At 35.0% G+C, this 57,671-nt stretch carries 54 protein-coding genes and 3 tRNA genes (2 of these 57 running past the window's edge); 36 read left to right on the plus strand and 21 right to left on the minus strand.

Annotated elements, in window-relative coordinates:
* From CEY12_RS19985 to CEY12_RS20005, 5 genes are all read left to right on the plus strand, one after another.
* A protein-coding gene (locus CEY12_RS19985; RefSeq protein ID WP_089029336.1) for a cysteine desulfurase family protein crosses the window boundary here: on the plus strand, positions 1 to 1,129 show its 3' portion. The gene continues 47 nt to the left of window position 1, outside the view; only the last 1,129 of its 1,176 coding nucleotides appear in the window; the start codon falls outside the window, past its left edge; it ends in the stop codon at positions 1,127 to 1,129.
* Positions 1,130 to 1,214: 85 nt separating this feature from the next.
* Positions 1,215 to 1,532 (plus strand): thioredoxin, encoded by a 318-nt coding sequence (gene trxA, locus CEY12_RS19990; protein WP_034682284.1) that lies wholly within the window; start codon positions 1,215 to 1,217, stop codon positions 1,530 to 1,532.
* Positions 1,533 to 1,664: 132 nt separating this feature from the next.
* Positions 1,665 to 1,738: transfer RNA gene (locus tag CEY12_RS19995), tRNA-Asp, on the plus strand.
* Positions 1,739 to 1,770: 32 nt separating this feature from the next.
* Positions 1,771 to 1,844: transfer RNA gene (locus tag CEY12_RS20000), tRNA-Asp, on the plus strand.
* Between the two features lie 34 nt (positions 1,845 to 1,878).
* Positions 1,879 to 1,952: transfer RNA gene (locus CEY12_RS20005), tRNA-Asp, on the plus strand.
* A 69-nt stretch (positions 1,953 to 2,021) separates the two neighbouring features.
* Here CEY12_RS20005 and CEY12_RS20010 read toward each other — a convergent pair.
* From CEY12_RS20010 to CEY12_RS20020, 3 genes are all read right to left on the minus strand, one after another.
* Positions 2,022 to 2,603, minus strand: coding sequence for a DUF1989 domain-containing protein (locus CEY12_RS20010; protein WP_089029337.1), 582 nt, complete (start codon positions 2,601 to 2,603; stop codon positions 2,022 to 2,024).
* Between the two features lie 25 nt (positions 2,604 to 2,628).
* Positions 2,629 to 3,381, minus strand: a complete 753-nt coding sequence (locus CEY12_RS20015) for a M12 family metallo-peptidase (RefSeq protein WP_089029338.1) — start codon at positions 3,379 to 3,381, stop codon at positions 2,629 to 2,631.
* Between the two features lie 94 nt (positions 3,382 to 3,475).
* A complete protein-coding gene (locus tag CEY12_RS20020) occupies positions 3,476 to 4,594 on the minus strand; it encodes a LytR/AlgR family response regulator transcription factor (protein WP_089029339.1) in 1,119 nt (372 codons plus the stop codon).
* Positions 4,595 to 4,769: 175 nt separating this feature from the next.
* On the opposite strand from CEY12_RS20020, the gene CEY12_RS20025 reads away from it, so the two are divergent.
* The 3 genes from CEY12_RS20025 to CEY12_RS20035 all read left to right on the plus strand — a co-directional run bounded on the left by CEY12_RS20025 (position 4,770) and on the right by CEY12_RS20035 (position 7,365).
* Positions 4,770 to 5,732 carry a heme-binding domain-containing protein gene (locus CEY12_RS20025; RefSeq protein ID WP_089029340.1) on the plus strand — a complete coding sequence of 321 codons (963 nt, stop codon included), beginning with the start codon at positions 4,770 to 4,772 and terminating at the stop codon, positions 5,730 to 5,732.
* Between the two features lie 2 nt (positions 5,733 to 5,734).
* A complete protein-coding gene (locus tag CEY12_RS20030) occupies positions 5,735 to 6,208 on the plus strand; it encodes a cytochrome P460 family protein (RefSeq protein WP_089029341.1) in 474 nt (157 codons plus the stop codon).
* A 122-nt stretch (positions 6,209 to 6,330) separates the two neighbouring features.
* Entirely contained in the window at positions 6,331 to 7,365 is a 1,035-nt protein-coding gene (locus tag CEY12_RS20035; protein ID WP_089029342.1) for a L,D-transpeptidase, read from the plus strand.
* Here the strand turns inward: CEY12_RS20035 and CEY12_RS20040 are convergent.
* From CEY12_RS20040 to CEY12_RS20050, 3 genes are all read right to left on the minus strand, one after another.
* Positions 7,362 to 7,886 carry a hypothetical protein gene (locus CEY12_RS20040; RefSeq protein ID WP_089029343.1) on the minus strand — a complete coding sequence of 175 codons (525 nt, stop codon included), beginning with the start codon at positions 7,884 to 7,886 and terminating at the stop codon, positions 7,362 to 7,364. The genes CEY12_RS20035 and CEY12_RS20040 overlap by 4 nt on opposite strands.
* Before the next feature lies 1 nt (position 7,887).
* Positions 7,888 to 9,210 (minus strand): PDZ domain-containing protein, encoded by a 1,323-nt coding sequence (locus CEY12_RS20045; RefSeq protein ID WP_089029344.1) that lies wholly within the window; start codon positions 9,208 to 9,210, stop codon positions 7,888 to 7,890.
* A 110-nt stretch (positions 9,211 to 9,320) separates the two neighbouring features.
* Positions 9,321 to 9,959, minus strand: a complete 639-nt coding sequence (locus tag CEY12_RS20050) for an alpha/beta hydrolase (RefSeq protein WP_089029345.1) — start codon at positions 9,957 to 9,959, stop codon at positions 9,321 to 9,323.
* Positions 9,960 to 10,183: 224 nt separating this feature from the next.
* Between CEY12_RS20050 and CEY12_RS20055 the strand changes: the two genes are divergently transcribed.
* Complete coding sequence (locus tag CEY12_RS20055; protein ID WP_089029948.1) at positions 10,184 to 10,618, plus strand: hypothetical protein; 435 nt, start codon at positions 10,184 to 10,186, stop codon at positions 10,616 to 10,618.
* Between the two features lie 57 nt (positions 10,619 to 10,675).
* On the opposite strand, the gene CEY12_RS20060 is transcribed toward CEY12_RS20055, so the two are convergent.
* Both CEY12_RS20060 and CEY12_RS20065 read right to left on the minus strand, forming a co-directional pair.
* A complete protein-coding gene (locus CEY12_RS20060; protein WP_089029346.1) occupies positions 10,676 to 11,308 on the minus strand; it encodes a response regulator in 633 nt (210 codons plus the stop codon).
* Complete coding sequence (locus tag CEY12_RS20065; RefSeq protein WP_157676863.1) at positions 11,298 to 13,289, minus strand: ATP-binding protein; 1,992 nt, start codon at positions 13,287 to 13,289, stop codon at positions 11,298 to 11,300. The genes CEY12_RS20060 and CEY12_RS20065 overlap by 11 nt, the downstream gene beginning before the upstream one ends.
* Before the next feature lie 208 nt (positions 13,290 to 13,497).
* Here CEY12_RS20065 and CEY12_RS20070 point away from each other — a divergent pair, with 208 nt between their 5' ends.
* Positions 13,498 to 13,920 carry a hypothetical protein gene (locus CEY12_RS20070; RefSeq protein WP_089029348.1) on the plus strand — a complete coding sequence of 141 codons (423 nt, stop codon included), beginning with the start codon at positions 13,498 to 13,500 and terminating at the stop codon, positions 13,918 to 13,920.
* A 177-nt stretch (positions 13,921 to 14,097) separates the two neighbouring features.
* Positions 14,098 to 15,780, plus strand: a complete 1,683-nt coding sequence (locus CEY12_RS20075) for an AraC family transcriptional regulator (RefSeq protein WP_089029349.1) — start codon at positions 14,098 to 14,100, stop codon at positions 15,778 to 15,780.
* A 41-nt stretch (positions 15,781 to 15,821) separates the two neighbouring features.
* On the opposite strand, the gene CEY12_RS20080 is transcribed toward CEY12_RS20075, so the two are convergent.
* Positions 15,822 to 16,037 carry a hypothetical protein gene (locus CEY12_RS20080; RefSeq protein WP_089029350.1) on the minus strand — a complete coding sequence of 72 codons (216 nt, stop codon included), beginning with the start codon at positions 16,035 to 16,037 and terminating at the stop codon, positions 15,822 to 15,824.
* 85 nt (positions 16,038 to 16,122) lie between these two features.
* The gene (locus tag CEY12_RS20085; RefSeq protein WP_089029351.1) at positions 16,123 to 16,311 is read right to left on the minus strand and encodes a hypothetical protein; all 189 of its coding nucleotides are present in this window, start codon (positions 16,309 to 16,311) and stop codon (positions 16,123 to 16,125) included.
* A 298-nt stretch (positions 16,312 to 16,609) separates the two neighbouring features.
* Here CEY12_RS20085 and CEY12_RS20090 point away from each other — a divergent pair, with 298 nt between their 5' ends.
* Positions 16,610 to 17,074, plus strand: a complete 465-nt coding sequence (locus CEY12_RS20090; RefSeq protein ID WP_089029352.1) for a hypothetical protein — start codon at positions 16,610 to 16,612, stop codon at positions 17,072 to 17,074.
* A 27-nt stretch (positions 17,075 to 17,101) separates the two neighbouring features.
* Positions 17,102 to 18,100 carry a T9SS type A sorting domain-containing protein gene (locus CEY12_RS20095; protein ID WP_089029353.1) on the plus strand — a complete coding sequence of 333 codons (999 nt, stop codon included), beginning with the start codon at positions 17,102 to 17,104 and terminating at the stop codon, positions 18,098 to 18,100.
* 66 nt (positions 18,101 to 18,166) lie between these two features.
* On the opposite strand, the gene tyrS is transcribed toward CEY12_RS20095, so the two are convergent.
* Positions 18,167 to 19,462, minus strand: coding sequence for a tyrosine--tRNA ligase (gene tyrS / locus CEY12_RS20100; protein ID WP_089029354.1), 1,296 nt, complete (start codon positions 19,460 to 19,462; stop codon positions 18,167 to 18,169).
* 360 nt (positions 19,463 to 19,822) lie between these two features.
* On the opposite strand from tyrS, the gene CEY12_RS20105 reads away from it, so the two are divergent.
* Positions 19,823 to 20,383 (plus strand): RNA polymerase sigma factor, encoded by a 561-nt coding sequence (locus CEY12_RS20105; protein ID WP_089029949.1) that lies wholly within the window; start codon positions 19,823 to 19,825, stop codon positions 20,381 to 20,383.
* On the opposite strand, the gene CEY12_RS20110 is transcribed toward CEY12_RS20105, so the two are convergent.
* Positions 20,384 to 21,019 (minus strand): hypothetical protein, encoded by a 636-nt coding sequence (locus tag CEY12_RS20110; RefSeq protein WP_089029355.1) that lies wholly within the window; start codon positions 21,017 to 21,019, stop codon positions 20,384 to 20,386. It lies immediately after the preceding gene.
* A gap of 115 nt (positions 21,020 to 21,134) precedes the next feature.
* On the opposite strand from CEY12_RS20110, the gene lipA reads away from it, so the two are divergent.
* Positions 21,135 to 22,001: a lipoyl synthase gene (gene lipA / locus CEY12_RS20115; protein ID WP_089029356.1), complete on the plus strand. Its 867-nt coding sequence runs from the start codon at positions 21,135 to 21,137 to the stop codon at positions 21,999 to 22,001.
* A gap of 358 nt (positions 22,002 to 22,359) precedes the next feature.
* On the opposite strand, the gene CEY12_RS20120 is transcribed toward lipA, so the two are convergent.
* Positions 22,360 to 23,214 (minus strand): AraC family transcriptional regulator, encoded by an 855-nt coding sequence (locus CEY12_RS20120; RefSeq protein WP_089029357.1) that lies wholly within the window; start codon positions 23,212 to 23,214, stop codon positions 22,360 to 22,362.
* 183 nt (positions 23,215 to 23,397) lie between these two features.
* Here CEY12_RS20120 and CEY12_RS20125 point away from each other — a divergent pair, with 183 nt between their 5' ends.
* The gene (locus tag CEY12_RS20125; protein WP_172821076.1) at positions 23,398 to 24,600 is read left to right on the plus strand and encodes an MFS transporter; all 1,203 of its coding nucleotides are present in this window, start codon (positions 23,398 to 23,400) and stop codon (positions 24,598 to 24,600) included.
* 178 nt (positions 24,601 to 24,778) lie between these two features.
* Here CEY12_RS20125 and CEY12_RS20130 read toward each other — a convergent pair whose 3' ends face one another.
* Positions 24,779 to 25,159, minus strand: coding sequence for an STAS/SEC14 domain-containing protein (locus CEY12_RS20130; protein WP_089029358.1), 381 nt, complete (start codon positions 25,157 to 25,159; stop codon positions 24,779 to 24,781).
* 113 nt (positions 25,160 to 25,272) lie between these two features.
* Between CEY12_RS20130 and CEY12_RS20135 the strand changes: the two genes are divergently transcribed.
* Positions 25,273 to 26,478 carry an NAD(P)/FAD-dependent oxidoreductase gene (locus CEY12_RS20135; RefSeq protein WP_089029359.1) on the plus strand — a complete coding sequence of 402 codons (1,206 nt, stop codon included), beginning with the start codon at positions 25,273 to 25,275 and terminating at the stop codon, positions 26,476 to 26,478.
* A gap of 143 nt (positions 26,479 to 26,621) precedes the next feature.
* On the opposite strand, the gene CEY12_RS20140 is transcribed toward CEY12_RS20135, so the two are convergent.
* The 4 genes from CEY12_RS20140 to CEY12_RS20155 form a co-directional block, all read right to left on the minus strand.
* Positions 26,622 to 27,824 carry a VWA domain-containing protein gene (locus tag CEY12_RS20140; RefSeq protein WP_089029360.1) on the minus strand — a complete coding sequence of 401 codons (1,203 nt, stop codon included), beginning with the start codon at positions 27,822 to 27,824 and terminating at the stop codon, positions 26,622 to 26,624.
* Positions 27,825 to 27,844: 20 nt separating this feature from the next.
* Positions 27,845 to 29,443 (minus strand): DUF4139 domain-containing protein, encoded by a 1,599-nt coding sequence (locus CEY12_RS20145; protein ID WP_089029361.1) that lies wholly within the window; start codon positions 29,441 to 29,443, stop codon positions 27,845 to 27,847.
* Positions 29,444 to 29,583: 140 nt separating this feature from the next.
* On the minus strand, positions 29,584 to 30,258 hold the full coding sequence (locus CEY12_RS20150) for an SIMPL domain-containing protein (RefSeq protein ID WP_089029362.1): 675 nt from the start codon (positions 30,256 to 30,258) through the stop codon (positions 29,584 to 29,586).
* A 245-nt stretch (positions 30,259 to 30,503) separates the two neighbouring features.
* Entirely contained in the window at positions 30,504 to 32,258 is a 1,755-nt protein-coding gene (locus CEY12_RS20155) for an amidohydrolase family protein (protein ID WP_089029363.1), read from the minus strand.
* Between the two features lie 168 nt (positions 32,259 to 32,426).
* Between CEY12_RS20155 and CEY12_RS20160 the strand changes: the two genes are divergently transcribed.
* The 18 genes from CEY12_RS20160 to CEY12_RS20245 all read left to right on the plus strand — a co-directional run bounded on the left by CEY12_RS20160 (position 32,427) and on the right by CEY12_RS20245 (position 55,078).
* Positions 32,427 to 34,196, plus strand: a complete 1,770-nt coding sequence (locus CEY12_RS20160) for a histidine kinase (protein ID WP_228409738.1) — start codon at positions 32,427 to 32,429, stop codon at positions 34,194 to 34,196.
* 97 nt (positions 34,197 to 34,293) lie between these two features.
* On the plus strand, positions 34,294 to 34,722 hold the full coding sequence (locus tag CEY12_RS20165) for a DUF6326 family protein (RefSeq protein WP_089029364.1): 429 nt from the start codon (positions 34,294 to 34,296) through the stop codon (positions 34,720 to 34,722).
* Between the two features lie 65 nt (positions 34,723 to 34,787).
* Positions 34,788 to 35,522 carry a LytR/AlgR family response regulator transcription factor gene (locus tag CEY12_RS20170; RefSeq protein WP_089029365.1) on the plus strand — a complete coding sequence of 245 codons (735 nt, stop codon included), beginning with the start codon at positions 34,788 to 34,790 and terminating at the stop codon, positions 35,520 to 35,522.
* Positions 35,523 to 35,594: 72 nt separating this feature from the next.
* Positions 35,595 to 36,134 (plus strand): lipocalin family protein, encoded by a 540-nt coding sequence (locus tag CEY12_RS20175; protein ID WP_089029366.1) that lies wholly within the window; start codon positions 35,595 to 35,597, stop codon positions 36,132 to 36,134.
* A gap of 461 nt (positions 36,135 to 36,595) precedes the next feature.
* Positions 36,596 to 37,846 (plus strand): CinA family nicotinamide mononucleotide deamidase-related protein, encoded by a 1,251-nt coding sequence (locus CEY12_RS20180; protein WP_089029367.1) that lies wholly within the window; start codon positions 36,596 to 36,598, stop codon positions 37,844 to 37,846.
* Positions 37,847 to 37,934: 88 nt separating this feature from the next.
* On the plus strand, positions 37,935 to 41,333 hold the full coding sequence (locus CEY12_RS20185) for a polysaccharide deacetylase family protein (protein WP_089029368.1): 3,399 nt from the start codon (positions 37,935 to 37,937) through the stop codon (positions 41,331 to 41,333).
* A 75-nt stretch (positions 41,334 to 41,408) separates the two neighbouring features.
* A complete protein-coding gene (locus tag CEY12_RS20190) occupies positions 41,409 to 43,466 on the plus strand; it encodes a M13 family metallopeptidase (RefSeq protein ID WP_089029369.1) in 2,058 nt (685 codons plus the stop codon).
* Positions 43,467 to 43,728: 262 nt separating this feature from the next.
* Complete coding sequence (locus CEY12_RS20195; protein WP_089029370.1) at positions 43,729 to 45,825, plus strand: M13 family metallopeptidase; 2,097 nt, start codon at positions 43,729 to 43,731, stop codon at positions 45,823 to 45,825.
* 152 nt (positions 45,826 to 45,977) lie between these two features.
* Positions 45,978 to 46,529: a type VI secretion system contractile sheath small subunit gene (locus CEY12_RS20200; RefSeq protein WP_089029371.1), complete on the plus strand. Its 552-nt coding sequence runs from the start codon at positions 45,978 to 45,980 to the stop codon at positions 46,527 to 46,529.
* A gap of 22 nt (positions 46,530 to 46,551) precedes the next feature.
* Positions 46,552 to 47,913: a DUF5458 family protein gene (locus CEY12_RS20205; protein WP_089029372.1), complete on the plus strand. Its 1,362-nt coding sequence runs from the start codon at positions 46,552 to 46,554 to the stop codon at positions 47,911 to 47,913.
* A gap of 68 nt (positions 47,914 to 47,981) precedes the next feature.
* Positions 47,982 to 48,455, plus strand: a complete 474-nt coding sequence (locus CEY12_RS20210) for a hypothetical protein (RefSeq protein ID WP_228409739.1) — start codon at positions 47,982 to 47,984, stop codon at positions 48,453 to 48,455.
* Between the two features lie 96 nt (positions 48,456 to 48,551).
* On the plus strand, positions 48,552 to 49,586 hold the full coding sequence (gene mutY, locus CEY12_RS20215) for an A/G-specific adenine glycosylase (RefSeq protein WP_089029952.1): 1,035 nt from the start codon (positions 48,552 to 48,554) through the stop codon (positions 49,584 to 49,586).
* Between the two features lie 44 nt (positions 49,587 to 49,630).
* Entirely contained in the window at positions 49,631 to 50,188 is a 558-nt protein-coding gene (gldD, locus tag CEY12_RS20220; protein WP_089029374.1) for a gliding motility lipoprotein GldD, read from the plus strand.
* Between the two features lie 27 nt (positions 50,189 to 50,215).
* Entirely contained in the window at positions 50,216 to 51,139 is a 924-nt protein-coding gene (locus tag CEY12_RS20225; protein WP_089029375.1) for a PfkB family carbohydrate kinase, read from the plus strand.
* Between the two features lie 87 nt (positions 51,140 to 51,226).
* On the plus strand, positions 51,227 to 52,594 hold the full coding sequence (locus CEY12_RS20230) for a peptidylprolyl isomerase (protein ID WP_089029376.1): 1,368 nt from the start codon (positions 51,227 to 51,229) through the stop codon (positions 52,592 to 52,594).
* A 146-nt stretch (positions 52,595 to 52,740) separates the two neighbouring features.
* Positions 52,741 to 53,238, plus strand: coding sequence for a hypothetical protein (locus CEY12_RS20235; protein ID WP_089029377.1), 498 nt, complete (start codon positions 52,741 to 52,743; stop codon positions 53,236 to 53,238).
* 112 nt (positions 53,239 to 53,350) lie between these two features.
* Positions 53,351 to 54,295, plus strand: coding sequence for an NAD(P)H-dependent flavin oxidoreductase (locus CEY12_RS20240; RefSeq protein ID WP_089029953.1), 945 nt, complete (start codon positions 53,351 to 53,353; stop codon positions 54,293 to 54,295).
* A 15-nt stretch (positions 54,296 to 54,310) separates the two neighbouring features.
* Entirely contained in the window at positions 54,311 to 55,078 is a 768-nt protein-coding gene (locus tag CEY12_RS20245; protein ID WP_089029378.1) for an alpha/beta fold hydrolase, read from the plus strand.
* Between the two features lie 79 nt (positions 55,079 to 55,157).
* Here the strand turns inward: CEY12_RS20245 and CEY12_RS20250 are convergent, their stop codons facing one another.
* The 3 genes from CEY12_RS20250 to CEY12_RS20260 all read right to left on the minus strand — a co-directional run bounded on the left by CEY12_RS20250 (position 55,158) and on the right by CEY12_RS20260 (position 57,396).
* Positions 55,158 to 55,775 carry a hypothetical protein gene (locus CEY12_RS20250; protein ID WP_089029379.1) on the minus strand — a complete coding sequence of 206 codons (618 nt, stop codon included), beginning with the start codon at positions 55,773 to 55,775 and terminating at the stop codon, positions 55,158 to 55,160.
* A gap of 27 nt (positions 55,776 to 55,802) precedes the next feature.
* Positions 55,803 to 56,102, minus strand: coding sequence for a rhodanese-like domain-containing protein (locus CEY12_RS20255; RefSeq protein ID WP_089029954.1), 300 nt, complete (start codon positions 56,100 to 56,102; stop codon positions 55,803 to 55,805).
* Between the two features lie 82 nt (positions 56,103 to 56,184).
* Positions 56,185 to 57,396, minus strand: coding sequence for a PorT family protein (locus tag CEY12_RS20260; RefSeq protein ID WP_089029380.1), 1,212 nt, complete (start codon positions 57,394 to 57,396; stop codon positions 56,185 to 56,187).
* A 97-nt stretch (positions 57,397 to 57,493) separates the two neighbouring features.
* On the opposite strand from CEY12_RS20260, the gene queG reads away from it, so the two are divergent.
* A protein-coding gene (queG, locus tag CEY12_RS20265; RefSeq protein ID WP_089029381.1) for a tRNA epoxyqueuosine(34) reductase QueG crosses the window boundary here: on the plus strand, positions 57,494 to 57,671 show its 5' portion. The gene runs 758 nt beyond the window's last position; the window shows 178 of its 936 coding nt (coding positions 1–178); the start codon lies at positions 57,494 to 57,496; the stop codon falls past the right edge of the window.

Here is a 57,671-nt window from a genome sequence, read left to right on the forward strand (position 1 = left end):
AGAAGTTATTGATGCAATGGTAAGCACCATGAAGATGAATTTTGGGAATCCTTCTTCTACACACAGTTTTGGACAGGATGCTAAGATCCTTATCGAAAATGTAAGAAGACAGGTGGCTGATTATCTTCATGTTACTCCCGCTGAGATTATTTTCACATCTTGTGGGACAGAGTCCAATAATATGATCATTAAATCCAGTGTAGAAAACCTTGGGGTAGAAAGAATCATTAGCTCTCCACTTGAGCATAAGTGTGTTTCTGAGAGTATCATGGATATGAAGAACAGAAAGGGAGCAGAGGTTGTTTATATCCGCCCGAATGAAAAAGGAGATATCGATCTTAATAAATTAGAAGAACTTTTAAAATCTTCCGATAAAAAGACATTAGTAAGCTTAATGCATGCTAATAATGAAATCGGAAATATTGTTGATATTAAGAAAATTGCAGAGTTATGCAAAGCAAATAATGCCCTTTATCATTCAGATACAGTGAAGACAATGGGGCATATGGAATTTGATTTTTCAGATATTCCTGTTGACTTTGCTTCTTGTAGCGCTCATAAATTTCATGGGCCAAAAGGAGTTGGTTTTGCTTTCGTAAGAAAAGCCACAGGACTGAAAGGAATAATTACCGGTGGGCCTCAGGAAAGAAGTCTTAGAGCTGGAACTGAGAATGTTGCTGGTATTGTTGGTTTAGGGAAAGCATTAGAGCTATGCATCAACAATATGAAAGCTTACGCTGACCACATAAGAGAAATTAAAGAATACGCTATCGAAAGATTATCTGCGGAAATTCCAAACGTTAAGTATAATGGACGCAGTGCAGAAATGGAGAATAGCGTTGACAGTGTTTTAAGTGTTTTGCTGCCTTATACAGATCCTTTAATAGGATTAAAACTGGATATGAAAGGAATTGCTATTTCCCAGGGAAGTGCATGCTCTTCCGGAGCCTCAAAACCCTCTATGGTGATGATGATGGTATTGTCTGAGGACGAAATGGATCATTGTACACCACTGCGTGTTTCATTTAGCCATCTTACGACGAAATCTGATATTGATGCTTTAGTCAATGCCCTGAAAGAAATTTCAGTAGATTTTGTTATAGAAAAAACAAATGTTCAGCATAGATAACCTTATTGCTGAAAAGTAGTAATTTTGATGATCCAATTAAGGATTAAAAAAACAATAGAATATTAATTTAAATAAAATAAAAAAAATGGCTTTAGAAATTACGGATAGCTCATTTCAGGAAACGGTTTTAAAATCAGATAAACCGGTATTGGTAGACTTTTGGGCAGTATGGTGTGGACCTTGTAGAACACTGGGACCAATCATTGAAGAGGTAGCAACAGATTTTGAAGGAAAAGCTGTAGTAGGAAAGGTAGATGTGGATAACAACCAGGAGATTTCTATGCAGTATGGGATCAGAAATATCCCTACAGTTCTTATTTTTAAGAATGGTGAGGTAGTAGATAAATTAGTTGGTGTAACGCCAAAAGAGGTGATCGCTGAGAAATTAAGTGCACACTTATAAAAAAAATAACTTTGATAATGAATACCTTCCGCTTTTGGAAGGTATTTTTTTAACAAATAATTTGCAGGTAATTAAAAAAGGTGTAATTTTGCAATCACAAAAAAGAAACGAGTTCTTACAAACATCAAATATGATCCGGTAGTTCAGCTGGTTAGAATGCCGCCCTGTCACGGCGGAGGTCGCGGGTTCGAGTCCCGTCCGGATCGCAATCAAATTTATTTGAAATTAAGTAACTACTGATCCGGTAGTTCAGCTGGTTAGAATGCCGCCCTGTCACGGCGGAGGTCGCGGGTTCGAGTCCCGTCCGGATCGCATATCAAATTTGATTAAAAAACTCAGGACTACTGATCCGGTAGTTCAGCTGGTTAGAATGCCGCCCTGTCACGGCGGAGGTCGCGGGTTCGAGTCCCGTCCGGATCGCAATATAAAAATGCTGTAAATTAATTTACAGCATTTTTTGTTTTTAAAAAGCTCTAAAGAAAACTGATGTTAATCTTCAATGATGACTTTTATTGAAGAACATTTTCCTCCATTGCATAATCCTTCTGATACACTACAGGCTGCGATACTTAAACAGGCATCCATTTCTGCTATCAAAATTACTTTATCGCCTGGCTTAGAGAGAGGAGCTTCAATAAATAAGGTCCCATCTGTATTGATCTTTGTGTACATGAAAAAATTCACTGGTGAAATAACCGATCTTTTGTCACGCAAATTCATATTTATATTATCAAAACAATTGGGGTGACCGTCTCCGTTATTATAGAAGAAATTATAAGTTTCCTTTCTGCAGCATGGATATAACAGGTCATGCTCACCGACATCATCAGATATAAGCCTGAACATAGGATTGTATAGATTCGTATAAATGAAGTCTCCGATCTTTAGTTTTAAAGATTCATTGCAATCAATGGTAACAGATGTAGATAGGAACTCCTTAGGATCTTCTTTTGTTTCTGCAAAAAAATCAGCGACTTGCTGCCCCTCTAAATCAATAATAGTTAATTTTTGCCCTTTTAGTATGTCTATACCTTTACCACTACAAGGATCTATTGTATATTCTTGTACCATGCCTTATTTTTATACTATTTTCATATCACTTTCCTCCATTAGCTTTGAGGTCTGCTTTGCAGTTGTTGTCTAATTGAGGAATATTGCCTCCCGTAAGAAAACTTAGAATATCTGTAGTTTCAGAAGCATAATACATCAGGCACTTTTGATTATTGCAATGATTTCCATTTGCACTATCCTTATGGTCTGACTGCATCTGTGAGCCTAAATCAACCAAGCCAATTAAATGGCCCATTTCATGTTCCAGTACTGTAGCCTCGAGTTTTGCTCTGCTTATCTGTCCGATTCCCCCGGAATTATCACGAATGGTTTTTCCGAATAAAGCGATAGAAGTATTGCGGTAAGCAATCCCTAGCGTATTAGAGCTTCCGCTATACTGCCCATTGGTGTATAGGATATTTACTGCCATCGTAGATCCGCCCGTGAATACCTTACGGTTTGCATTTTCAATCTGCCTGATATCTTCAGCAGATAAGCTGGCAGATGAGGTTCCAGAAATTTCACGCTGTGTAATGGTGATTCCGCCATTTTTTTGAAGAGTGGCCGACAAAAAGTTCTTTAGATATTCCACTGCCTGAGAATCGGGTGCATATCCGGGCATGTATTGGATTTCTATCAACAACGAAGTGTAGCGATTATTGCTTAATAAATTGTTGGCAGAAGCACCTACAGGACGGGTGTGATTGTAATCAGACGGGCCATTACTGAATTCATTATCTCCATTGCAGGAAATGACAGAAATAACCGCCAAAATCGAAAAAATGGTTTTTTTAATCATGTGTTTTTTGTGTTTATTAATCGTATTACTATACAATATTACTAAAAATAACGTGTAAAGTCATTTTTATGAAGAAGAAGTGCTATGCAGCTATTTATTGTTCAATCCACTTTTTGAATTCTGCTACTTTATTTTTACTGATAAGGATCATTTCAGAACTTTCAGGCTTTACATTCAGTTTCAGTTGGTTTTTTCCATAGATCAGAATACTTTCAATAGCCTTGATGTTAATGATGAACTGTCTGTTGGCACGGTAGAAAATTTCGGTATCTAATGTTTTAATCAATTCATCAAGACTTGAGTTGACTGTATATTGATTTCCTTTAAGAGTGGTAAGGGAAACTATATTATTGTCTAAACAGAAATAGGCAATCTCTGAGGTTTCCAAAGAGATTAGTTCATCCTTATGGTAGGTGATCATTCTTTTTTTTGAACTTTCGGTGGGGTCAGTTTCAGCTATGTTTATGTTTTGTGCTGATTCATGATATTTTTCCTGTAGGGTATTAAGCTGAGTATTGATAACGGTTAGATTATTGATCTCATTATTAAGATCGCTTATTTCGCTCTCTTTTCCAGTTTCATATTTTTTATAGATCCATCGTATCAAAACAAAACTTATCCCTAGGATAATAAAGGAAGCGGTTATGAATACTAATAAGAACTTCATGTATAAATCTGTTGTCTGTTGCTCAATACTGCTGATATTGGCATGTGAAGCAACCATCCAGTCACTTCCCTGTACCGGATATACACTTACGATCTCCGAACTGCGTTTCATCTGTTCAGGGAAATTTCGAACTCCTGAAGTGATTTGTCCGGAATTTAGAATATCTGCAAAGTCCACCTGATCTTTATTACCTGAAATAAAACCGGAGTTATTTTTGTCAATTTTCTGGCCGACAAGGGCAGGATTGGGATGACAGAGCTCAATTCCACCTCTATTATACATACAGATAAAACCAGTTTGGGTGTCTGTATTGATGATACTACTCTGTAAATTCTGAATCACGGTCTCCTTTGGAAGTCCCTGCTTAAGCTGAAGCTCTAATAATTTACCAATCTCCCGGGATTCCCGTTTTCCAGCCTCAATTTTACTGTTTAAAAGATCTTCTTTCGAGGAGGAATATAAATAACGGAAAGAAAGAAAGCTGATAAGTAAAATAACAATACTTACAGCGAAAAAGGTAATGGTATAAAGATTGATTTTTTTCATTTGATAGATCCAGGGGATTGTGAAATATTCCTTGACCAAAAATAATCATTATTCGGAAGAATATATTCGCCTTTAACGGCCAATTTTTCCCCTTTAAGGATGAGTTAGATTTGCAAAGCATTGTTTCTTAGTAATTTTGAAGTGTAATATTTAATAAACTATAAAACGATTTATAATGAAAAGAAATACTAAAATACTTGGAATCCTATTGATTGTATTTGTTTTGATTCAGTTTTTTCGTCCTGAAAAGGTTAATTATGGAGTACCTGCTCAAAACTTAGACAATGTTCCGAAAGAAGTGAATGCCATCATAAAAAATTCGTGTTTTGACTGCCACTCTTCCGAGGCTCGCTTAAAATGGTATGATCAGTTGACTCCCGCTAATTTTTTTGTCATTTCGCATATTAAAGAGGGAAGGAAGGCTCTGGATTTTTCGAAGTGGAAAACATGGCCGAAGGCGCAACAGAATTCTACGATTTATTACGCCATTAATAAAGTACTGTCAGGAGAAATGCCCTTACCAAGTTATGCTGCAATACATTCATCTGCTAAACTTAATAACGAACAGATTCAGGTTTTAAAAAAATACGCTTTATCTCTTTCTCCAAGAAAGATGACGGATAGTATTCAAGTTCAGAAGGCTGAAAAGCAATATAAGGAGTGGGTGAATAGTAATCATAAATATTCTGACATAAAACCGTCTCCAAATGGGTTACAATACATCCCAAATTACAGAGAATGGAAGGCTATAAGCACAACGGATCGGTTCGATAATGGAACAATGCGTATTATTTTCGGAAACGAGATTGCAGTGAAGGCTATTCAAACAAAACATACCAATCCATGGCCTGACGGAACCGTTTTCGCTAAAACGGCCTGGAAACAAGAGGTTCATGCGGATGGAAATATATCAACAGGAGAATTTATTCAGGTGGAATTCATGGTGAAAAATGCAGAAAAATATTCGAAAACCAAAGGATGGGGATGGGGCAGATGGAAAGGAAGTGACCTTAAACCTTATGGTGATCATTCGGATTTTGACAAAGAGTGTGTAGAATGCCATCAGCCCACGAAAAATCAGGATTATGTTTTTACATCCCCTTTATACCTTATTTCACAACTTAAAAAAATAAAATAAAAATGAAGATTATAATTTATTTAAGTCTGGTTCTGGTAGCTGTATTGTCTTGTCATTCGGATTCCAAAGAGAACCTTAATAAAGAAGCTTCTGTTCAGAAAAACGATGGGCTGGCAGAGAATCCATTACTTATGACTCCGATCACATCTTCTATTCAGCCAAAAGACAGCACAATGTCTACATTGTACGGAAATCAGATAGCTGAAAAATATGCCAAAAATAATTCGGCTTCCCAATATCCCGAAGGGGCAGTACTTTATGAAGTGACCTGGAAACAGAAGCCTGATGAGCTATGGTATGGAGCTAATGTTCCTAAGGATATTTTTTCAGTAGAGAAAATAACTTTTCAGAACAACGGAAAATGTAACTATGAAATTTATAAAGGGAATCCTCTTCAAAGACAACAAACAAATGAAAAAAATGAGATCCCACGGATAACGTTTATTACTGGTCAAAAAATGGCGGTATCCCCCTGATACAAGTCGTAGAGCTCTTATTTACTCCGTATTTTTACGGTAATTTTTATCAGCATTATGATTATTAGGTTTTAGGTCTGATATTTGCACTGAATAGGAAAAACTAAGGACCTTTTAAATTTATGAACAACATACTTGTGAAAAAATCTTTTTTATTCAGTCTAGTGCTGGTTTTATTTTTGGTTTCATGTAAAAAGGAAATTGAAAAAATTAATGATACGATAGGTAATGATACGGCGACTACAGAGGAGCCGATAGCGAAAACAGATTCTGTAAAAAAGGACTCTGTCGTCAGGAAAGAATCTGTACCTCCGGCAATGCAGGAAAATGGCTTCTATAATGCTTTTGTATTACCGAAAGATAAAAAGATGCGTGACTCCATATATTCGGTATTCAGTAAGAAATATAATGAAAGGGAGCGATACGCTATTTTAGCTTTAAACAGATTGGATTCTAAAAATAAATGGAACTCAGATACCCTGGTAGTTCCTGCGAAAATTGACACCACATTGATGTCTTATTCACCTTTTCCAATGCAGTTGGATGTATTGAGTAACGTGAAAAAATTTGTTGTTTTTTCCTATCCTATTCAGGCTTATGGAGTATATTCCAATGGGAGTCTCGTGAAATGGGGCCCAACGAGTATGGGTAAAAAAGCGGCACAAACAACAAGGGGATTAACGTTTGCAAACTGGAAAAAGAAATTATCAATTTCTACGGTAAGCAGTGAGTGGAAGCTGCCTTATAATTTCAATATCTTTAATACAGGAGGAATAGGTTGGCATCAGTATGATTTACCGGGTTATCCTGCTTCACATTCATGTTTAAGGCTATTGAAGAATGATGCTCAGTGGTTATATTCTTATGCTGATACATGGATCTTAAATCCAGGAGGAGCAACTACAAAGGCAAAAGGAACGGCTGTGATGGTTTTTGGAGATTATAAATGGGGGCATAGAAAGCCGTGGAGAAATCTTTTAGATGATCCTAATGCCAATAATATTTCTGTGGAGGAAATGAATAAGCTGATAGAACCTCATATCGAAAAAATAATAAAAGAGCAGGATAACAGAGAAAAAGTGGCAGATTCTCTTAAAGCTGCAAAGGCCATGGAAATTCAGGAACCTGCAAAGAAACCTGAGATTCTAGCACCTTAGATTTTCTTTTCAAATTGCAGGGTAGATTCTTCTGCAAATTTTCTGAGCTTCTGCATTTCATCTTTAGCTTTGCTTTGTCCAAATCTTGCAGCTGCGTAAGTAGCTGCAATACAAATCAACATCAGAAACGAAGCGTTTAAGGCCCAGGGAAACTCATAGCTTTTAATCTGCTTTTCTACATAGTACATGGTGAAAAAAGTCATCCATAGGATTGAAAATGAGAAGTAAAGGAACATAAAGAAAGTCCATACTGCTGAGCTGGGCCCAAATACTCCTCTTATCACGATATCGTCTTCCTCAGCTTCTATACGTAAAGAAAGTCTGGGTTTCCAGTAATTGTCATATTTTGTTTCGACACAGATAGTCGCGACCTCTTTATTCACATTACCTGAAAATTCACCTTTATGTTCTTTGAGATATTTGCTCAGGTTTTCAGCATACTCTTCTTTGCTTAGATGAGTAAACATTTTGAACCTTGGTCGTGTTCGTATTTTGTCTAAGGTCGTTTCTTCCGTTTTCATATTAGTCTTGATAAGGGATTGGATCTTCCAGAAAAAAGCTTAATGTCAATTCCTGATCTTTTCTTTTGATGACCATGGTAATGTTTTTTCCTTCATCAGATTTCATTAATTCTATAATGCGCTCCAGAGTCATATCGATGGTTTTTCTTCCATTAATCGTAATAATTTTATCATCTTTTTTTAAACCTGCTTTATCGGCAGGGGAATCTTTTCGAACTCCGGCAATCGAAAATAAAGGTTTTAAAACAAATTTGTATTGTAAATTATTATTAATAACTTCTACTTCACTACCCACTTTACTTTTACCCGTTTCAAGAGAAACAAAATCTTTTTCCCACGACAATCCATCCTGCTGAAAGTCGAGACCACTCATATTAAAGTGAAAAGGGTCATCATAATTTTTGTTTTTTCTAAGATATATCTTTTGGCTAGGGTAATCAAAAACTACGGTAAAACGACGAAGAATTTCTCCCCCCACGGAACCTCTTCGGTTTTCAACCAGATTTACATGCTGAATAGAAAATTCGTCAGGCATTGCAGTAAGGGGTTTCTCAAATTTAAAATCTCCAAGATAGAAATTATGAATTCTGCTTCTCTTCCCATACACATCACCATTGAATCCTCTTCCCAAAAAATCATCAATATTGGGACGGTTATAGACAAAATCCTTAATGAGTGTAGGGAAAAGCCATATAGGATCACTATTGCCCAAATCTATAAGTAATTTGGAACTTTTCTTTTCATTCGTCATTTCTACATCTGCCTCAATGTAGGGTTTGTTTTTTTCAATAGTAATAGGAAGCTCTTCAAATTTTTTGGTTTTTTTTCTAAAAAGGTCGTTATCATTATAGATCGTGATCTTTTTTGAGATATAGTCTATAGAAACAGGATGATTTTTGAAAAAATGATATCCAATAATTCCATTAACGGGTATACCAACATGTGAGGAGATATTAAAATCCTGATTGACGATGATGAAAAGGCTTAGAGAGTAGTTGATGAAACTTTTTCCTATTTTCCCGATATTATTATCAGAACGAAATCCATCTACACTAGCGTTTCCCCCTAACCCCGAAAATTTTATTTTTTCAAGTGTAGTCAGTTTTAATTCTTTATTTTCAAGACTGAATATTGAAGTTTCCGCTACTCCGGTGTCCAATAAAAAAGTGAGTTCAGCTCCATTAATATTAACGGGAATAAAGATGAGGTTATTAATTAGTTTAAAAGGAATAACAGTTTTTTTAGCATCTTTAATTTCAAAAGAGTTTTGAGCATTTATAAAAATGCTTAAACATAAAAACCAAATAAAATGCTTAAATTTCATTTACTGAATATAGTCAATTTATTGGTAATTGGAATAAAAAAACATTCTCAATTTTGAGAATGTTTATGTATTTTATAATGATTTAATTGTTATAGTTAGATTTTAATAAATTACTTTGAAAAGAAATCCATCAAATCAATATAGTTTTTTTGATTGACTCCATGTCCACTCATATATTCCCTGAAAGTAAAATAGCAACTAAGTTCATAGAGTAAATCTGCGGCTTTTCTTCCCCATTCTAAAGGAATAACCGCATCGTCTGTGCCATGCGAAACAAAAAATCTAAGCTGTTCCAGTTTCTTTTTATCCCTGACAATGTCTTCTAAGAGTTTTTCTTCAGGATAACTGCTTAAGCATGCCACACGGCTGAATAAATCAGGATATTTTAAAGCTAATGCATAGCAAAGGATTCCTCCCTGGCTAAATCCGCATAAATGAGCCCTGCTTTCAACAAGACCATAATGATTTATAATTTTAAGAATATTTTCTAAAACGGAACTGAGAGACTCTTTTGCCTGATCAATATCTATGAAATTTTCAGGATTATTAAAATCAATATCGTACCATGAAAATCCTTCAAACTGAGTTTCCATTGGAGCCCTGAAACTTATAATAAGCCAATCATTTGGAAGAGTTTCCCTAAAACTAAAAAGATCCTGTTCATTACTTCCATAGCCATGAAGCATAAAAAGAATAGGGGTTTTAGGACTAATATGTTCGGGTTCTCTTACGATATAATCTAAATTCATACTGCAAAGATAATTAATAAATCAAATTAGTAAATCTTTAAGTATGGAATCTTTGCAGGCTTAATAATAAATATAAAACAGAGATAATTACTGAAATTTAAGGCAATTTATCTTTTTGCTGATTTGATATTGTTTGGAATTTTTTGTTGAAAGTTTTTCATGAAAGTTATTTTTATATTGATAAAAAACCTATATTTGAAACATTAAAAAATCTATTTGGAGAAATGAAGCAATTTTACAAATCAAAAAGTTTATTTAAACTCTCTTTCTTATTCATCGTATTATTCTCGGCAATTTCTGTTCTCAATTCTTGTAAAAAAGATGACGACGATGAGGAATTTAAAGATCACATTATTCAGTTTGAAGTGAAAGGTACTACCAATGTAGTGTCAAAAACCATTGTAACTCAGGTTGGAACGACATCAAATACAATGTATAATACCGTATTGACTCCACTTCCTTTGCCTTGGACAAGTGGTGAGTTTTTTGTGAACTCCAGCCAGGCTCAGTTAAACCTTTCCGCTAATGCTGATATGCCGAACGATGATTCTAAACTGACGGTTACGATCTGGATTGATGGAGAAATTTCTGAAACCAAAACTGTTACAGGTAAAGGAGTTTTAAGTGTAGCTGTTTTTCATAACTTCTTAGAATTATAAAAAAATCAAATTTACTTATAGAGAAACCGCTTTTACAAGCGGTTTTCTTATTTTGGTTCAGATTATATTTTGCTGTAAGGCAAGACTTATCAGTTCAATGGAGTTTTTAGCCTGAAATTTTTGCAGCAAGTTTTTACGATGTGTATCTACCGTTAAGGAACTTAAGAATAGTTCGTCAGCGATTATTCCACTGGTTTTACCTTGGGCTAATAGTTGTAAAATTTGTTTTTCCCTCTTTGTCAGTCTGGGAATTGTAAATTCATTTTGGGAAGGTCTGCTTATGACCTGCTTGATCTCATTACAAAATACAATATCCCCGGAGAGTGCTCCTTTTATACATTTTACCAATTCATCAATAGACGTATTTTTGAGTAAATAACCACTGGCACCATTTTGAATACATTGCATAATAATGCTTCTCTCGGATCTGTTACTGAACATAATAACTGAAGTGCTTGGGGATATCTTTTTGATGTCTTTGCAAAGATTAATGCCATTAGAATCCGGCAGGGCAATGTCCAAAAGAACTATATCTGCTTTGTTGTGAGTAATGAAATTTATCGTTTCTGATCCGGTTATGAAGCTTTCAGAAATGGAGAACAAAGGCTCATTTTTAAGCATCATTTTTAACCCTTCAATAACGATAGGGTGATCATCTACAATAACAATTTTAACGATATCAGATTTCATAAGAATTGAGTTCAATGTTGATACTTGTTCCTTCATTGTCAGAATTAATTTCCATTTTCCCCTGGAGATAATTAACTCTGTTTTTGATATTTTGAAGTCCCATACTTGTAGGTTTTATAAGATCTTTCTGAAACCCTTTTCCATTGTCTTCTATTGTTATGAAAAAAGCTTTGCCGGTTTGTGAGCATTGTAGCAGAATACTTGTAGCTCCTGAATGTTTTACTGCATTAGCCAGTAATTCCTGTACAATCCTGTAAATATTAAGCTGTGTGGACAGAGAAAGATCTTTTTTGATGCAAATAGGTTGAAAATCGATTTCCAGATTCTTTCTTGTATAAAATTCGCATAAATCATGAAGTGCTGCTTCCAGTCCGAAATTTAATAAAGACTCCGGCATTAAATTCCGGGCAATATGCCTTAATTCATTGACTGAACTGTCCAATTGCCCTAATATCTTATAGAAGTCTTCATGCTTTTCGCCTGCCAGGTTACTTGAAGACCATGTTGAAAAATTAATTTTTACCCCAGCCAGCATTCCTCCAAGCCCATCGTGCAGATCCTTTGCAATACGTTCCCGTTCTCTTTCTTCACCTTCGAGAATAGCTTTTGTAAGAGTAAGCTCTTCTTTTTGTTTGATATCACTTATCTTTTGCTGAAGGTTAATTTCTTTCTGCTCAGATAATTTTCTGTTATTTCTGTAGAGGATAGACAGAAGAATGGCAAGACTTATAAAGAAGAGTGATATCAAACTTAATCCCCATAAATAGGAGTTTTTTCTGCTTACTTCGAGTTCTTTCTGCTTTTTCTCACTGTTGAGATTGGCAATTTTTCTCTCTTTGTCAGCAGTATTGTATTTTGTTTCCAGTTTATTGATTTCCAGTTTTACATTTTCAGAATTTAAACTATCGTTGAGCTTAGAATAGTTTCTCTGCCAAGCCAATGCTTCTTTGATGTTCCCCATTTGTTCATTAATGCTTGATAACTGAAGATAGATGGTCTTTCTGTTACTGGCATCAATGATCAGGGTTTTTTCGTTCAATATACTTTTCAGTAAATCCCTTGCTTCCGGAAATTTTTTCTGCTTTCGGAGAATGTCATATTTGTTCAGATAAAACATCTGAGTGAGTAAATTCTGATGAAATTTTTTAGTATAATAAAGCCCTTTTTCAATAGGGGCCAAGGTTTCCTCGTTTTTTTGCTTTGTAATAAAATATAAAGCCTTACCATAAAAATAATACGAATTGGACGAAGAATCCGGAAACGGTTGAATGAGCTTTTCTGCCTTATCAAGGTAAGATTTCCCCATATCTCCTTTTGCCTGATAAAAGAAATTACTTGCAATATTTAAATAAGTAAAGAATAATTCAGAAGAGTTAGGAGCATTTTTTTCAAGAATTTCCAGGGCTTTTCTGTTATAGTTTTCTGCTTTTTTAAATTCTGCATTATAGGTAAACATGAGAGCTAGCTGGGTATACTCAAAGCCTAAGTTTCTGCTGTTTTCATATTTTTCAATAAGGGGAATGCTTTTTTCAAGCATGATCTTTATTAAGAATGGGTAGCCTTCTTTATTCTTTTGAGCGAGACCATAACCAAACCAGGACATTGCCTGTAGTAGATCTGATTCTTTATTTTTGAATTTGGTTAATAATTCTATTCCTTTCAAATAAGATGCAGAAGCTTTTTCCTTATTACGGTCTGCATGATATTGGCCTTCATAATAAAAGTACTGTGCAGAAATTAATGGATCGGATTTTCCCAATAACCGGCCTGTTTCCAAATGCTTTTTGCTTAGGACTGAATCTATATTTCGATAATAAGTAGAGAGCAGGAAGGAAGCCTTTGCTTTAGATTGGTTATCCGTTTTCGATTGCATAACATTCTGCAAACTGTCCAAATAAGACTTTTCGTTAAGCGGCATAATCTGCTGGGATCGCAATGCCAGTGAAAATAAAATGCTTAGTACAAGGCTAACTCTTTTCAATTTTATGAATTTTAATTGTAATTAAGTATTTTTTATTATATGTCATCCAATGTACTTAAAAATTTTAGCTCTGAAAATACCTGAGATTAGGTAGAAATAATTACTGTTTTTTAAGGATTGATAATCACTTTGTACTGGAATAGTTTTGTAGATACCAAATCAGCTAATCATAGAATTGAACAATTGTAGAATATTTAAACAAAAACTTATGAAAAAAATGTGGTTAAACAATAGATTAAAGAGAGCCTTTATCGCAATGGTTGCGACGGTGCTTTTAGGATTTATATCATCATGTAGCAATGATGATGATGACGATAATAATGGAGGTGGTTCGGGAACTAGCCATAAAGTAGTTTTTAAAGCACAGGCATCTCCAGGAAGCAATATATCTAATGCTGCATACGGATATGATGCTAATATTACACAAGCAACAGGCCTTAGCGGAACTAGTTGGTCAAGTCCTGAAATTACTGTTCCTGCGGGAGCTGTTATGGTAAACGGAGGAGTAGTCGGCACAGGGGCTAATGCAACTTCTACATTGAAAGTACAGGTCTTTGTAGATGGCGAATTAAAAAAAGAGGCAACAGCAAGTGGAACAGTTCTTTCTGCAACGGCTAGCTATAGTTTCTAATCATACCGATATTTTATTTAGTGGTAAGGCCATGTGAGAAATCTCATGGCTTTTATTTTAAATTAAGATAATCATTTTATAGTGAATGGGTTTAAATTGAGGTTATTAACCATTTGTTTTTTTTAATTAAAGAATAAATTTAAGTATATTAGAATACAACTTTAGTTAGAAAAATCAATGGTGAAAAGAATTACTGTTTTTGTATTTTTAATGATATTTTCTTCTGTGTTTCCTCAGAATCAAAAGGATATACAGTCTTATAAAGATAAGTTCTTTATCTATCAGAAAATTGGAGTTGATAGTGCACTCATTTATGTAAATAAGATTTTTTCTTCAAAAAATAGCGCAGATCAGGCATTTGCTTATTCGGCAAAAAGATATTTATTGACAATTACGGGGAAGGATCAGGATTCCAAAGATTATCTTTCAAAAATTAATGTTTATCTAAAGGAAATTCCTGAAGAGGAAGGGAATTATTCGAGCCTCTCCCAGATATACAATATTTTGGGAAATACTGATATGGCTAACCAACTTCCGAATGATGCTTTGAAAAAATTTATAAAGGCAGATTATTTTGCCCAGAAGAATAATGATATTCGGCAACATATAAAAATCAAAGGAAATATTGCTTTTGTAAAACTTAATATCAAGCAAACCGATGATGCTATTACAGAAACACATGAGGTTCTAGGGCTTTTAAAAAAGAATAAAAATCTTTATGAGAAGGAAAATTTTGAGATTATCTACAATACTGTATTTTCCAATTTAGGCCATTTATATTCTGATAAATATATTTCAGATACTGAGAAGAATAAAAAGTATGCAGATAGTGCATTGATGAATTTTAATCAACTTCTTCATTCTACAAAAGATAAAAAATTGCTTGCAGTTACCTACTTAAAGCTGGGAACGCTTAACAATAAAAAAAAGAACTATAGTAAAGCGACTGAGTATTACTTAAAAAGCTTAGATATATATAAAGCTTTAGAGTTTAAAGATGAAATTCTTAATCTTAAATATAATTTAGGCGTTAATTTTTACGAATCAAAAGACTATTCAAAATCGAAACTTCATTTTTTGGAAATGTCTCATTTAGTTGAAAAAGATTCTCTTGTAAATACAGATTATATATTTGCTCAGGATTATTTATCGAAAATTTATTTAAAAGAAGGAAAAAGGGATTCTGTAGAGTTTTATAATAATAAATTCATTGAGCTATACAAAGAGAATTCTGAAATTGAGAGAAAGAATATTGCAAATATCTATAAAGAAATCAATTCTAAGAATTTGAATGATGAGATCAATAAAAGTTCTTCTATTCTTAAAAGTCGTACGTTTATTATTATTGCTTTGATTTTATTGATAGGATGTATTACTGGCTATCTGCTCGTTCAGATGCAAAAGAAAAAGAATGTTGAACAGCGTCTTGATGATCTATTATTGCAAGTAAAAAATAACACTTTGAATAGTCATCAAAACAAAAATAATTTTTCAATAAGCAATGAAAAAGAGGCTGAGATCATGGGGAAACTTATGGAGTTGGAAGACAAAAAGCTTTATCTTAAAAATGAATATAATCAAGCTTTTGCAGCTAAAAAATTAGGAACCAATACTACCTATCTTTCGCAGACGATTAACAAATACATGAAAAAGACTTTCAGTGAATATACCAATGAATTAAGAATTAACTATATACTGAATGCTCTCTCTCAAGATAAAAAATTAAGAAATTATACTACTCAGGCATTAGCAGATATTGTAGGCTATAAAAGCGGGATATCCTTTGCCAGAACATTCAAAGAAAAAACGGGCGTTACCCCGTTTCAATATATTGAAAAATTGAATGCCGAAAATGCGTAACATAATAAATTTCTGATGAATACATATTTTACATTACTGTTTTAGCAAATTCTGGTGTATTCTTTTGTACACTTATCCTGATAGACACATTCTGTAATAATGATGCGTGTACAGGGACCTACTACATTCCCTGAGCCACTACCATTGTTTGTACCACCTCCATTTGTACCTCCGTTTAATTCGGTAGTTCCAGCAATAATTTTTAGCTGCTCTTTTCTTGAAAGTTTTTTTAAACCATTTTTTAATTGAGTTTCCATATTTGTTTTTTTTAATTTAATATTTATAGATTTCAGATATTGGATTTGATTCCTCTATATTTCAATTCGTATTTTATTATGAACTTTAGGAGGATGAACAGTCCAATGATCTTGGGTCCGGGCATAAAAGGATGACATTTCCTGAACCAGCTCCGTTATTAGTACCACCCCCATTACCATATGTAGGATCTTCTACGAGTTCATTCCCGGCAATAATACCCTGTAATTTTTTTCTAGTTAATTGTTTAAAAGTAGATTTGATTTTAGTTTTCATTTAGTGTTGCTTTTTTTCAATTTTTTTTCAGTTATACAACAATATAAAATTAGAAATTAATGTTTACTGAAAATTATAATTATCATAATGAATAATATGATCTCTTAATCATTGATTTAATTGGTTGATAATTATTGTTTTATATTATTTTTTTAAACTTACTTTTTATAAAAAGTTCTGTTGCTTTTTATAAAATATTCTGGGGTTGTGTTTTTTTTGAGCTGTCCTTTAGCAAAATTTGTACTGAGAATTCTACAATACTCAGTCACTTAACACTAAGTCCTTAAAAATAAATAACATGAAAAAAATTGTAGTAATGAGTTTTGCTTTATCAGTATTAAGCATTTCAACAATAAAAGCGCAAAGCTTTTTAGATAAAATTGACCGGGCAGTGAGCAAACTTGATGATGCCTCAAATACAGCAGATAAAGCTTCTAAAACAGGCGGAAAATTAAGTTCATTATTTGGTAAAAAGAACAAGCAGAATACCGTGAAGGCAACCGAAGACAATAAAACAACCCTTGTGAAAATTTCCAACATAGATCTTGGTAACTTGAAAAAGCTTAACGAAATAATTTTAGGATCTAAAGGGGTATCTGATACCAGTATGAAGTATAACTCTTCATTGTCTACAATCACAGTAATGCATTCAGGAAGCTCGGAAAAATTATTAGAGAATATACAGCCCAATGCAAAGAATATTTTTACAGATAAAAATATTGAAAGCTTCGACGATGGAATTATAGAGATCAAGATGAAATAGCAAAAATCACTAATTAAAATTTAAAGTATGAAAACAGAATATTTACTTTTTGTCTTTTTTTGTATCTTTTTTAATGTACAAATACAAGCGCAGCCCACAATTACCAGTGCAGATATGATTACCGGAACCTTTCAGTTTACAGCGTTTACTTTTAATCAGGGAATGCATGCACCAGGAAATGGAGGTTCCAATATCACATGGGATTTTACAAACATAAGCGGTACAAACGAAATATACAGAATGTTTTATGGTACCTGTCCTGGTATTCCGGAATGTACATTTTTTCCACAAGCTAATCAATATGTAACTGTTTTAGATAATGCAGGGAATCAAAGTGCGGATAAAAATTTACTGAAGCTTAATACCGTGCAATTGGAACATTTAGGAGCTAGAAACAACACTACTAATTTCACACTAACTTACACTGATACACCCATTCAACTTAAATTTCCAGTTACTTATCTGAACTCGTTTGCTGATACCTCTTCTTCAACAATTAATGGGGTTACAACAAATACAAATGACATTATTACGGCAGATGGATATGGTACCATTAAAACTCCGGCTGGAACTTACTCTAATGTTTTAAGAATAAAAAAAGAAAGTACAATTACGATCACTACAAGTGGGGTACCGACTTCTACAACAAAGATTACAACATACAGCTGGTATAAAAATAACAGAGAAGTGATTGGTGTATTTTCAGTGGGTAATTTGTTGTCTCCCATTGTACAGCCATTGCCTTCAAGATTTCAGTATACCAATAATAGTGTTGTTTTAGGAACCGGGGAAGTTAAGGATATGGAATCTTTGGTGATTTACCCTAATCCAACTTCTGATTTTGTCACTGTAAAAAATGAAAAAATAATTGATAAGATTGAATTAAGCGATGCAGAGGGTAGAAAAATTTCAGAATTTAAAGGAATAAGTACGATCGATATATCTAAATTGTTAAGTGGTGTTTATTATCTGAAAATTGACCTGAAAAATGAGAAAACACAGATAAAGAAAATTATCAAAAAATAAGTATGGTCAGTTTATTTTAAAAAGAAACCCCTTTGGTTAGCCAAAGGGGTTTCTTATATTTTATAATTATTGAACTTTAAGAATAAAGTAGGTCTTCTTTCCCTTCTGTAGTAAAAGAAATTTACCGTCAATAAGATCTGTTTCGTTTGCTGTAAATGTATCGTCTACTTTTTGTTTATTTATGGAAATTGAATTTCCTTTGATTTCTCTTTGTGCCTCACTTTTTGATTTTAAAAATCCTGATTTTTCTGAAAGTAGATCAACAATATTGATTCCCAAAACATCATTTTTTGCTACTTCTTTTTGAGGAACTCCATCGAAAACTTCAAGGAAAATCTCTTCATCAAGACTTACCAGATCTTCAGCAGTAGACCTTCCAAAAAGAATTTCAGAAGCTTTCAGAGCTTTTTCATATTCTTCTTTTCCATGAACCCAAACGGTCACCTCTTCTGCAAGTTTCTTTTGTAGTTTTCTTTCATGAGGAGCTGTTTTATGCTCTTCGATTAAAGCTTCGATTTCCTCTTTAGCTAGGAATGTGTAGAATTTAATGAATCTTTCAGCATCAGCATCAGTAGCATTCAACCAGAACTGGTAGAATTTATAAGGAGAAGTTCTTTTTTTGTCTAACCAGTAATTTTCACCACTTTCAGATTTTCCGAATTTGGAACCATCTGCTTTCGTAATCAAAGGAACGGTTAAAGCAAAAGCTTCACCTTGAGCCTTTCTACGAATCAATTCGGTTCCTGTAGTGATATTTCCCCACTGGTCAGTACCTCCCATTTGCAACTTTACATTGTTGTTTTGGTATAGGTGAAGAAAGTCATATCCCTGAATTAGCTGGTAAGTAAATTCTGTAAAACTCATCCCATCAGCTCCGGCTTCTCCAGAAAATCTTTTCTTTACAGAATCCTTTGCCATCATGTAATTTACAGTGATGTTTTTACCCACATTTTTAGCAAAATCTAAAAATGAGATATTTTTCATCCAATCGTAATTATTTACCAATTCAGCTTTGTTAGGACCATCTCCCTCAAAATTTAAAAAATTTGAAAGCTGTTTCTTTAAACAATCAACATAATGTAAAAGAGTTTCCTCATCCAAAAGATTTCTCTCCGCCGATTTTCCCGAAGGATCACCGATCATTCCTGTGGCACCTCCTACCAAAGCAATAGGCTTATGGCCATGCTGTTGAAAGTGTGCTAAAATTTTGATTTGAATAAGACTTCCGATATGCAAAGAATCAGCGGTTGGATCAAAACCAATATACGCAGTCGTTACCTCTTTATTCAGTTGCTCATCGGTTCCTGGCATCATATCAGCAAAAAGACCACGCCATTTTAATTCTTCAATAAAGGAATTCATATTATAATTTTCTTTAAAATTTAACTGTGCAAAGATAGTAAATTCATGGGTATGGAGTGTATGTGGAGGGAGCGAAAAGGCAAAATTGCAGATTTGTTGATTTGTAAAACTGTAGATTCGTAAAATTGCAAAATGGCAAAAAAGCTGAGAGGCAAGAGAACTATACGACAGATTGGTAAATTTGCCCTTCCATGGTTTCTCTTCCGGAGTGTAGCAATTTGATAATTTAACAGTTATATGACTGCACGATTTTACAATTTTACGGTTTTGCTTTTCAGCCTTTTCACGATTGTGCAAATCAACAAATCTGCAGTTTTACATTATTGCCATTTCCCTAAAAATAAATTATATTTGTTAGTAATGAACGACGAACAGTTATTTTCACTTATTCAAAAGGCTAAAGAAAAAGATCAGAAAGCCCAGACAAAACTCATTAATGTTTTTTGGGTGGATGTGTTTTCTTTTGTGATGAAAAAAGTAAGGGATGAGAATGATACGGACGAGATTACAGTGAATGTTTTCTCAAAAGTCTTGACTAAACTGGATATGTATGATCCTCATTTTCAGTTTAAGACCTGGATATTAACCATTGCTCAGAATACTGTGATTGATTTTTGGAGAAAAAGGAGTCGTGAAAATCAAGACCCCACCGAAAATCTTGATGAAGTAAAAAACCAGTTTGCAAAATCACCTGAGGAACTGATGATTTCCAATGAGGAGCAAAAGAAGATCATTAAAACAATTGAATCATTAGATGCCAATTATCAGGATATTATCAAGCTGAGATTCTTTGAAGAGAAGAGTATTAAAGAAATTGCTGAGGAATTGGGTATTTCCGTTGCCAATACCAAGGTAAGAGTAATGCGTGCTAAAAAAGTATTAGCCGAGCTTCTGAAAAACAATGAGTTTGATGAAGACTGATTACAGATGAAATTCTGCTTTTGTTTTTGGAAATATAAAAGTTCTGTCTTTCGAATTTCTATTTTGTAGGTTCACTTTCCAGTCTTTTTTGATCACTGTTTCTTTTTCCGACTTTCCATTATCAGGATTGTCTTTACCTTCTACTTCTTTAGAGTAAATAAGTTGTCCTGTGGAAAGATTATAATCCATATCAGCCCAGTAATCTCCGGGTCTTCCATAGCTTAAAGAGTGACCGATCAATTCAAAATGGCCATTTTGAAATCTGTATTTGTCTGTATATCCCCATTTCCAGCTGCTTCCTCCCGCCTGAGTAATTTCTAAAATGCCCTTTTTTATAGTGATTCCCTGGTAAGGATCTCCCATCATTCCTCCGTGCTTACTTTCCAGAACGGCATTTCTGGATTTTTCTAAAACAGTCCACTTGCCATTGGCTTTTTTAAGAATTTGAATTTCACGAATGTTACCCATATCCGTAGTGTCCTTTGTATTGTAAACAATTACTTTTTCAGGTATTTTATCACCATCCAGATCGCCATCTGCTGTTTCAATTATTTCAGAACCTTGAGGCTGAAATTCTTTTTGAGCAAAACAGATGATACTGAATAATAACGATAATAGGCAGAAAGTACTTCTCATAGGTGAAATTTGGTGGGGTCAATTTACAATTATATTTTTAATTATATGTTCCATCAATTTCTTCATTAGATGGTTTCCATTAAAAATTCCTTAACTTTGAACTTCAATTTTAGAAATGGAAAATTTAGTTCAAGACACTACCGTTCAAAAACCAAAGTGGATTCGCGTAAAACTTCCTACCGGAAAGAATTACAGAGAACTGAGAAGCTTGGTTGATAAATATAAATTAAATACAATTTGCCAGAGTGGAAGCTGCCCGAATATGGGTGAATGTTGGGGTGAAGGAACAGCAACGTTCATGATTTTGGGGAACATCTGTACACGAAGCTGTGGGTTTTGTGGTGTAAAAACCGGAAAACCGATGGATGTGAACTGGGATGAACCTGAAAAAGTAGCACGTTCTATCAAATTAATGAAGATCAAACACGCTGTACTTACTTCAGTTGATCGTGATGATTTGAAAGATATGGGTTCTATACTTTGGGGAGAAACTGTAAACGCTGTGAGAAGAATTTCTCCAGGAACTACAATGGAAACCTTGATTCCGGACTTTCAGGGTCTGACAAAACATCTTGACAGAATGATAGATGTAGCACCTGAAGTGATCTCTCACAATATGGAAACGGTAAAACGTTTGACAAGAGAAGTAAGAATTCAGGCGAAGTATGAAAGAAGTCTTGAGGTATTAAGATATCTTAAGGAAGCCGGACAGAGAAGAACAAAGACAGGCGTTATGCTTGGTTTGGGAGAAACAAGAGATGAGGTTTTCCAAACGATTGAAGACATCAGAAATGCAAATGTTGATGTTATTACCATGGGGCAGTATTTACAACCTACAAAAAAACATTTACCTGTAAAAAAATTCATTACACCTGAAGAGTTTGATGAATTTGGTGATTTTGCAAGAAGTTTAGGGTTCAGACATGTTGAAAGTTCACCACTTGTAAGAAGTTCTTACCACGCTGAAAAACATATTCACTAAAAATATAATCGCTCCAATTTTGGAGCGATTTTTTTTATTACCTATTTTGATAAACACACGAATACTCGTCAGTTCGAGTGAAATTATTTGTAATGAAATGAAATATAATTTTGTATCGAGAACCCTTACTAAAATTTAAATTTATTTTTTACTGCTTTGCAGGGATTCTTAAGGAATGACAAGAATGCGATGAAAGCCTTTGTAAAAGATGAGAAACTATCAAATTCTAAAAGATTTGGATAAAAAATACAAATCTCCAATAACATAGAAATCTTCCCAGTTTTACAATTTAACAATTTAACAGTTTAACAATTCAGCAATTTTGCCTTTCAGCCTTTTCGCCTTTTTCCCAAAAAAATCATCCTTCAATCTTCTCCAAATGCTTTTTCCTAAACTCCGATGGCGTTTCTCCCACATGTTGTTTGAATAATTTGTTGAAGTAAGATAAGCTTTCAAAACCAACCTGGAAACACACCTCCGTTATTGAAGAATCTTTCAGTAAAAATATTCTGGCCTGATTGATCCTGTAATTGTTTACAAAATCGGTAAATGTCATATTCGTCTGTTTTTTAAAATAACGGCAAAAAGCAGGAGTACTTAGACTTACTATTTCTGCAATTTGATTGACATTGGTTTTTTTATCATAATTTTCGTGAATATAATCGTAGATCGTTCCCATTCTAATTTTGTCATTCAGGAACCATTTGATTCTGGTGTCATCTTTGTTCAGTTCTTTTACCTCTTCTGATCCAGCCAGGATCTGTAAGATTTCAATGAGGCTTATCAAAGAATCAAAATTTCCACGATTCATCATACGGTGCATTTTTTCTACAACCTGTCGTTTTGTTTCACCAGAAAAAGAAAATCCCAGGTAAGAACGCTCCAGAAGACGTTGTATAGTACCAAATTCAGGGACGGGAGTAATAATATCCTGAAGAAAATTTTCCCTCATTTGAAGGACCAACTGTTTGCATTCGGTTTGAATTCTATAGTCAAAATTAAGATGGGGAACATTTGAGCCAATCAGTAAAAGATCACTGTCTGTAAAACCTGAAATATCTTTACCGACGTGCCGGATTCCATTGACAGCCTCTACATAAACCAATTCTATCTCCGGATGATAATGCCAGAAAAAACAATTTTTCAGTGAAGGCGCAAAAAGTTTGAATGATTTCCCCTTTTCAAATTCTATAATTTCTTTCTGGATTTCCATTTGGTTCTATCTTGATTACTTTAAGAATTAAAATTAAGTAAAAAGGTCAATATGGAGCAAATTTTTATCATTTGAGTAGAAGTGAAAATAAATATTTCTGCCGATTTTTGCACTTTCAAAATAGAGATTGCTTTTGGTATCCTGAATACAATGAAAACAGCAACTCCAAGAAACTTTAATGATATGGGAATAGATAAGCGGATAATACCACTGGCAATTGGTGGTTTGGGGATTGGAACGACAGAATTTACTATTATGGGGTTACTCCCCGATATTGCAAAGACATTACAGGTCAGTATTCCTGAAGCCGGACACTTAATTTCAGCATATGCTTTGGGAGTGGTTATTGGAGCACCAATTCTGATTGGCTATTCTGTGAAGTTTCCACCTAAGAAGGTGTTAATTGTTCTTATGATGATTTTTACTCTATTTAATGGATTATCAGCAATTGCACCGGATTATACATCGATGTTGATCATCAGGTTTCTATCCGGTTTACCCCATGGCGCATTTTTCGGAGTTGGAACAGTTGTAGCCTCAAGGCTTGCCGGAAAAGGGAAGGAAGCATTTTATATTTCCTTAATGTTTACAGGGCTTACTGTGGCTAATCTTGCGATGGTTCCCCTCGTCACTTATATTGGACATACGTTCCACTGGAGATGGTATTTTGTGATCGTTGCCGTCATTGGATTATTCGCCTTATTATTTTTAAAATTCTGGCTTCCTTCAATGGAAACCAAGCAGGATACCCACTTTTTAGAAGAGCTGAAATTTCTTAAACATAAGCAATCGTGGTTGGTATTATTGATTACGGCAATCGGATTTGGAGGACTTTTTACATGGTTTAGTTATATTACACCGTTGATGACAATTATTGCAGGAATTAAAGCCAGCCAGATGGCATACGTGATGATTTTGGCAGGTGCGGGAATGGTTGTTGGGAATCTGGCGGGAGGATTTTTATCAGATAAGCTAGGTCCTGAGAAAACATGTTCTCTACTACTTCTTTTAATGATGACCTCTCTGGCAGGAGTATTTTTCTTTTCAGAAAACAGGTCAATAGCATTGGTGCTCACCTTTATCTGTGGTGCATTATCTATGTCTGTTGCAGCTCCGATCAATATCATGATGATGAAAGCTGCACCAAGAAGTGAGATGATGGCCGCTGCTTTTATGCAGGCAGCCTTTAATATTGCTAACGCAATGGGAGCCTTTTTGGGAGGAATCCCTTTGGAGCATGGATTTTCATTTAAGTATCCATCTCTTGTGGGGGTGGGAATGACGTTTATAGGATTAATGATCAGCGTCCGGTATATGTATTTATACAGATCTTCAAAAGTTGAAAAAGAAGAGATCGCAATAGAATGTCTTTCAGGTGATCAATAATAACGGTATACAGTATTATTGATTGTCATGATACAAACCCAATGATAACGGTTATCCTAATGTTTATAGTAGCTTAGGGATGCACGTTTAGAATCAGCAGGAATAACTGATTAAAAATCTAAACAGCTTTAGGGTTATATAATAAAAAAGAGAGGTATTAGCCTCTCTTTTACTCCCTTTATGCTTCTACTTCATTACCATTTTTACACCAATAAAGGGCGTTATATACATTTTCCTTGGGAAAGGATTTAAATTCACCAGGCATTAAAACACTAAATATATCCGTGAAGTTCTGAACTCCTGTGTTATTGGTTACAATGGCAGTACGGTTCCATTTGGTAAGATTCTTTAAACCTAAAAATGCATCCTGTAGCCATGCTCCCATGGTAAAATTATCCAGATCGGTGTCTAAATACAATAAATAATTAAGCTCATCAAACTGATCTACTTTTTGTTTTACATGAGGAATAACCAGTTTTTCAAAATCTTCTCGGGTTACTTCTCCCGTTGCATTGAATGCTGCAACATTTTCCGGGGCATCTGGAATAATCGTGATCATAGTATATTTTTTTTATGGTTTGGTTTTATTTCACCAACAATAATTACACCATTAATCGGCTTTAATTCGTTAAAATACTCATAAATATTAGTATTTTAGTTTAAAATATCAATATGGATTTAAAATCTAATGAACCGTTTTGGTTATTAAAGAACGGACTTGTAGCTTCTTATCCCTCATTAAAGTCTGATCAGGAGTGTGATGTATTGATTGTTGGAGGAGGGATAACCGGTAGCCTTATTGCGCACCAAATGATTGAGGATGGATATCAGACGATCCTTATTGATAAACGTGAGATCTGTAATGGAAGTACCTCAGCAACCACATCTATGCTACAATATGAAATAGACCTTCCTCTTTTCGAACTTATTGCTGAGATAGGAGAGAAAGGAGCTGTTGAAAGCTATAAGGCATGCTCGGATTCAATAGATATGATAGAAAAGCTTGCTAAAGAGTTAAAGACAAAAGCAGGTTTTAAAAGAAAAAGATCCCTGTATTTTGCGTCGAAAAAGAAGGATGTCTCATGGCTGCAACAGGAATTTGAGGCCAGGAGAACATATGGATTTGAGGTGGAGTGGCTGGAAGCTGAAGAAATTCAAAGAGCGTTTGGTTTCCGTAATACATTTGGAGGCATTGTTTCAAAACAGGGAGCCAGTATTGATGCTTTTAAATTTGCTCATGAATTATTGGAATTCAATGCTAAAAAAGGGCTTGCCATATTTGATAAAACGGAATTGAAGTCTGTAAAATATGAGAAAGGATATAATTTGGTCAGCACCACTAATGGTCCTCAGATCAAAGCTAAAAAGATAATCTACTGTATAGGCTATGAAAGCAAAAACTTAATTAAAGAGAATTTTGTCAGTTTAAAAAGTACTTTTGCGGTAGTGTCTGAAATCGATCATGAGAAATTTAAAAATATTTCCAGCACTCTTGTATGGAATACCGATGATCCCTATATGTATATGAGAACGACGGATGACGGAAGATTATTGATCGGGGGAGGCGATGAAGATTTTTATGATGCTGAAAAGCGTGATGCACTACTGAATAAAAAGGAAAAGGAGATTTTAAAGACCTTAAAAAAAATAAAACCTGATTATCATTTCTATCCTGATTTTGTCTGGGCCGGAACCTTTGGAGAAACAAAAGATGGTTTGCCTTATATTGGGACGCATGAGAAATTTAAAAATTCTTACTTTGTCCTGGGATTTGGCGGAAATGGGATTACTTTTTCAGTCACCGGCATGGAAATGGCTTCGCTGTTTATGAAAAATAAAAAACATCCTTTATCAAGATATTTTAAATTTGGAAGATAAAAAAGAGGTGGCTGTGAGAATCTCAGCCACCTGTTTAAAACTAAAATTAGAAGATCGATTAATGCAGCAAATTAGTATGCATAAAATCTGATTGTGATTGAAGCTCTAGAATATAGTGGTGACTGAGGCTCTCGAAGCCACCATTACGAATCATATCCGTTTTTCTTTGCCAATTCCAAAATAGATTTCTCAATTGCTTTTCCAAGATCGTCAGAATCGGAATTCCCTCTTTTCTTCATTTCGGCATCAATATAATTCTGTCTCTTTTTGGAAAGTTCTTCGATCTCTTTCTGTATTTTGTCTCTATCAGCGGATTTTTTAATTACCAGTTTCTTTACTTCTTCTTTACTTTTACCTTTTAGCTCAGCAGGAAGTTCACTTTCTTTAACGGTTGTAATGAAATTGACATCCTTTTCTGCCTTGTCTACAAGATCCCAGTGATCGTTCTTATAGGCATTCTTTTTACTCTTGGCCACAGTTCTTTCTACAGCGTTGGAAGCCGATTGGATTTCTGCATTTTTATCCTGCATTGCCTGTTTGCTTTTGTATTCCGAGCCCCTGCTTCCATAATAGATATAAGTGTCATTGAGCTTTGTGTTGCATTCTGAGATTCGGATATCATACGGTGTTTCAATGTATATTACTTTTCTGTCGCTATCAATATTAAAGTACTTACCGTCACCAGCGATCGCTCCGTTTTGCCAAAAAGATTCTATTCCTTCATTTCTGTCACCACAAAAAATAGTATTGGTATAGATCTTTTTTGCTTTGGCAGATGAAATCACTTCCTTGTATTTAATTTTTCCCTGATCGAAGGGCTCATTTCCTGCAATATAGATCAGCTTCATACTCTTTTCATTTTTATCCCAGTTCAGGTTCATGGTTGCGTCCCGGATTACGGCACCACAGTATTCACTTCCCCCATTGGTTCTTAAGGCAAATAGCTTTTCGGAAACCAGATCTAAATCCTGTGTCAGGGGAGTAACCTGCCGGATGAAATTTTCATCCCGAATCCCGTCGTTCCCGTATTCATAAAGAGCAATTTCTATCTGTGGGGCTTTTCCATCATATTTTAAGGTTGTCAGTGTATTGACGATATTCCATAATCTTGATTTTGCCTGGTCGATCAGCCCATCCATACTGTTTGAGGTATCTAATAAAAGCGCAACCTGGATTTTATTATCCTTTGATATGGCAGGTTCTACTGGAGTCAAAGCCGTACTTTGTATCGTTATGGGTTCGGTTGCCGGATTGTTACTTTTTCCGGTACAACGAATCTCTGCAAGGCTATTCGAGCTTAAAAAAGCGGTGCCTATTGTCAATGTTAAAATTTTAAAAGTTGTCATTATTTACATTTTTAATTTGGTTATCTACTGTAATATTGAATTTGCATGTCTTTCGGATATTTTACTTCAAAAGAAAAGCTAATGGTATCCGAACTTCCACTGTTGATTTTTCTGTTCCAAAGGATGCTTCCTGTTTTCTCATCTAAATTTCCATTACCTATTTCCAGAGACTTTACGGAGATTTTAGAATTTTCACTGATTGGAAGCTGATCGAGGATTTCGAGATCAATACTTTCTTTCGTGTTGTTTCTGATATGTATCTGGTAAGATTCCGTTTCCCATTTATTTGAACTCAGTGTTTTCTGTGAAGTTTTATCTTCCTGTTTTATTCTTTTTACTGTAATTCTTTCATCAACACCAAGGGAAATTGGGAATTCGTCTTTAATATAATTGCTTGTAATATTTGTTTTCCCGATATAATTATCTTCAAAATAGATATTGGCTTCACCAGAGATCAGGTTGAGGTTTTGCCAGTTTTTCACAAAAGCCATCAGGAATACCTGGTTATTGAGTTTCGGTACTGTGTGGTATTTGTAAGTGGCATTTACTTCTTTTTTGTCTAATATCACATATTGCTCCTTTTCCTGACTTACAATCGTCTGATTAAACTTCAGTTCATACATCACGTTCATTTGATTGTCAGATACTGTTGCTACAGGAACCTGGCTTACTGAAGCAACTTCCTCAGCCCGCATCTGGTATGCATTGGTCATATCTGCTTTTGCTTTCATAGAATATCCTGCCAGTTCTTTTTTCGAGTCGTATGCAGTATATTCCGCGACATACAGTGGAGACAAAATAGGCCGGTTCTGATTATATGAAGGTTTGTAGGTCGAAACAAAAAGTTTTACATTGTTCCAGTCCTGACCTGTTTTCTGATATATTTTTCCTTTGTATGCAATCTCAAGAGGTTTCTTTGTAGATTCTGCACGCAGATCGTAAGATGGGACCCAGCCGGCATTAGAAACAATATAACTTACGCCCAGGCTGATGCTCATTTCACGATCAGCAAGGATCTCAAGAAGAAGTTCTTTTTTATTTTGATTTTTATGAGTCTGTTCTTCATTGAATTGTTTATTGATCTTTGCGATACTTTCGTCGAATCCCATTTTCTGTTCATTAAGTAAGAATAGTTGGTTATCAATTTCAAGCATCCTTTTTCTGTAAAATTCAGTCAGTTTGATCAGCTGATCCTGTGGAGTCGACTTATCATTAGTAGAAACCTTCAGGTTGTCATTAATAATATTTTGCTCGCCGGTAAGGTTCTTAATTTGAATATTGAGCAAGCTGATCTGTCTCTGGAGTTTTTTCTTTTCATCTTCCAGCTTTTTTTCACCCTCCGACATTTCATCATCTTTCAGATAATTACTCTGTGGAGTGATGGATAAGAGGGTTGTATTTTTTTCAAGATTAATTTTGTATGTATTTTCATCAATATCATTAGGAAGGCTGATGATCCTTACCGTATTCTTTCCTTTTTGTAAGGAAATAGGAGTGCTGCCAAAAACTTTGGCGCCTTGTAAGAATAGGGTGGCTTGCTTGACCTCAATTTCTTTTTTTATCTCCTGCGATTTAAAAAGAGAAACAGAAAGGCTGAGGAGTAATAAGAAGTATTTCATAGCGTATTATTTAAAATTCTAAAGTAAAATTATCCGAATTTCAGGCTTAAAATCAGAAGACTTGGTGAGTGTTCGCTTTGACTTGGTGAATGAACAGAGAGAGAAAAAGACAGCTCTTTTGAACTGCCTTTTTACTTGTTTTAAAGTATCTCGTATCTTGTTTTAATGCTATACTTTAATTTAATATTTTCAATATTGTCGAACGAGTAGTCAACTCCTGCATCGGCTTCCATTTGTGCATTACCTGATTTTCTCATGTAGGCTGCCATAGGTACAACAGTATCGCTGGTATAGTCTTCTATTTCTACAATTTCCAGAGGAGCACCTACCTTTTTACCCATACTTTCCAGTAAATAATCAGCCTTTTCTTTAGCTGCTTTCAAAGCATTGATCTTTACGGTTTTTCTGAAATCGGCAATTTTGGTGTTTTTTACTTCCGAAATATTCAGGTTGGTTACCCATTTTTGGTTTAGTCCTTCGAATACCTTACTTAGATTAGTTTTTGCATTCACTTTAAACTGAAAGCTCTTGGTAAATTTGTTTGTTTTTGAATAAAGATTCTGGTACATCGATTTGAAGGTAATATCTTCATTTTTTACACCATTGCTTTTTAGAGTTTCAAACAGTTTCTTTTCATTCTCTGCCAGCTCATTTTTGTTATCAGCTTTTATTCCGATATTGAAGATGATTTCATCCGGTTCAACTTCCATTTCAGCAACTCCTGTTACTTCAATTGCATTTTTCTTCATTTCCTGTGCGCTTATTAAACTTCCTGCTGTAAGGAATCCGATTAATAAAAAATGTCTCAATTTCATAATTTTTTGTTTTAAATTCTGAAGTAAAATTAGCGTGATTGAAAACCGGAAATGAAGAGACTTGGTGAAATGAAGTTTTCACTTGGTGAAAGACAAAAAAAACGACAGCTGGTGAGAACTGTCGCTTTTTTTATTAAAAGATTAAAAGATTAAAAGATTAAAAGATTAAAAGATTAAAAGATTAAAAGAGCTTTCTAAACACTAATTTTACACTTTCAACTTTCAACTTTCAATTTCCCAGATGATTACGGTAAAAAGTAAACCTTCGAAATCTTATTATCCTTTATCTCATAAATAGCGGTTCCTTCCACTTTTACGTTTTTTCGAAACCCTGAAACACTTTCCTTATCTATAACGAAATTACCATGGATGATTCTGTTTTTGATTTCACAATGCAGTTCCGGTACTCTGTCAAACATGGCACTGTAACTTTTTCTCATTGCTTCTTTCCCTTTGCTGATTAATTTATCAGGGAAAGTATATAACTCCACATCTTCAGAATAAGGTTCCAGAAAAGCATCAATATTCCTTGCATTATAAGCGTTCAACTGTTGTTGAGCAAGAATCTCAGGTGTTACCTTCAGAATTTTATTTGCCTCTAATGGCTGTCCGTTTTTAAAAACCATTTCGATATGAGTAAGATGATCTAAGTTTTCGCTTGGATCTGAACTCAGAAGTACCATATCTGCAATTTTTCCTGGTGTAATACTTCCCGAACTATTTTCTTTATTAAATATTTTTGCAGGATTGATCGTGGCTGACTGAAGAACCTGCCAGTTGGTCATTCCGCTTTCTTTCATTGCTTTTAATTCTGCAATAAAAGAGGTGGCGTGCTGAGTTGCTATATTTCCGGCATCGGTACCAGCAGCAATAGTGACTCCTCCATCTGAAAGCTTTTTTAAATTGATGACTCTTATAGAATCTTTTTTTCGGGCATAAGCATCTATTTGAGGCTGATTAAAGCGCTTTTTCAACTTATTGACTGTCGTTGAATCCGAAGAATCAGACAAATGTTTCAGGTCATAGATGGAGCCAACCGTTGTTGGGTTTGCATTCTCCAGTTCATAAGTGTTGTACTGTTTTTTCTGTGCATAGGTTTTATAATAGTTATCCATTACCGTAAGGGTAGGGCTCAAAACAACTTTTTTTGATTTCAGGAGTTTAATAAAATCATCCGGTACAACTTCATCTTCTACATCGTGGACTAAAAAGTCAGCACCATTTTGCACAGCAATTTGTGCCGTTAGTCTCTCTGTAGCATGTACTGCAACTTTTAAATTGTTTTTGTGAGCTTCATCGATGGTTGCTTTTATAATAGGCTCATATTTTTTTGCAGTGGCTTCCATATCTTTAGGATCTGCTATTACAATATACCATATCTTAATAAAATCAGGTTTATAAGGAAGCTGCTCCTGAACCATTTTTTTTGCTTCTTCAATGGATTTCACCAACTTAAAAGGTTCATTTTTTTCAAGATTTTTGAAAGCATCGGGTTCGTATGTTGTGATAAGAGGACCCGTCATATATACAGATGGTAAAGTCGTATTTTTTGAGTATGAATCCCTAAGCTTAAGGAAATTATAGGTTGCGCCAGCATCGATTACAGAAGTAATTCCGCTTTTCAGATAACGCAGTAGGAAATCTTCCATATTCTGATGCACCCAATCGATCTCTTTTTCATACGGAGCCTGTTTTCTGAGATCAAATGCATCAGGTCTTGTATATAAACCTCCACTTTGAAAGAAATGAACGTGGGCATCAGTCATTCCTGGCATCAGAAATTTACCTTTTCCATCAATGACCGTTGCATTTTGAGGAACTTTTATTTTGTTGACAGGTTTGATCTCGGTAACAATGTCTTTATTAATGACTACAGTTTGGTTGGGGATCATTTTTTTATTGATAACGTCCACAACGGTTACATTCTGGATATAGGTTTGCGCATGGACTTTAATGGTCAGGAAACACAGGATGAATAATAAGTTCAGGGAGGTTTTCATGAGTTTCGTTTATAAATTTGTTAATTCACAAATATATGAAAACGGATGTATTGGTTATAATCACTTTAAAACTTGGTGAAATGCAGTTTTGACTTGGTGAATGATAAGAGACTATATATAAAGTTTTACTTACTTTGCATTATAGATTAAAGGTAAGTGAAGCTATTTTTGAAAATAATACTGATCATTACACTGGCATTGGGACATTTTTCCTTTGCTCAGGATTCTACGCGGGTTTTAAAGGCTATAAAATCAGCATCTAAACTTAAAAAAGCGGTTGATAATAACGATAATAAAAGTGTTGCAGATACCTATGTTGGAATGGCAAATGATTATTATAACCAGGGAAATTATGCGAAAAGTGAAGAATATCTGATCAAAGCCAAAAATCTGTATGAGAACCTGAATGATAAAAAAAATATTGAGCTTGTCACCCGAAGATTAGCACAATCACAGGAAAAGCAAAATAAGATAACTCCTGCGATAATCAATTATAGTAGAGCGGCAGAGATAGGTTATTCAAAGGAAAGCAGAAGCGTTAATTCAAATGATGTTACAAGGCTTTCATCACCTTCTCAGGAAGCAAAAGCGGAGGCTATTCAAAGTAATATTGATATTAGTAGGAAGGACAATGAAAAAGCTGATCTGGCGGCCAGTTACAGCCAGTTAGCTGATGTAAATATTCAACAAAATAATATTCCTAAAGCTGAGGAGAACCTGAAAAGTGCCTACACCATTTCTAAAAAGCAGTTGGAACCGCAACAAGCTTTAGAGATCAATCAGAAACTAACGAATTTTTACGTAGATAATAAAGATTTTGATAAAGCAATTGAAGCCAAGAAAAAAGTTCTGAAAGAGGATTTTGTAAAAGATGACTCCCAGAAAAAAGTGGAGCAGATCCAGGAGCTTGCAGATATCTATATTAAAAAGAATGATCCTAAAAATGCCATTGAAGCATTAAAAAGTGCATATGGAATTGCTCTGGAAAAAGGACACACCTTGGAAGCCCAAAAAAGCGTTAAGAGATTGGACAGTCTTTACAGTGTCTCCGAAAACACCGATGCTTCGGTAGAGCTGTATAGGGATTTCCTTGGAAAACTTCCTGATCTCGTTTCAAAAGACAGAAGTCTGGTGGATAATAAAGTCCTTGAAGATACAGAACAAAGAATCTCACAGTTAGAAAAGGAAAGAGAACTAAAAGATGAACTAATCAGGAAGAAAAACATCTTTAATTATGGTCTTATCGGAACGTTGATTTTATTACTGGGATTAGTAGGTTTTATCTTCTGGACATTAAAAAAAGTTCAGATCAAGAATAAGAAGATCGCTTTGCAGTCACTCCGTCGGGAGATGAACCCTCATTTTATTTTTAACAGCTTAAACAGTGTTAATCAATTCATCGCTACCAATAATGAATTGGAAGCCAATCAGTATTTAACCAAGTTTTCAAAACTTATGCGGGGCGTTATGGAGAATTCGGCTGAGGATTTCATTCCTTTCCAGCAGGAACTCGATCTGTTGCAAAATTATTTGGCATTGGAAAAAACACGTTTTGCGGATAAATTTGATTTCGAAATCAATGTAGATGAAAACCTTAATTTACAAAGCCTACTGGTTCCCGGAATGCTGGTTCAGCCATTTTTGGAAAATGCTATCTGGCATGGTTTGAGATATCGAAAGGAAAAAGGATTTTTAAAGCTAAGTTTTACAAGAAATGATCAGTATTTGAAAATAAGTGTTGATGACGACGGAATTGGAATTGATGAAAGTAAAAAGCTGAAAACACAACATCAGAAAACAAGAGAAGGACGCGGAATGAAAAATACGATGGAGCGGATTGCTTTACTAAACGATTTGTATAAACGGGATATCCAATGTAAAGTGACAGATAAAAAAAATGAACAGGGTGTCACCGTAGAAATACAGTATAAACTGTAAGCAGTTTTCGAAAATATTTTCAGGACTCATTGTAACTTAATTGGAAATGGTATTGTCTATAAGCTATAGACTTCTTAACATAAAAACTATTTTTACAATGAAAACTAATATCTCTGGAAAATTAGAAGATGCTCCTGTAAACATTAAGATCAAACTTGCAGGGCTTTGGACTTCTGTAACATTATGTTATCTGTACGGTGATTATTTTGAACTGTATACCCCTGGAAAAGTACATGGTCTGGTAGAGGGGACTAATCTACTGGATACTCCATTAAAACTTTTTTTTGCAGCATTACTCCTGTCCATTCCTGCGGTGATGGTATTTCTTTCTCTTGTATTAAAGCCTGGAATTAACAGGATTCTTAATATTTCTGTGGGAATATTTTTTACAGCAATTATGGTGTTGATAGGAGTGACTTCAGTGTCCCGTTGGTATGGATTCTATGTGTTTTTAGCAGCTGTTGAAAGTATTATTACCCTATTAATTGTGTGGTATTCCTGGAAGTGGAAGAGGATTCATTCTTAAGTTGTTTTTAAAGCTAAATATTTATATTTTTACAGGGAAACCGGACACTAGCCGGATCTGTATCAATGAAAATAAAAGCGGTAATTGTAGATGACGAAGCGATAGCAAGAGATGTTCTGAGGAATTATCTCACGAAGTACTGTCCCCAGGTTGAAATTCTGGGTGAGGCTGAAAACATAAAAGATGCTGTCCCTCTTATTGCTGAACAACGGCCCGAACTTGTTTTTTTGGATGTCGAAATGCCTTATGGAAATGCTTTCGATGTTTTGGAGGCCACTAAGGATTACCACTATGAAACTATTTTCATTACAGCTTTTTCTCAATATTCTTTACAGGCGCTTAATAAATCAGCGAGTTATTATATCTTAAAACCGATAGACATTCAGGAACTCATCCTTGCAGTTAATAAAGTGGTAGAAAGTCTGGAGAAGAAGGAGGAACTCAACCGGAATAAAATTCTGCTTGAAAATTTAAAATTAAAGCCTGAAAAGCAACAGCTCATTTTACCAACTCTGCAGGGATTTGATGTTGTAAAAACAGAAGATATTGTAAGGTTGCAGGCAGATGGTAATTTTACCCAGGTCTATCTCACAGATGGATCTAAAAAGATGGTGTGCAGGTTTTTAAAACATTTTGACGATCTCCTCGAAGCACCATTTGTAAGAGTTCACCGCTCACATATTATCAATACAGGTTTTGTGAAATCCTATCATAAAAGTGGAACGGTAACACTCCTGGATGAAGCCGAAATTGAGGTTTCCGGGACTTTTAAAGATGCTTTCCTGAAAGTTTTCTCTTAGATTTATTACTTATTAACGGCTCAAGGGCATTATTTTTGGACTTTTTCATAGCACCACAAAAATCGTATTGTTATGAAAAATATTCACAAAATAGCCATTCCTGTCTCGGTTGGAGTTTTAGGATTATTAGTTTTTAATTACTATTCGGTAAGGATCCCCAAAGGAGCTGTTGCCGTAACTCATTTTGATGCTGAAAAGTATTTGGGCAGATGGTATGAAATTGCACGCTTCGATTATAAGTTTGAAAAAGATATGGATAACGTAACCGCTACCTATTCCCAAAATTCAGATGGGAGCATTAGAGTGGATAATAAGGGCTATAATTATGTAAAAAAAGCTTGGGAAGAGTCTATAGGAGAAGCAAAATTTGTAAAAGCTCCAACTGAAGGCCGATTAAAAGTTTCTTTTTTCAAACCCATCTGGTCAGGGTATAATGTTATCGACATTGATGAAAATTATCAATATGCTTTAGTTGCCGGAAATAGTTTGAAATACCTTTGGATATTATCCCGAACCACAGAAATTCCTGAAAGTATAAAACAGCGTTTTTTAGAAAAAGCTAAGAAGATAGGGTATAATATTGATGAATTGATCTGGGTGAAACATAATTAGTGATAGGGCGGATGTGTTCATTTGTTGGTTTGCGAAATCGTAAAACTGTTGATTCGTAAAATCGTAAATGGGTTGAGGGATTAATGGTAGAGTAATGAATAAAAATGTGGAAAAGCTGATTGAAAAAGAGCGGAAAGGCTGAAAGGCAAAATCGTAAAAGTGTTGATTCGTAAAATTGTAAAATGGGTTGAGGGATTAATGGTAGAGTAATGAATAAAAACGAGGATAAGCTGATTGCAAAAGGGCGGAAAGGCAAAATTGCGAAATGGTTGATGGGTAAAATCGTTTCGCAATTTTGTGATTTATAACTTAAATGGTGTTGAGATCTAAACCTTTTATCTTTTCACCATCTGCCATTCGTTGATTCTGCCATTTTACAAATTAACGATTCCGCGATTTTGCTTGCTCTAACCAGAGATTTTCCCGTCATTTGTATTAGATTTTTTCAAAAAATTGACAATATGGAAAATGCTGTTCTCATTACTATAGGAGATGAGATCCTTTCAGGAAATACGATAGACACCAATTCGAATTTTATTGCTACCGAGCTTAAGAATATTGGAATAAAAGTTTCACAGATCTATACAATATCTGATGAAATTGAAACCATTAAAGAAACTTTACATGCCGCCTTTGAAATTGGGGATTTGGTAATTACAACGGGTGGATTAGGTCCCACAAGAGATGATAAAACAAAAAAGGCCCTTGCTGAATTTTTTAATGATGAAATAGCTTTAGACGAAGTTACTTTTGAGCATTTGAAAAATTATATGGAAAAGAGGGGAAGGGCTGATATATTGGAAAGGAACAAAGAACAGGCTTTTGTACCTACAAAATCTACCGTTTTTCAGAATCAATATGGAACCGCACCCTGTATGATGATGAAGTATAATAATAAATTAAGCTTCAGTCTGCCGGGAGTTCCTTACGAAGTAAAACCATTGATCAAAGATCAGATTGTTCCTTATTTAAAAGATACTTTCAGCCTGCATTACATCAGTACAAGAATTGTTTCTGTAGTTGAAATTCCTGAGAGTATTCTTGCAGATAAAATTGAAGATTGGGAACTTGCACTACCAGAAAATTTAGCATTATCATATCTGCCGGTTGGAACTCGTGTCAAGTTGAGATTAACTGCATCCGGAGATAATGAAGTTATTTTAAAACAACAACTGGAAGAAGAGATCCAGAAGTTACTTCCTATAATTGGCGAAAAAATTATTGCCACTACTGAGGACAAGATTGAGAAAATATTAGGAGAGCTCTTAAATGAGAAAAGACTCACACTCTCTACAGCTGAAAGTTGTACGGGAGGGGAGTTGGCAAGGATGATTACTTCAAATTCCGGAAGTTCTAAATATTTTATTGGTGGGATCGTCCCTTATGCTACCGAGAAGAAAGTTGAAATTTTAAAAGTTTCTCAAGAAACTGTTGATGAGTTCACGGTGGTAAGTGAGCAGGTATCCCGGGAAATGGCAAAAGGGTGTCAGCGTTTATTTGGTACGGATATAGCGATTTCTACAACAGGAGTAGCAGGTCCTGGAAAGGGTGAAGATGGGAAAGAAGTGGGTACTGTTTTTTATACGATCAGGATTAAGAATAGAGAGGAGAGTTTCAAATTATACATGCCTCATTTGGAAAGACTTGACTTTATGAATTTTGTTTCTCAGAAAATTATTCAGGATTTAGTGGGTTTACTTATAAATGATTAAGTAGATTACTGATTTTTTAATTTTTTTTTAATTTTAAATTCCATAGTTTTTCATACTTTTTGAAACCCTTCAGAAAAAATATTAAAACGTGGAAAATTCAAAACAGGTTTTTCAGACTACTAATAAAAAACGCTGGAGAAATGTACAGTGGGGATCCCGTATCTTCATCTTCATTGGGATCCTTCTTTTCCTGGCGTTGGCATTAATGATGAAATTGGACAGAAGTCCAAAAATACCCTTTCATGAAGATTATAAAACAATAATTACTGCCGGAAAACCCTACCTTCAGGAGAACAGAATTTCAAAAGAATATAAAGGATTCAGAAACTTTATTTCAGAAAAAACAATTCGTACCAGTCTTTCTAAAATCGAAGAAGCACGGGCAGAACGACTTAAAAACCAAAACAGAAACTGGGCCCAGTTTCCGGGGGGCATCCGTTCTGCATTTTATGTTGCATGGGATCCTCAATCTTTGATGTCCCTTAAAAGAAATGTTAAACACATCAATTTAGTTTTCCCTGAATGGTTTTTTCTTGACCCAAAAACTGGAGACCTGAAAACCAATATCGATCCCGAAGGATATAAAGTCATCAAAAGAACAGGGGTGGCGGCAATGCCTATCTTAAGTAATAACTCAGACAGGGAATTCCGTGCAGAAGGTTTAGCGAAAGTCCTCAATGATCCCACAAAAAGAACCAGATTGATCCGAAAACTGACTGATGAATGTCTAAAGTTCCATTTCAAAGGGATTAATATTGACTTTGAGGACATGAATCTTGATTCTGATGAAAATCTTATTGCTTTCATGAAAGAGCTTTCAGATACCTTTAAACAAAATAAACTATTGGTGACAATGGATATTATGACGGATAATGACGATTATAATATTCAAAGACTAAACCCATACGTGGATTATTTTGTTTTGATGGCGTATGATGAATATTCTGCTTCCGGTGATGCAGGGCCTATTTCATCACAAAAGTGGATTGAAGCCCAGACAGGAAAAATTTTAAAGAAAACAACGGCTAATAAAATTATTTTAGGTCTTGGAGCTTATGGGTATGACTGGAGTTCAAATCCTGACGATAATATTTCGGTTTCATACATGCAGGCGATCACGAAAGCGAGTGCCAGTAAGTCGGTTATGAATTTTGATGACAATACCTTTAATCTTAATTATTCCTACACAGACTTTAAAAATAATACACATACCGTATTTTTCAATGATGCTGCTTCCATTTTTAATACCATGCGTTTTTCTTCAGAATATCCTTTAGCGGGAACTGCGCTTTGGAGATTGGGTAGTGAAGACAGCAGAATCTGGAATTTCTATGATAAAGATCTCACGTTTGCAGGTTTACCAAAGCTTGACCTGAAAAAACTTGAGAACGTTAAGGGGCAGACTATGGTTGACTATATTGGGGATGGTGAAGTGTTGGATGTCTTGAATACACCCCATGATGGAAAAATATCTTTAGAAATTGATCCAAAAGAGAAAATTATTACTGATGAGAATTATGTAACCTATCCAAGTTCTTATGAAGTAAAAAAATATGGGGCAGCACCGCAAAAAGAATTGGTACTAACTTTTGATGACGGTCCCGATGAAACCTATACGCCGCAGGTTCTCGATATATTATCAAAATATCATGTGCCGGCTGCTTTCTTTTTAATAGGTTTAAATGCCGAAAAAAACCTTCCCCTTGTAAAACGTATTTACAGAGAAGGACATGAAATCGGGAATCACACCTTTACGCACGAAAATGTAGCAAAAGTAAGCCCTGAAAGAGCATTACTTGAGCTCAAACTGACAAGACTGCTGTTTGAATGTATAACAGGTCACAGTACCATATTATTCAGAGCTCCATATAATGCGGATTCAGAACCGACTACTTCTGAAGAGATCATTCCGGTGGCTTTGGCCAGACAGCAGAATTATCTCGATATCGGTGAAAGTATAGACCCCGAAGATTGGCAGCCGGGTATCAAAGCCGATGAAATTATACGAAGAGTAATGATGGGAATAAAGCAAGAGAGAGGAAATATTATTTTACTTCATGATGCAGGAGGAGACACGAGAGAAGAAACGATTAAAGCCTTAAAAGTTCTGATTCCTACTTTGCAAAAACAAGGTTATCACTTTACCAATCTGGCGAGTATTTTACATAAAAGTAAAAATGAGCTGATGCCTGCAGTTCCGAAGACCAAGTCTTACTATATTATGCAGTTGAATCTGGTACTGGCTACTGTGATCTACGGGATAAGTCATTTCCTGGTAGCACTGTTCACGATCTTTATTATTTTAGGGATTATTCGATTGTTATTCATGGTTTACTGGGCGCTTAAAGAAAGAAAAAAAGAGAAAAAGCTTTCATTGTTTCCTATACTGGAAAACTATCCCAAAGTATCCATTATTGTTCCTGCGTACAATGAAGAAGTGAATATTGTGTCCTCTTTACATAATTTACTAAGACAATCCTATCCTAATTTTGATGTCATTTTTGTTGATGATGGCAGTAAGGATCATACTTTTTCAAAAGTCAAAGAAGAGTTTTCGGATCATCCTAAACTTAAGATATTCACTAAGGTTAACGGAGGAAAAGCAACCGCCTTGAATTTTGGAATCTCTCAGACGGATGCAGAATATGTGGTGTGTATAGATGCGGATACAAAACTTCAGCAGGATGCTGTAAAATATTTGATTGCCAGATTCTTAAATGCAGGTGCTGAGGAAAAGATTGCAGCGGTAGCAGGGAATGTAAAAGTGGGTAATCAGGTCAATTGGCTTACCAAGTGGCAGTCTATAGAATATACAACAAGTCAGAATTTTGATCGATTAGCGTATGCTAACATTAATGCTATTACCGTGATTCCAGGAGCAATTGGGGCATTTAAAAAATCAGTAATTGATGAGGTTGGCGGATATTCTTCAGATACCCTGGCAGAAGATTGTGATATTACAGTGAAAATACTGAAAGAAGGTTATACGGTAGCTAATGAAAACAGTGCTATTGCCGTAACAGAAGCTCCAGAGACCGTGAAGCAGTTTTTAAAACAACGGTTTCGGTGGACGTATGGGATCATGCAGATGTTTTGGAAACAGAAACAGACATTTCTAAACCCGAAATATAAAGGACTGGGTCTTTGGGCGATGCCGAATATTTTATTATTTCAGTATATCATCCCGTTCTTTTCACCTTTTGCGGATGTGATTATGTTTTTTGGGATTTTATTTGGAAATGGAGAGAAGATATTTATTTATTATCTGCTGTTCCTCTTAGTAGATGCCTCACTTGCCATTGTTGCTTTTCTGATGCAGAGAGAGAAATTAATTAATTTATTGTATGTGATCCCGCAGAGATTCGGATACAGATGGTTAATGTATATTGTATTGTTCAGAAGCTTAAGAAAGGCATTGAAGGGAGAAATGCAGGCCTGGGGATTCCTGAAAAGAACAGGAAATGTAAAAGAGATAACAACTTCTTAATATTTGTTTAAATTTGTTTTTGTAAACGTAACAAATGTTTAAATAAAAAGACATATTATATAAATTGTTATTATAATGAAAAAACTAACGCTTTCTTTGTTTCTATTAGCGGGAATTTGCTCACAAAATATGGTGAGTGCTCAGGCTAAAACAACTAAAACAGTAATGAGTACAACAGATAAAGGTTTAGACCTTAGCTTGATGGACAAATCTGTACGTCCACAGGATGATTTTTATAACTACGTGAGTGGAACGTGGATGAAAACAGCCAAAATTCCTTCTGATAAACCAACTTGGGGAAGCTTCAATAAATTGGCAGATGATACAGATAATAATTCAATGACAATTTTAAACTCTCTTCTGAAAGATAAATTTGCTGACGGAAGTGAAGGGAAAAAAATTCAGGATCTGTATGCTACCTACATGAATTTGCAGAAGAGAAATGCAGATGGTATTAAGCCTATTCAGGCTAACATAGCTAAAATTGATGCGATTAAAAATCTTTCTGATTTGCAGACTTATCTGATCTCTGTAACAAAAGAAGGGGAGAACACTTTATACGGATGGGGTGTAGATGCCGATCTTAAAGATTCTAAAATGAATGCAATCTACCTTGGAAATGCATCTTTAGGTCTTGGAAGAGATTATTATCAGAAAGTAAATGATAAAAACACTGAAGCGATTGCTGAATATCAAAAGTATGTGGCTTCAATGTTAAAAGAATTAGGATATAAAAATGCGGATGAAGCTGCAAAAGGGATTGTTGATTATGAAAAAAGCATTGCTAAGACCTATTTAACAAACGAGCAAAGCCGTGATAATACACTTCAGTATAACCCTAAAACTATGGCTGAACTTTCTGCCCTGGTAAAAAATGTTGATCTTGTTGCTTATCTGAAAAAGGTAGGTGTGGATTCAGATAAAGTGATCATTGGGGAATTAGGATACTACAAAAACTTTGACCAGTTGGTAAGTACTAACAACCTTCCTGTAATCAAAGATTATCTGAAATTCCATTTGATCAATGGCAGTGCTGCTTATTTAAGTGAGAACCTTGGAAATATGAGATTTGCTTTCTATGGTAAATATCTAAGAGGTCAGCAGGAACAAAGAGCATTGAACAAAAGAGGATATGAGTTGATCAACGGTTCTTTAGGTGAAGCTTTTGGTAAATTATATGTTGAAAAATATTTCCCGGCTGAAGCTAAAGCTCAGATGGTGGAATTGATTAATTATTTAAAGAAAAGTTTTGTTGTACACATCAACAACTTAGCATGGATGTCTTCTACAACAAAAGAAAAGGCATTGAACAAGCTTAATAAATTTACAGTAAAAGTTGCTTACCCGGATAAATGGAAAGATTATTCTAAATTGACGATCACTCCGGAATCTAAAGGAGGAACTTTGTATCAAAACCTTCAGAATGTTGCTGAATGGCAATACAACAAAGATTTAGCTAAAATTGGAAAACCGGTAGACAAAACAGAATGGGGAATGACTCCACAAACTGTAAATGCTTATTATAACCCGGTAAATAATGAGATTGTATTCCCAGCTGCTATTCTTCAACCGCCATTCTTCAATCCACAGGCAGATGCTGCTGTAAACTTTGGTGGAATTGGAGCAGTAATTGGTCATGAAATGAGCCATGGATTTGATGATTCAGGAGCACAATTTGACGCTGATGGTAACCTTGTTGACTGGTGGACTCCGGAAGATAAAACCAACTTTGAGAAAGCTACAAAAGCTTTAGCCGCTCAATATGACAAATATGAGCCAGTAAAAGGAACTTTCGTAAACGGAACATTCACAAACGGTGAAAATATTGCTGACTTAGGTGGGGTAAATATTGCTTATGATGCATTACAAATGTATCTGAAAGATAAAGGAAACCCTGGAGTAATCAGTGGATTTACACAAGATCAGAGATTCTTCTTAAGCTGGGCGACAGTTTGGAGAACATTGTCAAGTGAGAAATACATGACCAACCAGGTTAAAACAGACCCACACTCTCCTGGATATTTCAGAAGTTTTGGTCCGCTAATCAATGTTGATGCATTCTATAAAGCATTCGACGTAAAACAAGGAGATAAATTATACAAAGCTCCTCAGGACAGAATCAAAATCTGGTAATATAAATGATACGCCGCTCAGAAATGAGCGGCTTTTTTGTTTATTAGGTATTAGGTGGCAGATAGCAGGTAATAGTTGATGATATAGACGAATTAAATCTTCCAACCCTTGGTAACAACCCCGGATCTCGGAGCCCGAACCCTATAATTCATATCTCACAACTCATAATTCATAACTTTTAACGAGTTCGCAATTTACCCATTCCCACATTGCTAAAATTCGTATATTTGATAAGTTTGTGTAAAATTAAAAACGATCTTTAATGAAAAAGCTAAATATTGGTATACTTGCCTTCTCGGGTATAGTATTTTTAAATTCATGCGGTACGACTAAAACTGCCGAAAAAACAACTAAGACAGAAACTACGGTTGCTGCTGTACAACCAGTAAAAGAAGAGATGAAAGAAGAAGGAATTAATTTATCATACATGGATAAAAGCATCCGTCCACAAGATGACTTTTTCAATTATGTGAATGGAAACTGGGTGAAAACTACTCAGATCCCTTCTGATAAAGCAAGTTGGGGATCTTTTAATGCATTGAGAGAAAATGTAGATGATGCTTCTTTGGATATTTTAAATAAAATTTTATCCGAAAAATATTCCGATGGATCTGAAGGACAAAAAATTCAGAATTTATACGCATCTTTTATGGACACCAGTAAAAGAAATGCTGACGGTCTTGCTCCTATAAAAGGAGATCTTGCTAAAATTGATGCCATTAAAAACCTTAATGATTTACAGAAGTATCTTTTAGAAGCTACAAGATTAGGCGATAATTCTTTCTACGGATGGAGAGTAAGTGCAGATATGAAGAATTCTAAAATGAATGCAGTATATCTTGGCGGACCAGACCTTGGGTTGGGAAGAGATTATTATCAAAAAGTAAATGATGCCAATACAAAGACATTAGCTGAATATACAACGTATGTTGGTAAGCTGTTTGGGGTATTGGGGTACAAAAATTCTACCCAGTCTGCTGAAAATGTTGTTGCTTTTGAAAAACAATTGGCTAATTATCTTTTAACTCTTGAGCAGAACAGAGATGCTAATTTAAGATACAACCCTAAAAATGTATCTGAGTTATCAGGTTTGGTGAAAAATATCAACCTTGCCAAATATTTAGCAGATGCAGGGGTAAAAACAGATAAAGTAATTGTCGGTGAGTTGAAATACTACCAGAATATGGATCAATTCCTGACACAAAAGAATTTACCTTTATTAAAAGATTATTTGAAATATCACCTGATTAATGGAAATGCCAGTAACCTTGATGAAGGGTTAGAACAAATCCGTTTTGATTTTTATTCAAAATATCTTCAGGGCCAAAAAGAACAGCGTCCAATGAATAAAAGAGGCTTAGGTCTTGTAAATGGAGTTCTGGGTGAGGCTTTTGGAAAATTGTACGTAGAGAAATATTTTACTCCTGAAGCAAAACAGCAGATGGAAACCTACATCGATTATATTTTAAAGTCATTTAAAACCCATATTAATGATATGGATTGGATGTCGCCTGAAACAAAGGTAAAAGCTCAGGAGAAATTGTCAAAATTCACGGTGAAAATTGCTTATCCGGATAAATGGAAAGACTATACGGCGCTGAAAGTAGACGCTCCAAGTCAAGGTGCAACCCTTTATTCAAACCTGCAGAATGTTTCAGCATGGCAATATCAGAGAAGTTTAGAGAAAGTTGGAAAACCGGTTGATAAAACAGAATGGGGAATGACTCCACAAACGGTAAACGCTTATTATAGCGGTTCTAATAATGAGATCGTTTTCCCTGCTGCTATTCTTCAGCCACCTTTCTACAACCCTAAAGCAGATGCGGCTGTGAATTTTGGTGGAATCGGTGCAGTTATCGGCCATGAAATTTCTCACGGTTTTGATGATAGCGGATCCCGTTTCGATGGTGATGGAAACCTGAATAACTGGTGGACAGATACAGACCGTAAGAACTTCGATGCAAAAGTAGGACAATTGGCGGCACAGTATAATGGATATGAGCCGGTAAAAGGAAGCTTTGTAAATGGCAAATTTACAAGTGGTGAAAATATTGGGGATCTTGGCGGAGTAGCTGTAGCATATGACGCATTACAAATGTACCTTAAAGACCACGGGAATCCGGGATTGATCAGTGGATTTAATCAGGATCAAAGATTCTTTATGAGCTGGGCTACGGTATGGAGAACAAAATCTACAGACCAGTATATGGTGAATCAGGTGAAAACGGACCCTCACTCTCCGGGATATTTCAGAGCATTTGGACCATTGGTAAACCAGGATGCTTTTATTAAAGCATTTGATATAAAACCTGGAGATAAGCTGTACAAAGCCCCTCAGGACAGAATAAAAATTTGGTAACAGACCAAAAATTGTTAGAAAAGAAAAACACATCAGAGATGATGTGTTTTTTTATTTATTTTTCATAGTTTAGTGAAGTCAAAATGACACAGTTACACTGGATAAAATAGATATAATTAAATAATTCAAGAAAAATCTTAACAAAATTTTGTATGTTAGAGTTTTTTTTTAAATTTAAGCACTGGATTGGCGACCTATTCGATTCGTCGGGTAAAGACAATCCTAACCAAAATCAAAAATCTCAAAATAATAATAATATGGCAATGTTTAATTATGGTGTTGGCGGAAACGAGATAAAAGTAGACGCTAATGAAGCTATTCAAGAAATACAAGAGAATAAGTCATTAATTGTAAGCCAGCTTACCACCGATGAATCTTATACCCCGGAAATTGTAACAGGATTAAAGACTGTGGACGACGTCTTCAAGCATTTTCAACCTTCTATCAGTGTACAACATGAAACAGAAGATGGTACTGCAGTGGAGGAAGAGTTCCGTTTTCAGAATCTTGCGGACTTCACTCCCAAAAATCTTACGCAGAAATCAGAATATTTGCAACAACTTAGCGTGGAGCAGGAACAGTATAATAAAATTGTACGCCAGCTAAAAACAAATAAAATTCTTCGTAATATGCTGGAAAACGAGCAGACCAGAGCTGCTTTTGTGGAAGTATTAAAAGAAGTGGCACAAGAACTTGAAAAATAACCTAAAGACTTTACATTAAATCATGGATAGTAAATTACAGGCGGCAGAAGGCCAGCAACAAGGGCAGCAGCAACATTCGGGACAACCGAAAGGCAATCCACTTGCCGAGCTCAACAAAATTGGTGGGTTTGGTTTTGTAGAATCTGTTGTTGATGGTATCGCCAACATGAATCCGACAAGAAAGGCCAGGAAAGAAATATTCCTTACCGATAATAATAAAGGAGACGAGAGAAAAGAATTGCTTCAAAAGATCAACCTTTGGGTAAGTCTTTTAGAAGGTGCTGAATCTGCGGATAAAATGGCAGATGTGTGCAAAAATAAAGCACAACAGGCAGAAAATAGTTTAAAAACAAACTTAAAAAATACATTGGATACTGTTCGCCAGTTGGAAACATCTTACAGAACGGTAGCTCAGTTTTATAAAAATACAGAACTTGATAAAGTTGATAATGTGAGCATTGTTAACGCAAGTTTGGATCAGCTTTCAGATTTGGATAATCCTATCTTCATCGATGCTATTGCTGAAGAATTTAAAAGTTATTATGACCGTTTAGATCTCAGAGATAATTACTCTCTTTTAGCAATTCCAGGATATCTGGGATCTAATAAAGTGATCGAAAAATGGGCTAAGATCTGTAACGAAAACAAAGTGATGATGGTTACAGATTTTGCTAATCTTGATAAACCAGATGACGTTGTAGATTTATTCCATTCTGCAAACCTTACAGGCGGAGAACTTCACAGAAGTAATGTAATCATGACCTGTAACTGGCTTGTAGGCCGTGGAAGAGCAGAAGAAGTAGGTGAAGAAGAAAATGTTGAGCTTCCACCTTCGACTTCACTGGCTGGAAAGATCCACAAAACTTTAATGTCTCAGGTAGCGGCAGGTAAAAAGCATGGTAACATCAATGAAGTAGATGCTGTAAAATTCGAATTGAAGAAAAGTGAAATTTCTCAGTTGGAAAAAATGGGATTGGTTCCTATGGTTAATGAATATGGTAAGATCATGGCTTTCTCTGCAAAAACCTTATTTACTGGTGATAATATTGGACTTCAGACTTATTCTGTAGTTCGTGTATTTGACTATGTAACAAAAGTGTTATTGGATTTCTTAAACAGAAGAGCGTTTGAAAACTGGACGGCAAAAAATGAGGATGATCTTAGAAGACAGATTGTAACCTTCCTGGATGGAATCAAAGGAGCAGATAAACTGATTGAAAAGTTCAAAATTGTTCGTTTCGAGCAAGATAAAGTAAACAAAGACAGAGTATGGCTGGATATTCGTTTAACACCGTATTTCCCTACAAAAAGTTTCGTTATTAAATTGGACGGACATAAAGGGGATGATGGGAACGAATGGGAGTCTCAGTATACTCAGGACTAATATAGTATATCTTAACTTAATCATAAAAACCGATGCAATTTTACATCGGTTTTTTTCTACCAATTCATATGAAAATTAATATGTATACATTCAGGATTCTCTATTGCATACCTGTTTTCCTTCTGTTTTTTATAAGTTGTGAGAAGGAGTACAAAAGTCCGAATTACTATAAAAAAGATCTTTTTGAAGATGAAAGACATGAGGGAGAGGCTTACATTATGAATAAAAAGGAATGCATTGATGGCAGCGATATGGTTCTTGTAAGCTCAGATATAAAACTTGTGGATAGTTCTTCGGGTAGGGGAAGATCAATTTTTATTTACAGACTGAAGTCGGGGATGACAGAAAAGACAACCAGAGATTCTGTGGTTACTTATCCATTACAGTTTCTTTCCAATCAGCGACTGAAACTTAAAAAAGACTCCATGTATATTTTTCTTAAAAAACTTAATGGCTATCGCTTTATAGCGGAAGAGAAGAAGCTTAAATACCAGTGGCTTAAATCTGCGCCGGTATACACTGTAGGTACTGAAAGTAAATAGTTCTATCTTTGCATTTGCCCTGATTCAGTTTTAGTATCCTGCTGAAGGTTCTTTTTACTGCATCACAAATTGAATTATTTAAATAGAGTCATTTTTTTGGAAAAGAATTTTAAGAGTTCCGACTTTCTTAATGTGGGAAACAAGCTGTTGGTTTGGTATAAGAAAAATGCCAGAGATTTGCCGTTCAGAAAAACAAAAGATCCTTATAAAATATGGATTTGTGAAATTGTTTTTCAGCAGACAAGAATAGCACAGGGGCTTAATCATTACAATAATTTTATCAAAAGATTTCCAAATGTAGAATCTTTGGCAGGAGCTGCAGAAGATGACGTTCTGCTTCATTGGAAAGGACTGGGGTATTATTCCAGAGCTATTAATATTCATAAAGCTGCCCAGCAGATCATGACCGATTATCATGGTGTTTTCCCTTCTCAGTATGAAGATATTTTACAATTAAAAGGAGTCGGAAAGTATACAGCTGCGGCAATTTCGAGTATTTGTTTCGCAGGGAATATGCCTGCAGTAGATGGAAACTTTTACAGGGTGCTAAGCCGTATTTTCGCTGATGATTTCGATATTTCCAATTCCAGGGCTTTTGCTTATTTTTCCGAGCTGGCCACTTTAATTATGCCAGAAAATGTGGGCGATTTTAATCAGGCAATGATGGATCTCGGTTCTGAAATTTGTAAACCTAAAAATCCTCTGTGTGATGAATGCCCCCTGGAGGATGACTGTCTTGCATTTTCTTTAAATAAGATTTCAGAGTTTCCTGTCAAAACAAAAAAAGTAAAAACAGAAGATCTCCATCTGCAGTATTATTTTGTTCATTATAATGGGCAATTCGCTATTCAGCAGAGAAAAGATGATTTTATCTGGAAGAAACTTTTTGAGTTTCCGGCTTTTATTCCTGATGAATTGGAACCATTTGTAAGTGGTCTTAAGACAGTTCGTCATAAACTGACTCATAAAAATGTAACGATAGATATTTATAATGTTGGGATCACCTCAAAAGAAATTTGGGACGACTTTATTAAAAAACATCAATATCTCATAACGGACTTCTATGCGTGGCAGGATAAATCTTTTCCGAAGCCTTTGGAAAACTATGTTCAAAACTCATTGAAAGACTGAAATTTGTCGTATTAAATCTGAAATCTAATTTGTACTTTTGCAAAATGATTAAAAAAGTCATTTTTATATTTGCTTCATTGCTTTTACTTTCATGTGGAAAAGATCCTATTCCAAAGCCGTACGGAGAATTACGTCTGGAGTATCCCACACCAAAATATCAGAAATTTGAATCTAACTGTGCCTACAGCTTTGAGTATTCAGATTTTGCAACGATGACAAATGCTAAAAAGCCGTGCTGGTATTATCTGAATTATCCGAAAATGAAGGCTAAGATCTTCGTTACCTATTATCCCATTCAGAATGATTTTGCAGACCATATCAAGGAAGCTGAAAAAATGGTCTACGAACACACGATCAAAGCAAGTGCTATCGATACAAAATCTTTTGAATATCCTGAAAAGAAAGTATACGGAAACTTTTATGAGTTAAAAGGCCAGAGTGCTTCTAATCTTCAATTTTACATTACAGACAGTACAAAACACTTTGTCACTGCTTACCTATACTTTAATACAAGACCGAAACCGGATTCACTAGCTCCTGCAGTAAATTATATCAAGAATGATATGAAACACCTGCTGGATACTTTTGAATGGAAAAAATAAATCAGTTTAAAATACATTGAAAAATATATGAAACTTTTAGTTGTTGGAAGTGTTGCATTTGACGCAATCGAAACACCGTTTGGTAAAACAGATAAAATTTTAGGAGGTGCAGCCACTTACATTGCAATCACTTCATCAATATTAGGCGTAAAATCAGGAATTGTTTCTGTTGTAGGTGGAGATTTTCCACAAGAACATCTTGACATGTTTACAGACAGAGATGTCAATATCGAAGGCCTTGAAATTGTAAAAGAAGGAAAAACATTTTTCTGGTCAGGAAAATATCACAACGATTTAAATACAAGAGATACTTTAGCGACTGAAGTGAATGTTTTAGAGAATTTTGATCCTAAGATTCCGGATTCTATGCAGGATGCTGAGATCTTATTATTAGGAAACCTACACCCTGGAGTTCAGCTTTCAGTACTTGAAAAAATGAATCAACGTCCTAAACTTGTAGTTTTGGATACCATGAATTTCTGGATGGATACTGCTTTGGATATTTTGATGGATATGATCGCTAAAACAGATGTAATTACCATTAATGATGAAGAGGCAAGACAGCTTTCAGGAGAATATTCATTGGTGAAAGCGGCTAAGAAGATCCTTACAATGGGACCTAAATATGTTATTATCAAAAAAGGAGAACACGGAGCATTACTTTTCAATAATACTCAGGTATTTGCGATTCCGGCTCTTCCATTAGAAGATGTTTTCGATCCTACCGGTGCCGGAGATACTTTTGCAGGTGGATTTGCTGCATATCTGGCAAAGAAAGGGAAAATTGATTTCGATACGATGAAATCTGCATTAATTGTTGGTTCAGCTATGGCTTCCTTTACTGTAGAAAAATTCGGAACTGAAAGAATTGAGGAAGTAAGCGAGTCTGATATGTTCAGCAGATTGAAACAATTTAAGGAATTAACAACATTTGATATTGAACTTCAATAAATCAATGTTTTTAAGAAATATTTATAATAAAAAATTGAGTGTAATTCATTAAGAATTCTAAATTTGCAACTTGTTTAAAATATTAAAATGATAAATAAACTAAAGATCACTTTTCTTTTTGGAGTTTTTGTGATGCTCTTTGCTACCAACATGAAGGCTCAGCTAAAACAAGGGGACTTGGTAGATGGTATTGCTGCTGTAATTGGAGATGAAATCGTACTTGAATCTGACGTAGACGAACAGATGAATTATGCGAAACAGCAGGGAGCTTCCAAGACGGATAAGTGTGAGTTTTTGGAAAATCTGATCAACAATAAACTTCTTGTATTTGAAGCTAGAAAAGATACATTGATTGAAAATAGATCTGCAGCGATTAAGAGCCAGGCAAATGCTAAGTATTCGCAGCTGCTTTCTCAGTTTCCTGATGAAAAATCAATGCTTACCGCTTATAAGTTCAGAAATGCGTATGAAATGAAAAATGCTATTGAAAAAATAGATACCGATACGTATTATGGACAGGCGAAATATCAGAGAATTACTGATAAAGCTGACGTTACCCCTAATGAGGTAACCGATTTCTATAATTTGTATAAAGGGCAGTTACCTGAGATCAAAGATGAGGTTTCACTGGCTCAGATCATGATGTACCCAAAGCTTACAGAAGCTCATAAGGACGAATTGATCAATAAATTGAAAAAGATCAAACAGGATATCGCTGGTGGAGAGTCATTTGAAAGCCAGGCAAGGATCTATTCAGAGGATCCGGGTTCAGCATCTACCGGAGGTTTAATGAAAAACATATCTAAGGGGCAGATGGTGAAGCCATTTGAAGCTGCTGCACTTAACCTGCAGGAAGGAGAGATCTCAGACCCTGTAGAGTCAGAATTTGGTTATCACATTATTCAATTGGTGAAAAAATCAGGTAAGATTTATGATGCAAGACATATTCTTTTAATGGCAACGCCTACAGAAGATGAAGTGAAAACTGCCAGAAAAAAATTAGACAGTATCAAGACTTTAATTGCTGGAGGTAAAATTACATTTAAAGATGCTGCTTTTAAATATTCTGATGACAAGAAGACCAAGTTCAATGGTGGGGTGATTGCAGGATCTGACGGTTCTAATAAGATCGAAAGAGAAAGCATTCCTGGAACGATCAGCTATGAGTTGGCAGGTTTAAATAAAGATGACATTACAAATGCTTTTGATGATGAAGATGAAAGAAAAAGAAAAGTAGTTAAAATTGTAAAAATCGAGGAAGTAATTCCTTCTCACCAGATCACTCTGGAAACTGACTACGACAGAATAAAGCAAATGGCACTTAATAAAAAGCGAAATGAAATGGTTGAAAAATTTGTTAATTCAAAATTACCAACCACATTCATATCAATAGATAGCCGTTATGACTCTTGTAAGTTCAAAGGAAACTGGAAGAAAGAGGCTTTAAAGAAATAAATGAAAAACCTTCAGAATCTCTGAAGGTTTTTTTATAGAATAGGCTAAAAGTTATTACTTTTAGCCTATTCTATTTATTGCTCATTCGAATGGATCTTAAAAGAATGATATCAAATAATGGTCTGTTCATTTAAAAAATAATTGATATGGATTATAATTTTTACCAAACTAAGTTTCAGTCCGTGATTTCTAAAGTTTCTAAAAAACAACTGGAGCGTTTAGGTCTTCACATCGCTGTAAATGAGGTATTGGAATCTATTGTCATTAAAATTTATAAACCTGAATGGTCTGGTGATCCGCAATTCCCACTGAATGCGGTAAGCCGGATTTTTTTTTCAATTTGGGTTAACGATAAAACAATTGGAGAAAACAGGATATATTACAATATTCATGCATTCAAGCTTAGAGAATTAAAAGGATATAAAATAACCAGCAGAGATTTTGCTGATAGGTTTAGAAGACAATTTTCAAATGGGATAAATAATTGGCCTAATGCAGGAATGGAGTATGGACCACTAACCCTAATGGAAGGGTGGTTTGAATTAAATGATGAAAGCATTGAAAGGGATGCATCTGAATTGATTCAACAGTTTTTAGATATCAGTTTTATGATTGATGAGACCCTGAAACATTACAAAATTTAATTAAAATTAAAGCGAATATTTTTACAATAGAAATCAATAAAATCTTTGTTTTTAGTATTTTTACAGCATGAGCAATTTTATAGATTTTAGTACAGCCAAAAAGCTGCATACTATGGAATCAGAACAAAATAGGATTACAAAACTTTTTGACATAAAATATCCGATTATTCAGGCGGGAATGATCTGGCATTCCGGATGGAGACTTGCTTCTGCAGTTTCCAATTGCGGAGGGTTAGGTCTGATCGGAGCCGGAAGTATGTATCCTGATATATTACGGGAGAATATTCAGAAATGCAAAGCGGCAACAGATAAGCCTTTCGGGGTTAATGTTCCGATGCTTTATCCCAATATCGAGGAGATTATTCAGATTATTCTGGAAGAGGGGGTGAAAATTGTTTTTACTTCGGCCGGAAATCCCAAAACCTACACAGAAACATTGCAAAAAGAAGGAATAAAAGTAGCACATGTTGTTTCTTCAACGAAATTTGCGGTGAAATGTGAAGATGCAGGAGTAGACGCTATTGTTGCGGAAGGTTTTGAGGCAGGAGGCCATAACGGAAGAGATGAAACCACAACTTTTTGCCTTATTCCCAACGTAAAACAGCATGTCTCTAAACCGCTTATTGCAGCAGGAGGAATTGCGCTAGGTTCCCAAATGAAAGCTGCCATGATCCTGGGGGCAGATGGAGTACAGATTGGTTCCCGGTTCGCAGCAACAAACGAGGCAAGTGCTCATGAAAACTGGAAAAAGAAAATTACAGAATTGAACGAAGGAGATACCCATCTTACATTAAAAGAATTAGCACCGGTAAGGATGGTTAAAAATAAATTTTTTAATGAGCTGGAAAATATTTACCAGTCAGGAAGAGATGCCGGAGCTTTAGCTGCATCATTAGGAAGATCCAGGGCAAAAAAGGGAATGTTCGAAGGGGATATGGAAGATGGTGAATTGGAAATAGGGCAGGTATCTGCTTTGATTAATGATGTGCTTCCTGTTGAGAAAGTCTTTGCCAACTTATTGAAAGAGTTTGAAGAGGTGAAAATGCCTAAATTGTAATGAAGTACTGATGTAATGTCGATTGATGTAATAGAAGAAAAAGAAGAAAGTCTATATATAGAATACAATCATTCACTTGAAAAGAGACCTACATTGGTTTTTCTGCACGACTCCCTGGGATGTACCCAGTTATGGCGGGATTTTCCCATGAAACTTTCAGAGGCTTCTCAATGTAATGTTCTCGTGTATGATCGCCTGGGGTATGGTAAATCCAGTCCGATGCCAACCTCAGAAAGGCCCAACAACTATATGGAATTGGAAGCGGATCTGCTAAATGATCTGTTGATCGAACTGAATATCAGGGATGCGATCTTGTTCGGGCATAGCGATGGAGGGACGATAGCTTTGATCACGGCCAGTAAATACCCGAAAAATGTAAAAGCTGTTATTTGTGAAGCTGGACATATCTTCGTGGAAGAAGTAACCTTAAAAGGAGTATATGATGCTTGGGAGGCCTACAAAACAACAAACCTCTCCGAACGTTTACAAAAATACCATGGAAATAAGGTCGAAATGCTTTTTAAGGCCTGGACGGAAACATGGACCAGGGAAGGCTACAGAGACTGGAATATCGAATATCTGCTGAAAGACATTACTTGTCCTTTATTATTTATCCAGGGAGAATCAGATGAATATGGAACCCTTGAACAGGTGGAAAAAACGATCGGGCAGGTAAGTGGATCATCAGAAAAATACATTATTCCTGGTGTCGGGCATACTCCCCATAAAGAAGTTCCGGATTTAGTATTGAATAAAGCAGTGGATTTTATTCAGAATCTTTAAACTAAAATGATATAATTAATAGAAGCGGGCTTTAGCCCGCTTATCATATTAATAACCTGCCTCAGGCTTTAGCCAAAACTTATAATTTTTTCAATTCAGATTCGATATTCATTCTTGCCTGGTTTTCATATCTGTTTTTAAAATAATCAGTCTTAAAAATGTATTCTAAGTCCAGAAAATGTTGGAGCACCTTTTTTCTGCCAGGTTTATAGAGAAGATCCGGATATATGGAATATTCCTTTCTGATTTTTTTGGTATAATCAAGATAAACCTGACTACTTTGTCCTAAAATAGACAAGTCAGCATCTAGCAGATAATTGGTGTCACTATCATGAGATTTTTGATGGGCTTTGGTCGCTAAAATCTGTTCAAAAATCTCATCAATAGATTTTTGTTCCCTATTGATTTTCTGAAGTCTCTTTTTAGCAAGCTCAGCGCTTTTTTCTTCATTTAATTTTGAGGATGCATCATAAATTACATCATGGTAAAATATAGAAAAGCTAATATTCGAAAAATCTGAAATATGGGTTTTTACCAATTCGATTTCTGAAAACATATTGTCCAGATGTTCCAGATTATGATAATATCTTTCTTTTTGGGAATATTGGGATTCAATTTCCTTCCATAGAATATCAATAATATTTTGATCCTGGGTATGGAGGAGGAGATTCTTCTTAAATCTTTCTTGCAAATTCATTTCTCTGAACGGTATAAAAAAAGGAACTTAAAAAGTTCCTTGATTTGCTTCGATTGTTGCTTTCAGATCTGCCCAGCCACCGCCGTTATAGCCATCCTTTAAACCCTGAGAGTTTAAATATTCCAATGCTTTTCCGCTTCTGTTTCCACTTCTACAGAATATAACAACTGGCTTTTCGATCGATAAAATTTCATCCTTTCTGTCCTCAACTTCTCCTAATGGAATATTTTGAGCACCTTCTATATTACCGTCCATTTCCAATTCCATTGGTTCACGAACGTCTATTAATTGATAATTTCCTGATTTTAATACTTCTGTTAAAGACATAACTTTTTTGGTTTTAAACATTAAAAGAGTAACGAAAATACACAATTTTTTTGGATATAGTATTTCGCAAAAGCTTTAATTCTTAGAAAAGGGTATATCCGAAAATTAATGACATCGTACTGTAATCAGAGTCCCACATTACATAATTTCTTAAAAGGTTTCTTGAAGTATTCACTCTGAGCTCGACACTGAATTTATCATCGTATTTATAACCTGCCCCAAATGCAATATTATTGGCGGTTTTTATATCCATTTCAACATTGTCCTGTTTGAAAGAAGAATTAAGACCAATCCCAAGAATAAATGCAGCATTAACAAATATCTTGGATTTATCATTTAGGAACATATAGTGTCTGATTCCAATAGGTGTATCTAGCGATTTGTAGTCTATACTTTGAGTGATTTTTCTTTCAAAGTACGTTCCACGGTTGACTGTAGTTTCGGAATCGGTTTTATAATACTGATAAGTAGGCTCAATGAATATGGCCCATTTATTTTTGTTGTAAGGAAGGAGGAATTCAAATTCAGCTCCGATCCTGAAAGTAAATTTTCTGTCAAAATCTGCTTTTCCAGCCGGATCATAAGAATTGAATGTCGTTTGAAATTTCGAACTGCTGATTCCCGGTCTGATATTCAGATTAAAAAAGTCTCTTTTTTCTTTTATCTCAGCATAATTTACAGAACCACCGTTGGAACATGCATTGTATTTGACGAAAATTTTTGTTAGCGCATTTGTTTTGTAGTCTGCATTTTCAATTTCTTTATTTTCGATACCGCATGTAAGATTTTCCGAGATCTGTTTTTTATATTCATTGTTATAACGGACCAAAATTTCACTCACATAATAGGGCTTGTATACAAGCTGCTTTACATCAGATTGATCAATATTGTAAAAGAACCTTTTGGTGTCAGTATTTTGATAATAAAACAAATTAGCTTTTCCTTCAACCACATATTTTAGAAATAGGGTTTCTTCTTTAAAATCAGGTGTTTTATTCTTTGAAATATAGGCAATGATATCTGAAGAATGGTCTATCATTACTGTTTTTCTTACATATTTTTCAGAATTGTTGACCGCAAATTCAGAAATGTTTTTTATATCTTCCTTTTTTACCGGAGAAACATCGTTAAGTTTATATTCAAACTCTGTAGGATTATTTTTCCAATCTAAATCTTTAATTAATACTTCAGTCTTTTCTCCGGAATTATTAATAATATATCCTTTTTCAAATTTGATCTGGGCATAGTTCATGCCAACAGTAAAAAGCCCGATAAGGAGCCCTAGTTTCTTCATAGTTTTAATTTTTCAGTAGTAAATTTGTATTCATATTCTTTGATCAATATGAAAGCGGCAAATTTATAAAATAATCTTAATTTTGCAACGGGAAATCATGAATTCAACTGCTGAAAAATATTCTGAACTGATAAAGTCCAAAGCTCAAAGTTTTGGATTTCAGAATTGTGGTATTTCAAAAGCTGATTTCCTTGAAGACGACGCACGGCACTTAGAAAAATGGCTTAAGAATAATTTCCATGGAGAAATGAAATACATGGAAAATCATTTTGATA

This window comes from Chryseobacterium sp. T16E-39, from assembly GCF_002216065.1.
GTDB lineage: Bacteria > Bacteroidota > Bacteroidia > Flavobacteriales > Weeksellaceae > Chryseobacterium.

What these genes read in the sequence shown, in the direction of transcription:
- CEY12_RS20090 (WP_089029352.1), top strand. Translation starts at nt 16,610, where the DNA reads ATGAAAAAAATTGTAGTAATGAGTTTTGCTTTATCAGTATTAAGCATT.
- lipA (WP_089029356.1), top strand. Translation starts at nt 21,135, where the DNA reads ATGGAAAATTTAGTTCAAGACACTACCGTTCAAAAACCAAAGTGGATT.
- CEY12_RS20095 (WP_089029353.1), top strand. Translation starts at nt 17,102, where the DNA reads ATGAAAACAGAATATTTACTTTTTGTCTTTTTTTGTATCTTTTTTAAT.
- CEY12_RS20060 (WP_089029346.1), bottom strand. Translation starts at nt 11,308, where the DNA reads ATGAAATCTGATATCGTTAAAATTGTTATTGTAGATGATCACCCTATC.
- CEY12_RS20130 (WP_089029358.1), bottom strand. Translation starts at nt 25,159, where the DNA reads ATGATCACGATTATTCCAGATGCCCCGGAAAATGTTGCAGCATTCAAT.
- CEY12_RS20045 (WP_089029344.1), bottom strand. Translation starts at nt 9,210, where the DNA reads ATGAAATTTAAGCATTTTATTTGGTTTTTATGTTTAAGCATTTTTATA.
- CEY12_RS20030 (WP_089029341.1), top strand. Translation starts at nt 5,735, where the DNA reads ATGAAGATTATAATTTATTTAAGTCTGGTTCTGGTAGCTGTATTGTCT.
- CEY12_RS20020 (WP_089029339.1), bottom strand. Translation starts at nt 4,594, where the DNA reads ATGAAAAAAATCAATCTTTATACCATTACCTTTTTCGCTGTAAGTATT.
- CEY12_RS20165 (WP_089029364.1), top strand. Translation starts at nt 34,294, where the DNA reads ATGAAAACTAATATCTCTGGAAAATTAGAAGATGCTCCTGTAAACATT.
- CEY12_RS20125 (WP_172821076.1), top strand. Translation starts at nt 23,398, where the DNA reads ATGGGAATAGATAAGCGGATAATACCACTGGCAATTGGTGGTTTGGGG.
- CEY12_RS20240 (WP_089029953.1), top strand. Translation starts at nt 53,351, where the DNA reads ATGGAATCAGAACAAAATAGGATTACAAAACTTTTTGACATAAAATAT.
- CEY12_RS20080 (WP_089029350.1), bottom strand. Translation starts at nt 16,037, where the DNA reads ATGGAAACTCAATTAAAAAATGGTTTAAAAAAACTTTCAAGAAAAGAG.
- CEY12_RS20085 (WP_089029351.1), bottom strand. Translation starts at nt 16,311, where the DNA reads ATGAAAACTAAAATCAAATCTACTTTTAAACAATTAACTAGAAAAAAA.
- gldD (WP_089029374.1), top strand. Translation starts at nt 49,631, where the DNA reads ATGATTAAAAAAGTCATTTTTATATTTGCTTCATTGCTTTTACTTTCA.
- tyrS (WP_089029354.1), bottom strand. Translation starts at nt 19,462, where the DNA reads ATGAATTCCTTTATTGAAGAATTAAAATGGCGTGGTCTTTTTGCTGAT.
- CEY12_RS20040 (WP_089029343.1), bottom strand. Translation starts at nt 7,886, where the DNA reads ATGAAAACGGAAGAAACGACCTTAGACAAAATACGAACACGACCAAGG.
- CEY12_RS20070 (WP_089029348.1), top strand. Translation starts at nt 13,498, where the DNA reads ATGAAAAAAATGTGGTTAAACAATAGATTAAAGAGAGCCTTTATCGCA.
- CEY12_RS20250 (WP_089029379.1), bottom strand. Translation starts at nt 55,775, where the DNA reads ATGAATTTGCAAGAAAGATTTAAGAAGAATCTCCTCCTCCATACCCAG.
- CEY12_RS20120 (WP_089029357.1), bottom strand. Translation starts at nt 23,214, where the DNA reads ATGGAAATCCAGAAAGAAATTATAGAATTTGAAAAGGGGAAATCATTC.
- CEY12_RS20050 (WP_089029345.1), bottom strand. Translation starts at nt 9,959, where the DNA reads ATGAATTTAGATTATATCGTAAGAGAACCCGAACATATTAGTCCTAAA.
- CEY12_RS20175 (WP_089029366.1), top strand. Translation starts at nt 35,595, where the DNA reads ATGAAAAATATTCACAAAATAGCCATTCCTGTCTCGGTTGGAGTTTTA.
- CEY12_RS20155 (WP_089029363.1), bottom strand. Translation starts at nt 32,258, where the DNA reads ATGAAAACCTCCCTGAACTTATTATTCATCCTGTGTTTCCTGACCATT.
- CEY12_RS20180 (WP_089029367.1), top strand. Translation starts at nt 36,596, where the DNA reads ATGGAAAATGCTGTTCTCATTACTATAGGAGATGAGATCCTTTCAGGA.
- CEY12_RS20150 (WP_089029362.1), bottom strand. Translation starts at nt 30,258, where the DNA reads ATGAAATTGAGACATTTTTTATTAATCGGATTCCTTACAGCAGGAAGT.
- CEY12_RS20055 (WP_089029948.1), top strand. Translation starts at nt 10,184, where the DNA reads ATGAAGCAATTTTACAAATCAAAAAGTTTATTTAAACTCTCTTTCTTA.
- CEY12_RS20245 (WP_089029378.1), top strand. Translation starts at nt 54,311, where the DNA reads ATGTCGATTGATGTAATAGAAGAAAAAGAAGAAAGTCTATATATAGAA.
- CEY12_RS20135 (WP_089029359.1), top strand. Translation starts at nt 25,273, where the DNA reads ATGGATTTAAAATCTAATGAACCGTTTTGGTTATTAAAGAACGGACTT.
- CEY12_RS20025 (WP_089029340.1), top strand. Translation starts at nt 4,770, where the DNA reads ATGAAAAGAAATACTAAAATACTTGGAATCCTATTGATTGTATTTGTT.
- CEY12_RS20195 (WP_089029370.1), top strand. Translation starts at nt 43,729, where the DNA reads ATGAAAAAGCTAAATATTGGTATACTTGCCTTCTCGGGTATAGTATTT.
- CEY12_RS20075 (WP_089029349.1), top strand. Translation starts at nt 14,098, where the DNA reads ATGGTGAAAAGAATTACTGTTTTTGTATTTTTAATGATATTTTCTTCT.
- CEY12_RS20190 (WP_089029369.1), top strand. Translation starts at nt 41,409, where the DNA reads ATGAAAAAACTAACGCTTTCTTTGTTTCTATTAGCGGGAATTTGCTCA.
- CEY12_RS20255 (WP_089029954.1), bottom strand. Translation starts at nt 56,102, where the DNA reads ATGTCTTTAACAGAAGTATTAAAATCAGGAAATTATCAATTAATAGAC.
- CEY12_RS20105 (WP_089029949.1), top strand. Translation starts at nt 19,823, where the DNA reads ATGAACGACGAACAGTTATTTTCACTTATTCAAAAGGCTAAAGAAAAA.
- trxA (WP_034682284.1), top strand. Translation starts at nt 1,215, where the DNA reads ATGGCTTTAGAAATTACGGATAGCTCATTTCAGGAAACGGTTTTAAAA.
- CEY12_RS20230 (WP_089029376.1), top strand. Translation starts at nt 51,227, where the DNA reads ATGATAAATAAACTAAAGATCACTTTTCTTTTTGGAGTTTTTGTGATG.
- CEY12_RS20010 (WP_089029337.1), bottom strand. Translation starts at nt 2,603, where the DNA reads ATGGTACAAGAATATACAATAGATCCTTGTAGTGGTAAAGGTATAGAC.
- CEY12_RS20235 (WP_089029377.1), top strand. Translation starts at nt 52,741, where the DNA reads ATGGATTATAATTTTTACCAAACTAAGTTTCAGTCCGTGATTTCTAAA.
- CEY12_RS20205 (WP_089029372.1), top strand. Translation starts at nt 46,552, where the DNA reads ATGGATAGTAAATTACAGGCGGCAGAAGGCCAGCAACAAGGGCAGCAG.
- CEY12_RS20035 (WP_089029342.1), top strand. Translation starts at nt 6,331, where the DNA reads ATGAACAACATACTTGTGAAAAAATCTTTTTTATTCAGTCTAGTGCTG.
- CEY12_RS20210 (WP_228409739.1), top strand. Translation starts at nt 47,982, where the DNA reads ATGAAAATTAATATGTATACATTCAGGATTCTCTATTGCATACCTGTT.
- CEY12_RS20260 (WP_089029380.1), bottom strand. Translation starts at nt 57,396, where the DNA reads ATGAAGAAACTAGGGCTCCTTATCGGGCTTTTTACTGTTGGCATGAAC.
- CEY12_RS20200 (WP_089029371.1), top strand. Translation starts at nt 45,978, where the DNA reads ATGTTAGAGTTTTTTTTTAAATTTAAGCACTGGATTGGCGACCTATTC.
- CEY12_RS20170 (WP_089029365.1), top strand. Translation starts at nt 34,788, where the DNA reads ATGAAAATAAAAGCGGTAATTGTAGATGACGAAGCGATAGCAAGAGAT.
- CEY12_RS20110 (WP_089029355.1), bottom strand. Translation starts at nt 21,019, where the DNA reads ATGAGAAGTACTTTCTGCCTATTATCGTTATTATTCAGTATCATCTGT.
- CEY12_RS20140 (WP_089029360.1), bottom strand. Translation starts at nt 27,824, where the DNA reads ATGACAACTTTTAAAATTTTAACATTGACAATAGGCACCGCTTTTTTA.
- CEY12_RS20015 (WP_089029338.1), bottom strand. Translation starts at nt 3,381, where the DNA reads ATGATTAAAAAAACCATTTTTTCGATTTTGGCGGTTATTTCTGTCATT.
- CEY12_RS20145 (WP_089029361.1), bottom strand. Translation starts at nt 29,443, where the DNA reads ATGAAATACTTCTTATTACTCCTCAGCCTTTCTGTTTCTCTTTTTAAA.
- CEY12_RS20225 (WP_089029375.1), top strand. Translation starts at nt 50,216, where the DNA reads ATGAAACTTTTAGTTGTTGGAAGTGTTGCATTTGACGCAATCGAAACA.